The 57,464-nt window shown below is 67.4% G+C and carries 54 protein-coding genes and 1 pseudogene (1 of these 55 running past the window's edge); 31 read left to right on the top strand and 24 right to left on the bottom strand.

From position 1 onward, the window contains the following. Positions 1-1,054, top strand: the 3' portion of a protein-coding gene (locus NN2_RS09070; RefSeq protein WP_063012155.1) for a flavin-containing monooxygenase. Its footprint begins 419 nt before the window's first position; only the last 1,054 of its 1,473 coding nucleotides appear in the window; its start codon lies beyond the left edge, outside the window; its stop codon occupies positions 1,052-1,054. A 22-nt stretch (positions 1,055-1,076) separates the two neighbouring features. On the opposite strand, the gene NN2_RS09065 is transcribed toward NN2_RS09070, so the two are convergent. After that, a complete protein-coding gene (locus NN2_RS09065; protein WP_063012297.1) occupies positions 1,077-1,499 on the bottom strand; it encodes a PPOX class F420-dependent oxidoreductase in 423 nt (140 codons plus the stop codon). Between the two features lie 150 nt (positions 1,500-1,649). Between NN2_RS09065 and NN2_RS09060 the strand changes: the two genes are divergently transcribed. The 3 genes and pseudogenes from NN2_RS09060 to NN2_RS38495 all read left to right on the top strand — a co-directional run. After that, positions 1,650-2,135, top strand: coding sequence for a methylated-DNA--[protein]-cysteine S-methyltransferase (locus tag NN2_RS09060; protein WP_063012153.1), 486 nt, complete (start codon positions 1,650-1,652; stop codon positions 2,133-2,135). Continuing rightward, positions 2,125-2,877, top strand: coding sequence for a 2OG-Fe(II) oxygenase (locus NN2_RS09055; RefSeq protein ID WP_082856843.1), 753 nt, complete (start codon positions 2,125-2,127; stop codon positions 2,875-2,877). The genes NN2_RS09060 and NN2_RS09055 overlap by 11 nt, the downstream gene beginning before the upstream one ends. 23 nt (positions 2,878-2,900) lie before the next feature. Continuing rightward, a pseudogene (locus tag NN2_RS38495) lies at positions 2,901-3,176 on the top strand (Ada metal-binding domain-containing protein); the annotation flags it as partial. On the opposite strand, the gene NN2_RS38490 reads toward NN2_RS38495, so the two are convergent. Continuing rightward, positions 3,177-3,554: a hypothetical protein gene (locus tag NN2_RS38490; RefSeq protein ID WP_030516063.1), complete on the bottom strand. Its 378-nt coding sequence runs from the start codon at positions 3,552-3,554 to the stop codon at positions 3,177-3,179. A 373-nt stretch (positions 3,555-3,927) separates the two neighbouring features. Here NN2_RS38490 and NN2_RS09045 point away from each other — a divergent pair, with 373 nt between their 5' ends. Further along, positions 3,928-4,632, top strand: a complete 705-nt coding sequence (locus tag NN2_RS09045) for a VIT1/CCC1 transporter family protein (protein WP_063012151.1) — start codon at positions 3,928-3,930, stop codon at positions 4,630-4,632. A gap of 25 nt (positions 4,633-4,657) precedes the next feature. Here NN2_RS09045 and NN2_RS37055 read toward each other — a convergent pair whose 3' ends face one another. Then, on the bottom strand, positions 4,658-4,831 hold the full coding sequence (locus tag NN2_RS37055) for a hypothetical protein (RefSeq protein WP_156055668.1): 174 nt from the start codon (positions 4,829-4,831) through the stop codon (positions 4,658-4,660). 118 nt (positions 4,832-4,949) lie between these two features. Then, the gene (locus tag NN2_RS09040) at positions 4,950-5,948 is read right to left on the bottom strand and encodes an acyl-ACP desaturase (protein ID WP_063012149.1); all 999 of its coding nucleotides are present in this window, start codon (positions 5,946-5,948) and stop codon (positions 4,950-4,952) included. Between the two features lie 218 nt (positions 5,949-6,166). Here NN2_RS09040 and NN2_RS09035 point away from each other — a divergent pair, with 218 nt between their 5' ends. The 3 genes from NN2_RS09035 (at position 6,167) to NN2_RS09025 (ending at position 9,738) form a co-directional block, all read left to right on the top strand. After that, positions 6,167-7,411, top strand: coding sequence for a KasA/KasB family beta-ketoacyl-ACP synthase (locus tag NN2_RS09035; RefSeq protein ID WP_063012148.1), 1,245 nt, complete (start codon positions 6,167-6,169; stop codon positions 7,409-7,411). Between the two features lie 94 nt (positions 7,412-7,505). Beyond that, positions 7,506-9,374, top strand: a complete 1,869-nt coding sequence (gene fadD32 / locus NN2_RS09030) for a long-chain-fatty-acid--AMP ligase FadD32 (protein WP_063012293.1) — start codon at positions 7,506-7,508, stop codon at positions 9,372-9,374. Between the two features lie 163 nt (positions 9,375-9,537). Continuing rightward, complete coding sequence (locus NN2_RS09025) at positions 9,538-9,738, top strand: hypothetical protein (RefSeq protein WP_030516058.1); 201 nt, start codon at positions 9,538-9,540, stop codon at positions 9,736-9,738. Positions 9,739-9,792: 54 nt separating this feature from the next. On the opposite strand, the gene NN2_RS09020 is transcribed toward NN2_RS09025, so the two are convergent. Next, a complete protein-coding gene (locus NN2_RS09020) occupies positions 9,793-10,959 on the bottom strand; it encodes a thiolase family protein (protein ID WP_063012146.1) in 1,167 nt (388 codons plus the stop codon). 221 nt (positions 10,960-11,180) lie between these two features. Here NN2_RS09020 and NN2_RS09015 point away from each other — a divergent pair, with 221 nt between their 5' ends. The 4 genes from NN2_RS09015 (at position 11,181) to NN2_RS09000 (ending at position 16,741) form a co-directional block, all read left to right on the top strand. Then, on the top strand, positions 11,181-12,695 hold the full coding sequence (locus NN2_RS09015; RefSeq protein ID WP_063012144.1) for a hypothetical protein: 1,515 nt from the start codon (positions 11,181-11,183) through the stop codon (positions 12,693-12,695). A gap of 45 nt (positions 12,696-12,740) precedes the next feature. Further along, positions 12,741-13,580, top strand: a complete 840-nt coding sequence (locus NN2_RS09010) for a DUF72 domain-containing protein (protein ID WP_063012142.1) — start codon at positions 12,741-12,743, stop codon at positions 13,578-13,580. 99 nt (positions 13,581-13,679) lie between these two features. Next, the gene (locus NN2_RS09005; protein ID WP_063012140.1) at positions 13,680-14,192 is read left to right on the top strand and encodes a MarR family winged helix-turn-helix transcriptional regulator; all 513 of its coding nucleotides are present in this window, start codon (positions 13,680-13,682) and stop codon (positions 14,190-14,192) included. Further along, entirely contained in the window at positions 14,189-16,741 is a 2,553-nt protein-coding gene (locus NN2_RS09000; RefSeq protein ID WP_063012138.1) for an MFS transporter, read from the top strand. The genes NN2_RS09005 and NN2_RS09000 overlap by 4 nt, the downstream gene beginning before the upstream one ends. Here the strand turns inward: NN2_RS09000 and NN2_RS08995 are convergent. Beyond that, a complete protein-coding gene (locus NN2_RS08995) occupies positions 16,714-17,190 on the bottom strand; it encodes a hypothetical protein (protein WP_063012136.1) in 477 nt (158 codons plus the stop codon). The genes NN2_RS09000 and NN2_RS08995 overlap by 28 nt on opposite strands. A 387-nt stretch (positions 17,191-17,577) precedes the next feature. Between NN2_RS08995 and NN2_RS08990 the strand changes: the two genes are divergently transcribed. The 3 genes from NN2_RS08990 to NN2_RS08980 are packed head-to-tail and all read left to right on the top strand — an operon-like array spanning position 17,578 to position 21,031. Continuing rightward, the gene (locus NN2_RS08990) at positions 17,578-18,627 is read left to right on the top strand and encodes a helix-turn-helix domain-containing protein (RefSeq protein WP_063012134.1); all 1,050 of its coding nucleotides are present in this window, start codon (positions 17,578-17,580) and stop codon (positions 18,625-18,627) included. Then, positions 18,624-20,027, top strand: a complete 1,404-nt coding sequence (locus tag NN2_RS08985; protein ID WP_063012132.1) for a pyridoxal phosphate-dependent aminotransferase — start codon at positions 18,624-18,626, stop codon at positions 20,025-20,027. Before NN2_RS08990 ends, NN2_RS08985 begins: the two co-directional genes overlap by 4 nt. After that, positions 20,024-21,031 carry a Rossmann-fold NAD(P)-binding domain-containing protein gene (locus tag NN2_RS08980; RefSeq protein ID WP_063012130.1) on the top strand — a complete coding sequence of 336 codons (1,008 nt, stop codon included), beginning with the start codon at positions 20,024-20,026 and terminating at the stop codon, positions 21,029-21,031. Before NN2_RS08985 ends, NN2_RS08980 begins: the two co-directional genes overlap by 4 nt. Here the strand turns inward: NN2_RS08980 and lipB are convergent. The 3 genes from lipB to NN2_RS38485 form a co-directional block, all read right to left on the bottom strand. Further along, complete coding sequence (gene lipB / locus NN2_RS08975; RefSeq protein WP_063012128.1) at positions 20,989-21,624, bottom strand: lipoyl(octanoyl) transferase LipB; 636 nt, start codon at positions 21,622-21,624, stop codon at positions 20,989-20,991. The two genes, NN2_RS08980 and lipB, sit on opposite strands and share 43 nt — an antisense overlap. Positions 21,625-21,671: 47 nt before the next feature. Beyond that, on the bottom strand, positions 21,672-22,901 hold the full coding sequence (locus NN2_RS08970; protein ID WP_081879556.1) for a DUF475 domain-containing protein: 1,230 nt from the start codon (positions 22,899-22,901) through the stop codon (positions 21,672-21,674). Between the two features lie 122 nt (positions 22,902-23,023). After that, complete coding sequence (locus tag NN2_RS38485; protein ID WP_051756357.1) at positions 23,024-23,518, bottom strand: aggregation-promoting factor C-terminal-like domain-containing protein; 495 nt, start codon at positions 23,516-23,518, stop codon at positions 23,024-23,026. A 451-nt stretch (positions 23,519-23,969) separates the two neighbouring features. Here NN2_RS38485 and NN2_RS08960 point away from each other — a divergent pair, with 451 nt between their 5' ends. The 3 genes from NN2_RS08960 (at position 23,970) to NN2_RS08950 (ending at position 28,108) form a co-directional block, all read left to right on the top strand. Then, positions 23,970-24,497 (top strand): MarR family winged helix-turn-helix transcriptional regulator, encoded by a 528-nt coding sequence (locus NN2_RS08960; protein ID WP_227462665.1) that lies wholly within the window; start codon positions 23,970-23,972, stop codon positions 24,495-24,497. A 13-nt stretch (positions 24,498-24,510) separates the two neighbouring features. Next, positions 24,511-27,213, top strand: a complete 2,703-nt coding sequence (locus tag NN2_RS08955) for an MFS transporter (protein WP_082856839.1) — start codon at positions 24,511-24,513, stop codon at positions 27,211-27,213. A 73-nt stretch (positions 27,214-27,286) separates the two neighbouring features. Next, positions 27,287-28,108: a YceI family protein gene (locus NN2_RS08950; RefSeq protein ID WP_030516045.1), complete on the top strand. Its 822-nt coding sequence runs from the start codon at positions 27,287-27,289 to the stop codon at positions 28,106-28,108. A gap of 25 nt (positions 28,109-28,133) precedes the next feature. On the opposite strand, the gene NN2_RS08945 is transcribed toward NN2_RS08950, so the two are convergent. Together NN2_RS08945 and NN2_RS08940 are read right to left on the bottom strand one after the other, a co-directional pair. Beyond that, positions 28,134-28,466, bottom strand: a complete 333-nt coding sequence (locus NN2_RS08945) for a hypothetical protein (protein ID WP_063012126.1) — start codon at positions 28,464-28,466, stop codon at positions 28,134-28,136. A gap of 206 nt (positions 28,467-28,672) precedes the next feature. Beyond that, positions 28,673-29,845 carry a PucR family transcriptional regulator gene (locus tag NN2_RS08940; protein WP_245658624.1) on the bottom strand — a complete coding sequence of 391 codons (1,173 nt, stop codon included), beginning with the start codon at positions 29,843-29,845 and terminating at the stop codon, positions 28,673-28,675. 250 nt (positions 29,846-30,095) lie between these two features. On the opposite strand from NN2_RS08940, the gene NN2_RS08935 reads away from it, so the two are divergent. Beyond that, a complete protein-coding gene (locus NN2_RS08935; protein WP_063012122.1) occupies positions 30,096-31,640 on the top strand; it encodes a long-chain-fatty-acid--CoA ligase in 1,545 nt (514 codons plus the stop codon). Positions 31,641-31,645: 5 nt separating this feature from the next. Here the strand turns inward: NN2_RS08935 and NN2_RS08930 are convergent, their stop codons facing one another. The 8 genes from NN2_RS08930 to NN2_RS08895 all read right to left on the bottom strand — a co-directional run bounded on the left by NN2_RS08930 (position 31,646) and on the right by NN2_RS08895 (position 39,845). Further along, the gene (locus tag NN2_RS08930) at positions 31,646-32,233 is read right to left on the bottom strand and encodes a TerD family protein (protein ID WP_169812389.1); all 588 of its coding nucleotides are present in this window, start codon (positions 32,231-32,233) and stop codon (positions 31,646-31,648) included. A 102-nt stretch (positions 32,234-32,335) separates the two neighbouring features. After that, complete coding sequence (locus NN2_RS08925) at positions 32,336-34,399, bottom strand: CocE/NonD family hydrolase (protein ID WP_063012120.1); 2,064 nt, start codon at positions 34,397-34,399, stop codon at positions 32,336-32,338. A 107-nt stretch (positions 34,400-34,506) separates the two neighbouring features. After that, positions 34,507-35,736 (bottom strand): cytochrome P450 family protein, encoded by a 1,230-nt coding sequence (locus NN2_RS08920; RefSeq protein ID WP_063012118.1) that lies wholly within the window; start codon positions 35,734-35,736, stop codon positions 34,507-34,509. Next, positions 35,733-37,010 (bottom strand): cytochrome P450, encoded by a 1,278-nt coding sequence (locus tag NN2_RS08915; RefSeq protein WP_063012116.1) that lies wholly within the window; start codon positions 37,008-37,010, stop codon positions 35,733-35,735. The genes NN2_RS08920 and NN2_RS08915 overlap by 4 nt, the downstream gene beginning before the upstream one ends. Then, entirely contained in the window at positions 37,007-37,585 is a 579-nt protein-coding gene (locus NN2_RS08910) for a GTP-binding protein (protein ID WP_255401793.1), read from the bottom strand. The genes NN2_RS08915 and NN2_RS08910 overlap by 4 nt, the downstream gene beginning before the upstream one ends. 49 nt (positions 37,586-37,634) lie before the next feature. Further along, positions 37,635-38,000 (bottom strand): DUF742 domain-containing protein, encoded by a 366-nt coding sequence (locus NN2_RS08905; protein WP_030516036.1) that lies wholly within the window; start codon positions 37,998-38,000, stop codon positions 37,635-37,637. A 10-nt stretch (positions 38,001-38,010) separates the two neighbouring features. After that, on the bottom strand, positions 38,011-38,418 hold the full coding sequence (locus tag NN2_RS08900) for a roadblock/LC7 domain-containing protein (RefSeq protein ID WP_036506268.1): 408 nt from the start codon (positions 38,416-38,418) through the stop codon (positions 38,011-38,013). Beyond that, positions 38,415-39,845 (bottom strand): sensor histidine kinase, encoded by a 1,431-nt coding sequence (locus NN2_RS08895; RefSeq protein ID WP_063012112.1) that lies wholly within the window; start codon positions 39,843-39,845, stop codon positions 38,415-38,417. Before NN2_RS08895 ends, NN2_RS08900 begins: the two co-directional genes overlap by 4 nt. A 480-nt stretch (positions 39,846-40,325) precedes the next feature. Between NN2_RS08895 and NN2_RS08890 the strand changes: the two genes are divergently transcribed. Genes NN2_RS08890 through NN2_RS08880 form a run of 3 tightly spaced genes read left to right on the top strand, consistent with a single transcriptional unit; the run spans position 40,326 to position 42,533 of the window. Next, positions 40,326-41,129 carry an SDR family NAD(P)-dependent oxidoreductase gene (locus NN2_RS08890; RefSeq protein WP_063012290.1) on the top strand — a complete coding sequence of 268 codons (804 nt, stop codon included), beginning with the start codon at positions 40,326-40,328 and terminating at the stop codon, positions 41,127-41,129. A gap of 8 nt (positions 41,130-41,137) precedes the next feature. Next, a complete protein-coding gene (locus tag NN2_RS08885) occupies positions 41,138-41,986 on the top strand; it encodes a TIGR03619 family F420-dependent LLM class oxidoreductase (RefSeq protein ID WP_063012288.1) in 849 nt (282 codons plus the stop codon). 37 nt (positions 41,987-42,023) lie between these two features. Continuing rightward, positions 42,024-42,533, top strand: coding sequence for a nuclear transport factor 2 family protein (locus tag NN2_RS08880; protein WP_063012110.1), 510 nt, complete (start codon positions 42,024-42,026; stop codon positions 42,531-42,533). Positions 42,534-42,540: 7 nt separating this feature from the next. Here the strand turns inward: NN2_RS08880 and NN2_RS08875 are convergent, their stop codons facing one another. The 3 genes from NN2_RS08875 to NN2_RS08865 form a co-directional block, all read right to left on the bottom strand. Further along, entirely contained in the window at positions 42,541-44,307 is a 1,767-nt protein-coding gene (locus NN2_RS08875; protein WP_063012108.1) for an oleate hydratase, read from the bottom strand. A 62-nt stretch (positions 44,308-44,369) separates the two neighbouring features. Then, complete coding sequence (locus NN2_RS08870; protein ID WP_063012286.1) at positions 44,370-45,230, bottom strand: 3-hydroxyacyl-CoA dehydrogenase; 861 nt, start codon at positions 45,228-45,230, stop codon at positions 44,370-44,372. 39 nt (positions 45,231-45,269) lie between these two features. After that, positions 45,270-45,926, bottom strand: a complete 657-nt coding sequence (locus tag NN2_RS08865; protein ID WP_227462662.1) for a TetR/AcrR family transcriptional regulator — start codon at positions 45,924-45,926, stop codon at positions 45,270-45,272. Between the two features lie 208 nt (positions 45,927-46,134). Between NN2_RS08865 and NN2_RS08860 the strand changes: the two genes are divergently transcribed. The 9 genes from NN2_RS08860 to NN2_RS08820 all read left to right on the top strand — a co-directional run bounded on the left by NN2_RS08860 (position 46,135) and on the right by NN2_RS08820 (position 56,002). After that, positions 46,135-47,121, top strand: a complete 987-nt coding sequence (locus tag NN2_RS08860; protein WP_197516700.1) for a DUF2804 domain-containing protein — start codon at positions 46,135-46,137, stop codon at positions 47,119-47,121. A gap of 124 nt (positions 47,122-47,245) precedes the next feature. After that, a complete protein-coding gene (locus tag NN2_RS08855; protein WP_030516026.1) occupies positions 47,246-48,043 on the top strand; it encodes an MlaE family ABC transporter permease in 798 nt (265 codons plus the stop codon). 12 nt (positions 48,044-48,055) lie between these two features. Beyond that, positions 48,056-48,901 carry an MlaE family ABC transporter permease gene (locus NN2_RS08850; RefSeq protein ID WP_030516025.1) on the top strand — a complete coding sequence of 282 codons (846 nt, stop codon included), beginning with the start codon at positions 48,056-48,058 and terminating at the stop codon, positions 48,899-48,901. Positions 48,902-48,911: 10 nt separating this feature from the next. Continuing rightward, a complete protein-coding gene (locus NN2_RS08845; RefSeq protein ID WP_245658620.1) occupies positions 48,912-50,078 on the top strand; it encodes an MCE family protein in 1,167 nt (388 codons plus the stop codon). Continuing rightward, a complete protein-coding gene (locus NN2_RS08840; RefSeq protein WP_063012106.1) occupies positions 50,075-51,097 on the top strand; it encodes an MCE family protein in 1,023 nt (340 codons plus the stop codon). Before NN2_RS08845 ends, NN2_RS08840 begins: the two co-directional genes overlap by 4 nt. Continuing rightward, a complete protein-coding gene (locus NN2_RS08835; protein WP_063012104.1) occupies positions 51,098-52,132 on the top strand; it encodes an MCE family protein in 1,035 nt (344 codons plus the stop codon). Continuing rightward, a complete protein-coding gene (locus NN2_RS08830; protein ID WP_082856836.1) occupies positions 52,129-53,376 on the top strand; it encodes an MCE family protein in 1,248 nt (415 codons plus the stop codon). The genes NN2_RS08835 and NN2_RS08830 overlap by 4 nt, the downstream gene beginning before the upstream one ends. Then, on the top strand, positions 53,373-54,494 hold the full coding sequence (locus tag NN2_RS08825) for an MCE family protein (protein ID WP_063012100.1): 1,122 nt from the start codon (positions 53,373-53,375) through the stop codon (positions 54,492-54,494). Before NN2_RS08830 ends, NN2_RS08825 begins: the two co-directional genes overlap by 4 nt. After that, on the top strand, positions 54,494-56,002 hold the full coding sequence (locus NN2_RS08820) for an MCE family protein (RefSeq protein ID WP_063012279.1): 1,509 nt from the start codon (positions 54,494-54,496) through the stop codon (positions 56,000-56,002). Before NN2_RS08825 ends, NN2_RS08820 begins: the two co-directional genes overlap by 1 nt. Positions 56,003-56,033: 31 nt before the next feature. On the opposite strand, the gene NN2_RS08815 is transcribed toward NN2_RS08820, so the two are convergent. Then, positions 56,034-56,666: a hypothetical protein gene (locus NN2_RS08815; RefSeq protein WP_082856835.1), complete on the bottom strand. Its 633-nt coding sequence runs from the start codon at positions 56,664-56,666 to the stop codon at positions 56,034-56,036. Then, positions 56,663-57,464, bottom strand: an 802-nt coding sequence (locus NN2_RS37675) for an Rv1363c family protein (protein ID WP_063012098.1), incomplete at its 5' end; no start/stop codon positions are given. The genes NN2_RS08815 and NN2_RS37675, both read right to left, overlap by 4 nt.

Raw genomic sequence — 57,464 nt, 5'->3', positions numbered from 1 at the left:
CGCCGGCTACTACGACTACGACGAGGGCCACGCGCCCGAATTCCCGGGCGTGGAGACCTTTTCCGGCACCATGGTGCATCCGCAGTTCTGGCCGGAGGATCTCGACTACGCCGGCAAGAAGGTCGTGGTCGTCGGCAGCGGCGCCACCGCCGTGACGCTGGTTCCGGCGATGGCCGAGCAGGCCGAACTGGTGACCATGCTGCAGCGTTCACCGACCTGGATCTCCGCGGTGCCCGGTCGGGACAAGCAGGCCGACAAGATTCGGGAACTGCTGCCGGCGGGCTTGGCGCATCGTGTGATCCGCACGAAGAACATCCTGTTCAACGTCGGTTTCTATCAGTACTGCCGACGTCGTCCGCAGGCGGCGCGCAAGCTGCTCACCGGGCTGACCACTCGCATTCTCAAGGACGAGAAGCTGGTCGCCGAACACTTCACCCCGGAGTACAACCCGTGGGATCAGCGGCTGTGCGCGGTGCCGGACGCCGACTTCTTCAAGGCGATGCGCAAGGGTAAGGCCGAGGTGGTCACCGATCACATCGACACCTTCGTGCCCGAGGGCATCCGGCTGACATCGGGCCGGGTGCTCCCCGCCGACATCGTCATCTCGGCGACCGGCCTGAAGTTGCTGGCCTTCGGCGGTATCACGCTGGAGGTCGACGGCGAGCCGGTGAACCTGTCCGACCGGTTCGTCTGGCAGGGAACGATGCTCACCGGCGTCCCCAACTTCGCGGTCTGCATCGGCTACACGAATGCGTCCTGGACGCTGCGCGCCGACCTGACCTCACGGCTGGTCTGCAAGGTGATCGCCCATATGGACCGGCGTGGATACGACGCGGTGGTACCGCAACCGCAGGGCGAGCTCACCGAACATCCGCTGCTCGACCTCGCCTCCGGCTATATCCAGCGGTCCATCGGCGACTTCCCGCGGCAGGGCGATCGGCATCCGTGGAAGGTGCGGCAGAACTACCTGCTGGATTCGGCCACGACCATGCGCACGAATCTGGACAAGACGCTGCAGCCGGTCCGGCGCACGGCGGCGCTGTCGAACGCCTGAGTGCAGCGCCGGACCGGTCCGGTCAGCTCGCCCAGGGGCCGACGCCACCGATCTTGTCGATCCGTACGCGGGTCAGCAGTCCCGGCGGTGCGTCGGCAGGAGGGAAGTTCAGACCCGGTGCGGCGAGCACGGCGGCCAGTTCCTGCAGCAGTTCGGGCGCCCCGCCCTCGACGATGCGCGCGGTGCCGGTGACCGACAGATACGGCCGCATGAACTCGCTGGGCTGATCCGAGACGATGGTCAGCGCCACTCGCGGATCGCGGCGCACGTTGCGCACCTTCAGATATTCGCCGAGATGTGCGCTGACCAGCTCGTCGCCCTCGGGAGTGGACTGCAACGCCACCCAGACGACGGAAATCTGCGGGCTGCCGTCGGCGTTCAGGGTGACCAGGGTCGCGTTGGCGCCGGCGCCGACGAATTCGCGCGCGGAATCGGGGAGTCGCATATCCGGTCCGACGCCTGCGCGAATCATTTCATTCCCGCAATGCGCGCACCCGCCGCGCGGTTCGGACGCGATGTCTGATTTCCGCCGGTATTCGATCCGGGGCTCCGGCAGATTGGGGAGCGTACGGATCGAATACCGAAAGGATCAGCAATGACGGTCTACACGACGACGGCGAGTCCGCTCGGTGAGCTCATGCTCGTCGGCGAGGTGCGCCCGGGTGGTGTCGCCCTCACCGCCCTGTCCATCGCGGACGGGAAAGGTGCTGTAGCGCAACCTGATTGGGCCGAGGATCGCGCACCGTTCGAATCGGTCGCCGATCAGCTCGACAGCTACTTCGCCGGGCGGCGCACCCGCTTCGAACTCGACTACGCGGTCGAGGGCAGCGAATTCCGGCGTCGGGTGTGGCAGGCGCTCGACGACATCCCGTACGGCCGCACGGTGACCTACGGTGACATCGCCGCCCGGGTCGGTGCGCCGCGGGCTGCGGTGCGGGCGGTCGGGGCCGCGATCGGTGCCAACCCGGTTCTGATCGTGCGACCGTGCCACCGGGTGATCGGCGCGAACGGCCGCCTGACCGGCTATGCGGGCGGACTCGAGCGCAAGCGGCAACTGCTGGAGCTCGAACATGCCGCGTGAAAACGGTCCGGCAGCGACCGGACCGGGGCTCACCGCGACGTTGTTCGGCGCTCGGGTGGATGCGCAGGACTGGACGCGGATGGCGGAGGACCTCGACGAGCACGGGTACGCGCTCAGCGGCAGCCTGCTGAGCGCGGACGAATGCCGCTCGCTCGCGGCCCTGTACGGCGAGGACCACCGCTTCCGCTCCACCATCGAGATGTCGCGCCACCGTTTCGGGTCCGGCGAATATCGCTACTTCACCCACGATCTGCCTCCGGTGGTCTCCGAGTTGCGCGCCGCGCTGTATCCGAAACTGCTGCCCATCGCGCGGATGTGGGCGCAACGACTGGGCCGCCCCGGTTCGTGGCCGGACGAGTTGGACGACTGGATCGCCCAGTGCCACCGGGCCGGGCAGAACCGCTCGGCGCAGATTCTGCTGCGCTACGGCTCGGGCGATTGGAACGCGCTGCATCGAGACCTCTTCGGCGACATGATCTTTCCACTGCAGGTGGTGGTCGGACTGGATGCCGCCGGCTCGGACTACACCGGCGGCGAATTCCTGATGGTCGAACAGCGCCCGCGCGCCCAATCCCGCGGCGCGGCAGTCACTCTGCCGCAGGGGCACGGGCTGGTCTTCACCACCCGCGAGCGCCCGGTACGGTCCGCCCGCGGCTGGTCGGCCGCGCCCATGCGCCACGGCGTGAGCGTGGTGCGCAGCGGGCACCGCCATACCCTCGGCCTCGTTTTCCACGATGCGTGAGGGCGGCGTCGACAGGGGTGTCGATGGATGACGGGGACCGTGCTCCGGCGCGGTATTACGTGCTGCTCGGCTCCGACGCCGTGCCGTACCGCAGCCCGACCGCGGGCACGGTCGGCGGGCATCGGCGTCAGCGCATCTACGGGCGGCTGGACTGCCCGGCGGCACTGCGCGCCCTGCGCCGCGGCAACTACGCCGCATACCGGGTGTTCTTCGCCGACGAGGCCACCGCCGTCGCCGCCGGATACCGGCCGTGCGCGCGGTGTCTGCCGGAGGCGTATCGGCGCTGGAAATCCGCGCGCTCAGATGCTGCGCTGCCGCCGCCGGATCGGCGGCCGGGGCGGACCGATGTGCCGGTGCACCAATTGCAGGGCGGCCAGCAGGATCAGCGAGAATCCGGTGGACAGGTAGTCCTCGGTCAGCACGCCGAGCACGGCCAGGCCGCCGAAGACCGGTAGTTCCAGCCAGGAGCACCAGGCCAGTAGTCGTAGCCGGGAGGCGTGGGAATCGAGCCAGGCCAGTCCGTCGTCGACGATGTCGGCGGCCGTGTCGAACTCGACCAAACCGTCGCCCACCTGCACGAACCGATGTACCGCCTGCTCGCGACTGATCCGCCCCAGCCACACCTCGTCGATGAGCCGCTTACCTTCGACCGCAACTTCCGTGACGACCGCGTCCATTCTGCGCCAGTCCCTTTCCAGTTGGTCTCGCAAAGTGTAAGCGCCGAGAGCCGCAATCACCCCGCAATCCGGCCCTCTCATGGCTGGGTGGCGCACACCACCCGGCCGGGACCGCCCCCGGTCCCCGGGCGATCGACGCGAATCGGACAGCGCCGCAACCCGTGCGGGTCCTGCCGGGCGACATCGCCGAAAGTCTTGGCGACGAACGCAATTCGATATCCGGCACATAATCGGCGGAGTGTTCCGGCTTTTCGAAATAAGGTATGGGATACCTTCCTGTGCAATGGTTTACCTAAATTCGGGCAGCCTTTCTTTGCTGGCGAGGAAAAGGCGGCCGGGTTATTTTTGTCTGGTGCAAGCGGATACGGCGGTAATGGAGAGTGTGGTCCGGCCGGAAACTCACGGACCGGGTTTGTCGGTACGACTGAATTGGCTGCGGGCCGGGGTGCTGGGTGCCAACGACGGAATCGTCTCCGTCGCAGGGATTGTCGTGGGTGTGGCGGCCGCCACTACGTCGACGTCGGCGATCGTCACCGCGGGCGTCGCGGGACTCGCGGCGGGCGCGGTGTCGATGGCATTGGGCGAGTATGTGTCGGTGAGCACACAGCGCGACAGTGAGCGCGCGGTGCTGGACGTGGAACGGCGGGAACTCGCCGAGGACCCGGCGGGTGAACTCGCCGAGCTGGCCGCCATCTACGAGGGCAAGGGCCTGACGCCGGCCACCGCGTGGAAGGTCGCCGAGGAGTTGACGGCCAAGGACGCGTTCGCCGCCCATGCCGAGGCCGAATTGGGCATCGATCCGAGCGAACTGACCAACCCGCGGCATGCCGCGCTTTCGTCGGCCTCGGCGTTCACCATCGGGGCGCTGCTGCCGCTGCTGGCCATGCTGGTACCGGCGGCGATCCGGGTTCCGGTCACCGCGACGGCGGTTTTGGTGGCACTGGCCGCGACCGGCGCCATCGGCGCCCGTCTGGGGCAGGCGCCGGTGGGGCGCGCGACGATTCGCGTGCTGGCGGGCGGTGCGCTGGCGATGGCGACGACCTATGTGGTCGGCCACCTGGTCGGTATCGCGGTCTAGCGGGCGGTCGGGGCGGCAGGCGAAATCAGCGGTTCCGGAACCGGTTTCCCACGCGCAGCCGGTCCATGACCGCGCGCATCTTGGCTTGCCGGTGCGGATCGCCGATCCGGAATTCGACGTGCACGACGGGATGGGATGCGTCGATCAGCGCCACGGTTTCGCGGTCCGTGGAGTGAGCAGCGCGGGGTGAAGCGGTCATAACTCCCAGTGTGCACCCGCGGCTATTTTCTGGCAATGTGTTCTGCCGCTCTGTCGCTTTCGAAACCCAATCGAAATGCTCGGGGATGCAGTCGCTTACACCGCCGCGCTGCCGCCGCTCACGACCGGGAGCCCACCAGCTCCCGTTTGCGGGCCTCCCGGGCCAGCGCCCGGTCCCGCTGTTCTTCGAAACGCGCACAATCGTTTCGCAGTTTCTCCAGGAATTCCCCGAGGGTATTGCGGGCCCGGTCGCCGCGCGCGGTGAAGTCGTTGCGATCGAACACATTCCACTTGCGCAACACCGGCATCACCACTTCCTCCAGATGCTGGCGCAGATCGTAGATTCCGTGTTTTGCCATCAGCACGCCGTTGCGCCGCCAATCCGGCATTCCGGCGCCCGGCATCTGGAAATTGCACACGATATCGGAAATCGCCTCCAGCGCCTGGTCGGGCGCCAGATCCAAAGCCGCCGCGCACATATTGCGGTAGAAGATCATGTGCAGGTTCTCGTCCGCGGAGATGCGCGCCAGCATGCGGTCGGCGACCGGATCGTCACAGACCTTCCCGGTGTTGCGATGTGAGACGCGGGTGGCCAGTTCCTGGAAGGTCACATAGGCGACCGAGTGCAGGAATCCGGTGTCGGCCCGCTCCACCACGCTGGCCTTGTCGCTTTCGCGCACGAGTTTCATCGCGTCGTAACCGTTGGTCATGTGGACCATCCGGGCCCGTTCCAGGGCCACGGGGTCGACCGCGCGGGTCACGACCAGATAGTCGCGAATCACGATGCCGTGCCGGTTCTCCTCGGCCGTCCAGCGTCCCACCCAGGTTCCCCAGGCGCCGTCGGTGGAGAAGTTCTCGGCGATCTCGCGATGGTAGGACGGCAGATTGTCCTCGGTGAGAAGATTCGTGACCATCGCGGCGCGGGCGACCTCGCTCAGCCGTGACTGGGCGGGGTCCCAATCGGTTCCGCCGAGGGCCGCGAAATTGCGTCCCGCATCCCACGGGACGTAGTCGTGCGGATGCCACGTCTTCGCCATCGACAGATGCCGATGCACGTTGCTCTCCGCCACGGGCTCGAGTTCCAGTAGCAACTCGAGTTGGGTGAGATTCCTGACCACGGTGTTGCCCTTCCTCGTTGTGGATCGCCGTGCGACGCTGCGGGAGGAAACCGGTACAGTGCAGTCACGACCGGGTTGCCGGGTGGCACTCAGGGCTGTGCCGGTCGTGTTTCGTCTCGCTAATGTAGCCGCTCCACCGCCACCGTTGTCGCTCCAGCTTGTATTCGCCGCAGTGTTGCCCCTGTTCCGCAGTGTTGCCTGTCGAAAGTGAGCCGAGAATGACGGTTTCCAGCCGTATGCGCTACCGCGACGTCGTCGTCACCAGCCTGGCCGCGACCACGTCCATCGCCGGTGATGTCGACTCCACGTGGAAGGGACTGTTGAACGGTGAGAGCGGAATCGACGTACTCGACGACGGTTTCATCGACCAGTTCGAACTTCCGGTCCGCATCGGCGGTCATCTCAAGGTCGTTCCGTCCACCGTTCTGAGCCGTGAGGAGACCCGCAGGCTGTCCTACGTCGAGCAGATGGCATTGGTGCTGGGGCGCGAGGTGTGGCGCAACGCCGGTGCGCCCGAGGTCGATCCGGTGCGGCTCGGCGTCTCCATCGGCACCGGGCTCGGTGGTGTGGAGGCGCTCATCGACGTCAAGGACAAGATGGCCAACGGCGGATATCGCCGGGTCAGCCCGCTCGCGGTCCAGATGATCATGCCCAACGGCGCGGCCGCGGTGGTCGGGCTGGAATTGGGCGCCAAAGCCGGTATCGCGACCCCCGTTTCGGCGTGTTCCTCGGGGTCGGAGGCCATCGCCAACGCGTGGAAGATGATCGTGATGGGCGACGCCGACGTGGTCGTGACCGGCGGTGTGGAGGGGTCGATCCAGGCCGTGCCGATCGCCGCGTTCACCATGATGCGGGCGATGAGTACGCGCAACGACGATCCGAAACGCGCCTCGCGTCCCTTCGACACCGATCGTGACGGATTCGTCTTCGGTGAGGCCGGCGCGATGATGGTGCTCGAATCCGAGGAACACGCCCGGGCTCGCGGCGCCACCGTGCATGCCCGGCTGCTCGGCGCCGGCCTCACCTCCGACGGTTTCCACCTGGTGGCGCCGGATCCGGACGGCACGGGCGCGGCGCGGGCCATCACCCGCGCGCTGCAGACCGCCGGATTGTCGAAAACCGATGTGGGACATGTGAACGCGCATGCCACCGCCACCCCGATCGGCGACACCGCGGAGGCCCGTGCCATCGCCGCGGCGGTCGGCAATCACGCCTCAGTCTACGCGCCGAAATCGGCGCTGGGACATTCCATCGGCGCCGTCGGGGCACTGGAATCGGTGCTCACGGTGCTGTCCATTCGCGACTGCGTCGTCCCGCCCACCCTCAACCTGGACAACCAGGATCCGGATGTCGATCTGGACATCGTCAAGGGCCAGGCCCGGGCGGGGCGGATCGACTACGCGGTCAACAATTCCTTCGGATTCGGCGGCCACAACGTGTCGTTGACCTTCGGCCGGTATTGAGTTGCCCGCCGGAGCTCCGCCGAGTGCGGGCTCCGGGCTTTCGTTCCTGCGTGACTGTTCGTGCGTGACGTTCGTGCGTGAAAAGGATGAGGGAATGATCGGCGAGACCTTCGATGACTATCTGGACGAACACGGCAACATCAAGATCCTGGGCGATGCGACCCTGATCGATTTCGTCGACAAGCACAGTGCGGCGAACGGGGACGAGCTGGCCTACCGCTACATCGACTATTCGCGCGAGCGCGACGGTGAGTATCACGAGCTCACCTGGCGTCAGTTCGGTGCGCGGTTGCGGGCGGTGGCGGCCCGGTTGCAGCAGGTGACCCGGCCGCGGGATCGAGTGGCCATTCTGGCGCCGCAGGGCCTGGACTACGTGGTGGCGATGTTCGCGGCGGTGTACGCGGGCAATATCGCTGTACCGCTGTTCGATCCGGACGAACCCGGCCACACCGACCGGCTGCACGCTGTCCTCGGCGACTGCCGGCCGACCGCGATTCTGACCGCGAGTTCCGCGGCGGCCGGGGTGCGCGAATTCTTCCGCGGCATGCCGACGGGGCAGCGTCCGCGCATCATCGCCGTCGACGCGATTCCCGACAGCGTCGGCGCGGGCTGGACCGAACCGGATATCAGTATCGACAGCGTCGCGTATCTGCAGTACACCTCCGGTTCCACCCGCACGCCCGCCGGCGTGGAGATCACGCATCGCTCGGTCGGCACGAATCTGCTGCAGATGATCGACGCGCTCGGCATCGACGAAACCGCCCGCGGCGTCACCTGGTTGCCGCTGTTCCACGACATGGGCCTGCTGTGTGTGATTCTGCCGGCGATCGGCGGCAAGTTCATCACCATCATGTCGCCGAGTGCGTTCGTCCGGCGGCCCTATCGCTGGATCAAGGAGTTGGCCGCCGCCTCCGACGGCGCCGCAACCTATGCCGCCGCACCGAATTTCGCGTTCGAGCACGCCGCGACGCGCGGACGCCCGAAGGCGGGTGAGCACCTCGATCTGTCGAATGTGATCGGTCTGATCAACGGCAGTGAGCCGGTGTCGGTGTCGTCGATGGCGAAATTCAACGATGCCTTCATGCCCTACGGATTGCCGAAGACGGCGATCAAGCCGTGTTACGGGATGGCCGAGGCCACCCTGTTCGTGTCGGCCACCCGGCGTGAGGACGCCGCGCGGGTCGTCTACGCCGACCGCACCCGCCTCAATGCCGGAGACCTCGTCGAGGTCGCCCCGGATGCGGAAGACGCCGTGGCACAGGTGTCCTGCGGATATGTGGCGCGTTCCCAGTGGGCGGTGATCGTCGACGACAACGGCGCCGAACTGCCGGACGGCCGGGTGGGCGAGATCTGGTTGCACGGGGAGAACATGGGCATCGGCTACTGGGGTCGTGCCGAGGAGACCGAGGCGACCTTCCACAACCGGCTCAGCGCCCGGCAGCCCGCCGGCAGCCGTGCCGAAGGCGCTGCGCCACAGGCATATTGGATGCGCACCGGGGACTACGGCGTGTATCACGACGGCGAGTTGTACATCACCGGCCGGGTCAAGGATCTGGTGATCGTCGACGGGCGCAACCACTATCCGCAGGATCTGGAGATGTCGGCACAGGAGTCGTCGGCCGCACTGCGGCCGGGTTTCGTGGCGGCGTTCTCGGTGCGCGGTGACGAGCTGCCCGCCGAACTCGCCGCCACCGGGGCCGGAGGCGAACATCTGGTAATCGTGGCCGAACGGGGAAGTGGCGCAGCGAAACTCGATGCGGAGCCGGTGGCGGAGGTGGTGCGGGCGGCGATTTCGGCGCGCCACGGGGTCACCGTGCGCGAACTGCTCCTGGTGCCGGCCGGATCGATTCCGCGCACGTCGAGCGGGAAGATCGCCCGACGTGCCTGTAAGGCCGCATATCTGACGGGAACCCTGCGCGGCGGCCACCGCCAGCAGGCATTCCCGGACGTCTGCGACGGCTAGCCGTGGCGGAGCGGGGGAGGCTGATTAGGTGAGGCAATCCTCGTGTGCCCGTTGAGATGTCCTCTGGGCACCGGATTGTCCGGTACTTGTCCGTCGGCGAGGCCCCGTTGCGGAGTTACCGTGTAGCTACATCAACATGTAGAACCGGATATGGGGCAATGTCATGGAGTTGTCTACCGATTATCTCATTGTGGTGATGGCACATTCGGCGCCCACCCGGCCATTGACAGTGGAGCGTGCGCATCAGGTGATGCAGTTGCACACCGATTGTTCGACCGACGGCTGCGGTATCAAGCAGGCGGCGTTCGACGCGCTGGTAACCGCCGGGCATATCGTGCCCGACAGTTGCCGGCGCCGCGGGTAGCGTGCGTCGGTCGGCGTCGGGGACGCCGACCGGCACACGTGATCCGATCGATCCTCAGAGTCGTTCGATGACGGTGGCGTTGGCGAGACCACCGGCCTCGCACATGGTCATCAGGCCGTAGCGGCCGCCCGACTGTTCGAGGTGGTTGACCAGCGTCGCGAGGATGCGGACGCCCGAGGCGCCGAGCGGATGCCCCAGTGCGATGGCGCCGCCGCGGGGGTTCAGCTTGGCCGGGTCGGCGTTCAGTTCGTGCGCCCACACCAGCGGGACCGGCGCGAAGGCCTCGTTCACCTCGTAGGCGTCGATGTCGTCGATCGACAGGCCGCCGCGCGCCAGCACTTTCCGGGTCGCGGGGACGACCGCGGTCAGCATCAGCAGCGGGTCGTCGCCGGTGACGGCGAAGGAATGGAAGCGGGCGCGCGGGCGCAGGCCGAGTGCGGCGGCCTTCTCCTCACTCATGATCAGGGCCGCGGAGGCGCCGTCGGTGAGCGGGGAGGAGTTGCCCGGCGTGATGGACCAGTCGATCTCGGGGAAGCGGGCCAGGTACTGGTCGTCGGCGAAGGCGGGACGCAGACCGGCCAGGCCCTCGACCGTGGTGGACGGGCGAATGGTCTCGTCGGCCTGCAGGGTTCCGGCCGCGACGATCTCGCGATCGAACCCGCCCGAAGCGGCGGTCTCGGCGGCCAGCCGGTGCGACCGGGCCGCGAATTCGTCCAGTGCGGCGCGGTCGAACTTCCACCGCGCGGCGATCACCTCTGCCGAAATACCCTGCTGCACAAGCCCTTCGGGGTAGCGATGGGCGATCGGACCGCGATTGGCGTCGGCGCCCTGGCCGTTGGAGAACATCGGCACCCGCGACATCGACTCCACACCGCAGGCGATGGCGATGTCGTAGGCGCCGGCGATCACGCCCTGAGCGGCGAAGTGCGCGGCCTGCTGACTGGAGCCGCACTGGCGGTCGACGGTGGTAGCGGGGACGGCCTCCGGAAATCCGGCCGCGAGCACCGCCGTACGGGCGATGTTGAACGCCTGTTCCCCGCTCTGCGTCACGCAGCCGGCGATCACATCGTCGACCAGCGCCGGATCCAGGTCGTTGCGTGCGACCAGGTCGGACAGCACTCCGGCCAGCAGGGTGGCCGGGTGGACCTGGGACAGGCCGCCACCGGTTTTTCCCTTACCGGACGGGGTCCGGACGACATCGACGACGACTGCCGTGGTCATAGCCACTCCGATCGATCAAAGTTACTCGAGGTTCTGCTATAAGTTAACACCGATTCGCTTCTTTTCCGAGAGTGGGCCCGGTCTGCGGGCGGTCTGCGGCCCGGCGGCGGCGCGGCACGCGGGCGTCGTCGGCTGCTGCGCGGTCCCCGGATGTGGCAGACTCGGCACGGCACGATGCGGCCGGTCGACGACCGTATGTGGAAGGTGATGCGGGAGTTGGGATGGCGAGTGCGCTGAGCGCGATCGAACAGCAGGTGGCCGACCACAGACGGGCCGCCGCTCAGGAACGATCGGCCGAGGCCGAACTGCGCCTGGCGACGTCGCTGTGCGAGCTGGCCAAGGCCTGCCTGGACACCAAGACCGAAGGCGCCGACCGCGACCGCGCGCCCGCAGCGCTGGAACCCGCCCAGGAGGCGGTGCTGATCCGGTTGCACTGGCTGACCGCCGGTCATGTGACCGCGCAATTCGCCGGGCAGGTCACCGAGGCGTTGCGATTGTTCGAACAGGCCGCCCGCACCATCGGCCATCGTGAACTGGCCACCGCGACCATCCGCCAGGCCTGCGACGCGTATCACCAAGTGGCGCAGAACTATCCGATGGCGGCCGGGGTGTGCGCCGACGGTCTGTCCAAATGCGGGGTGTGGCTGTGCCGGCTGGATCCCGAGTCGGCGGTGGCGGCCAGTGCAGAGGCGGTGCGTATTCGCGCGGGCCTGTTCGCCGCCAATCCCGATCAGGCGGGCCGCTATCTGGCCAGCCTGAACATGCTGCTGCGCACCCTGATGATCGGCCGCGCGCGCAAACAGGCGCTGGCGATGTATCGCGAACGGTATTCCGCGTGGACCACGCCGGAGATGACCACGCGGTTGCGTGAGACCTCGATCGACGAACTCGAATTCACCAGCAAAACCCATGGCGCCCTGGTGAAATTGGAATGCCCGACGCTCGAACGCGCCGGATATCTCACCCAGCAGCAGATCCTCTACCAAACCGCCGGCGATCTGACCACGATCGAGGAGATCAACTGGAAGCTCGGCCTGGTCGGGCTCAAACCCCTCGCCGCCGGTGCGCTGGCGGACCCGCCGTCCAAGCCCATGGAGATCGCCACCTCCTACGGTGCGTTGAGCGTGCGCTGCGCCGCCGCCGACGCGGTGGCCCGGGTGCGCGCGGCGGTGATCGAGGCCTATGCCGCCGACGGCGCGCATCCGGTGGACAGCAGCGCCTTCGCCGGGGTCGGCGAAACCCATTGGCATATGCCCGATCCCGTCCTCAACGCCGCTCCGAACCTCGATGACGATGTGGTGCTGCTGCAGCGCGCGGGCAGCTGGGTGCATGTGCTGAGCCTGTTCTGGGAACTCGCGCCCACCGGGAAAAACCCTCTGGCGCTGCGGCTTTCGCGGCAGTGGCCGGTGCTCGCGGTCAACACCATCGAGAATCTGACCTACGAATTGTGCTGGTACGCCGACGGTGCCGCGCGACAGTTCGCCGCTCTGGGCCGCCCGGCCGGACAGGAGCCGCTGGATACTCCGCTGGCGCCGTTGGACTTCGCGATGCTCGCCGACTACGGCGCCGACTACGCCTCCGAAACCCAGGTCCGGGCGGCGTTCGGCAACTCCGGCATGTTCGCCAAGCTGACCAACCTGCCCGCCAGTGGAATCCGGCAGGCGGGGCAGGCGCGTGCCCTGGCCGATTACGGCGACCAGATCCTGTTCTTCCGCGGTGGCACGCGGGAGGACTGAGCTGCCCCGCGTTCCCTGTCACCGCGGGCGGTTACCGTCGACACCATGACACTCTCGGTCGGATGCGCGCAGTGGACCCACGAGGCGTGGCGCGCGTATCAGCCGGATTCGCGGCGGCGACTGGGCGGTTATGCCCGGTACTGCACCGCGGTGGAGGGCAACACCACCTTCTACGCGACGCCGAGTCCGGCCACCGTGCGGTCGTGGGTCGAGCAGACGCCCGAGGATTTCCGATTCGTGCTCAAGCTGCCGAGGACCATCACCCACGAACGCCGGATGCGCGGTGCGGAAACGGAATTGGCGGAATTCCTGCGCGCGGTGGAACCGCTGGGGCCGCGCATCCACGCGCTCTGGGCGCAATTGCCGGCCTCGTTCGGGCCGGACGATCTCGGCGTGCTCGCCGGACTGCTGCAGCGCCTGCCGCGCCGGTACCGCTGCGCGGTCGAGGTGCGCCACCGCGCGTTCTTCGCCGATCCCGAGGCGGCCGACCGGCTGGAGTACGTGCTGGAACGGGTTGGCGCCGAATGGATTCCGTTCGACACCACCACCCTGTTCGCCGCACCGCCGCGCAGCCCGGCCGAGTACGAGGCGAGCGCGAAGAAGCCGCGGCTGCCGCGCCGCTTGCGCGCACTGACCGACTATCCGATCGTGCGGTATCACGGCAACGACGATGTCGAGGCGACCGTCGCCGGCTGGCGGCCGTGGCGCGACCTCGTCGTCGAGTGGTTGCGGGAAGGGCGGTCGCCGACGGTATTCGTCCACACTCCCGACAATGCGGATTCGCTACTGCTGGCCCGGCGGTTCTACGATGACGTGCGGTCCGCCGGCGCGGAACTGCCGGCCCTCGTGGATCCGGCGCCGATCGAGCCGATGACCCTGTTCTGAACGAAATGAACCACCGCCGTAGGCCGTCTGTATAGTTGGCGTCGGCAACTACTTGTACGCGCTAAGCAAGTCTGCAGATCTGGGAAAAGGGGACACCCGATGACCGCTGCCGGCCTTGACCGCACCGTCACTGCCACAGCGCTCGACGACGCCGATCGACTAGGCGCCCAATTGATCCGGTTCGTACGCGCGGTGAATCGCGCCAAGACGCAGCTGTCCAAGACCGGCCCGGACGGACTGGAGAAGCTCGCCTACGCCATGCTCTTCTGTCTGGTTCACGACGGACCGCAGCGGACGGGCAAGCTGGCCGAGCAATTGCACGCCGAGATCTCCACCATCAGCCGGCAGACCAGATCTCTCGTGGCACACGGCCTGGTCGAGCGTCGCGCCGATCCGATCGACGGCCGGGCATGCGTACTGGCCGCGACCGACGAGGGTGTCCGGGTGTTCGCCGAGAATCGGCGCTTGCGCAACCTTTGGATCGCCGAGGTGATGGCCGATTGGCCAGACGCGGACAGGTCCACGCTGATCGCATTGCTCGACCGGCTCAACTGCGGTATCGAATCAACCCCGCCATCGACGGCCGAACCGAAACAGGGCTTGGAAATATGACCACTTCGACCACCCGGGAGCCGGCGGCGCAGCCGGCCCCGGGCGCCGCGCCGGGCACACTCTCGCATCGGCAGGTTCTGACTATTTTGTCCGGTTTGTTGCTGGGGATGTTCTTGGCGGCGCTGGATCAGAATATTGTGAGTGTGGCGATTGTCCGGATCGCGAATAGTTTGCATGGTTTCGATCAGCAGGCGTGGGCGACGACGGCGTATTTGATCACGGCGACGATTTCGACGCCGTTGTACGGCAAGTTGGCCGATATTTATGGTCGTAAGCCGTTTTATTTGCTGGCGATCGGTATTTTCGTGGTGGGGTCGGCGGCGTGTACGTTCGCGACGTCGATGTACGAGTTGGCGGCGTTCCGGGCGTTCCAGGGTTTGGGCGCCGGTGGCCTGATGTCCTTGGCGTTCACCATCATCGGCGATATCGTGCCCGCTCGCGAACGCGTGCGGTATCAGGGCTACTTCATGATGGTGTTCGGCACCGCGACGGTCGCCGGCCCGGTGCTCGGCGGCTTCTTCTCCGATTACGACACGTTGTGGGGGATCGACGGCTGGCGCTGGGTGTTCCTGGTGAATGTGCCGATCGGCGTGCTCGCGCTGGCCGTGGTCGCGAAGGTGCTCAACGTGCCGCACGAGCGGCAGCGGCATCGCGTGGACTGGTTCGGCGCGATCGCGCTGGCGATCTGTGTGGTGCCGTTGCTGATCGTCGCCGAACAGGGCCGCGGCTGGGGCTGGGAATCGCCGCGGGCGCTGCTCTGCTACGGGATCGGCGCCGCCGGCCTGGTGTTGTTCCTCCTCGTGGAATTCCTGATGAAGGACGCCGCGCTGATTCCGTTGCGGCTGTTCCGGAATTCGACGTTCTCCATCACCATTCTGGGCGGTTTCATCGTCGGTATCGCGATGTTCGGCGCGATCAGTATGGTGCCGCTGTATCTGCAAGTGGTGCGTGGTTATTCGCCCACCAAGGCGGGATTGCTGATGCTGCCGCTGGTGCTGGGCATCATGATCGGCTCGCTGATCGCCGGGCAGATCACCAAGCTCACCGGCCGGTACAAGATCCTGCCCGTGCTGGGTACTTTCGTCATCGCGTGCGGGGCGGCGCTGTACGCGCAGGTGCATTACGACAGCCCGCTCTGGCAACCGCTGGTGTACAGCGCGGTCATCGGCTTCGGACTCGGTGGCTGTATGCAGACGTTGATCATCGCGGCGCAGAATGCCGGTCCGCGGTCGGATATGGGTGTGTCCACGGCGTCGGCGACATTCTTCCGGCAGATGGGGGGCACGCTGGGTGTCGCGGTCTTCCTGACGATTCTGTTCAATCTGTTGCCGCACAAGATCATCGATGCCTTCGGTGGTGTGCTGCCACCCGGATTCGACGCCGGGAAACTCGACCAGTTGCAGGCCAACACCAGCGGCATCGCGGCGCTGCCGGCGCAGGTGCGCGATCCGATTCTCATCGGCTTCACCGAATCCCTGCACGGCGTCTTCTACGCCGCTGCCGGGGTGGCGTTGCTGGCCTGTGTGGTGTTGCTGTTCATGAAAGAGATTCCGCTGCAGGACAGTCCGACGCCACCGGCGCAGCCGCAGCGCGCGGAGTCGGCACCGGACGAGCCGGCCGTGCTCGACCTCGACACGGCGCCCGACGACGACGCCGAGACGGCCGGGTCGGAGCCGGAAGCCTGGGAGCGAGAGCCGTTGTGGGAGGACGACGAGGGAGCCGCCCGGCCGGAACCGGCACCCGCCGGAACGGGGGCGCACGCCGCGTTCCCGGAGAGCGCCGGCGACGCGCCCCTGTCCGGACGCATTCACCGCGAAGACGGGCAACCGGTATCCGGCGCGGCGCTGACCCTGATCGACCAACGGGGACATCAGGTTTCCCGAGCCACGACCGACGGCGCGGGCGCCTACCGCCTGAGCGCGCCGGACCAGGGGAACTACGTGCTGATCGTTTCCGCCGAGGGGCATCAGCCCGCCGCGGTGAACGTCGCGATCGGTGCCGAGCCGCAGACGGCCGACCTCACGCTGCTGGGCGCCGGCGAGCTGTCCGGCATCGTCACCGAGGGGCCGGGCCGGCCCCTCGCGGACGTGACCGTCACGCTGACCGATCGGCGGGGCGAGGTCGTCGGTGCGGCGGTGACCGGACCCGACGGCGCCTACGCCTGTCACGGCATCGTCGCCGGCACCTACACCCTGGTCGCGGTCGCCGGACATCGCAGGCCCGATGCCACGACGTTGACCGTGCCCGCGACCGGCATGCTGCGTTATGACATCGAACTCGCGCCGACGGCGGTGCTGTCGGGCCGGGTGCGCTCCGAGCGCGGCCCGGTCGCCCATGCCCACGTCGCGGTGCTGGACTCGGGCGGCACGGTGGTGGCCGCCGCGTTGACGGACGGCGACGGTCGCTACCGGATCGACGATCTTCCCGCCGGGGACTACACGGTGGTGGGTCGCGGCTATCCGCCCGCCAGTGCGCGCGTCGCGGTCGACGGCGAGCGGAGCGCCCACGACCTGCGGCTCTGCTACGACGGCGCCGCCGACAGATCGTGATCGGTATGCCGCGGCCGGTGCGGCGAGACCGGGGTGCGGTGGGCGTGCGGTAGGTGTGGGTGGCCTCGGACCGGGCCGTATTCGGTGGTGCTCGCCCCCCTGTCGCCCGGCCCGATATCCCCGGGCTCGATATCGTCCGGTCCGATTTCGCCGGATCGCAGGGCGGTGCGCTCGAGGACCCGGGCACACAGCCGGATCACCGCCTCGTCCAGGGTGATGCCGAGTTCGGCGGCGTGCAGGGTGGCCATCTCGACGGCCCCGAGGTCGTCCACGAAAGCCGGATCGGACAGGATCTCGTCGACGATCATGCCGCTCAGCGCCTGCTCCTGGGTCAGAAGCTCGCCGGGCAGCCAGCTCAGCAGCCACTGCCCGGGAAGTGAGGGCAGACGCTGGGCAGATTCCGGGGTGACATCGCTGGTCATCAACCAGTCGGTGATATGAAGCGTCATGGCATTCCCCTTCCACCAAGCCGGCCGCTGCGGCGGTCATTGCCGCTCCGATAAACGGAGAGCCGGTGGCTATAGCTAAATGCTAAGGACGGCTTTCCGGGGCTGTCAACTAAGCATCTGTGCTTATCTGAGATATCTTCGAGACCTCAATGCCCATCTTGAATCAGATATGCCCAGAGAATATCCGCATTGATTACCAGTGGTGGGTACGAAGGGGTGAAAGTTGGCTTCGCGGAAGGAGTTCGGGCGCCTTGTGGCAGAATCCGCAGCGGGCCCAGCGCATTCGAGTTATCGACGAGCGGTGTTCGAGGTGCGTTCATCGGAGTAATGAAAAATTGATGTTTAGCTGATGATGCAATGGGCCACATGTGATTAGAATTCCGCATCGTGACACAATCTGACCCAGACGGTGGCGAACGGATCGGCGAACTGGTGCGCCGACTCCGTATCGAGTCCGGTCTCACCCAGGCCGCGCTGGCCAAACAGGCGGACTGTTCACGCAGCCTCGTGCAGCAGATCGAGAACGGCACCCGGGTGCCGCCGCTGCCGCTGCGGGAACGTCTGAGTTCTGCGCTGGGGCAGGAACTTCCGATGGACGGCGTCGCCGGCTCGTCCGAACCCGGCGGGCATTACGACCTGCGGATGCGTTTCAACGTGCTCCTCGGCAAGGACCCCGCGGTGGTGGATCGGGTGCTGACGATCGCCCAGACCGTGCTCGACGCCCGGGGTGCGCGCGAGGAGGTGGAGCCGCTGCGCCTCATCGCCGCCCGCCAGCTCGAACGCGCGGAAGAGCTCCTGGCGCAGATACCTTCGCGCAGTGCGACGGTGTGGGAGTGGAATACGGTCAACGACTGGCTGACCATTCTGGAGCAGGCCGAGCAGTCCGTTCGCGCGATACACACCGCCGACCTGGGCACCATCGGTGGTGACGTCGGCGACGACTACCACGCCGCGATCGTGCGCCTCGCCGATTCGGTGCACGAGCCGCGAGTCACGGTGCGGCGCATGTACGTTCTGGATCGCATCGAGGATGTGTGGCCCTACGACGACAAGTTGTGGTGGCAGGCGCGCTCCGGTGTCGAGAGTGTGCTGGTCAAGCGTGAGCACGCGCGCAACGCGCAGAGCATGCTCGTCGTCGACGACCGATACGTCTGCGTAGGGGAATACGACTATTCGCGGCAGACCCGGGTCGCGACGCGTTTCTCGGTGCTCAAACATGATGTGGCATTCGCGGTCCGGCGCTTCGAGAAGCTCTACGACCTGCGGCGCATCGGTTCGGCGATCGTGGTCAACGATCTGCTGGCCGATCCCCGACTGGCCCGATTCGAGCGTCTGGGTGACGGCGAGGGACGGGAGCTGTTCCGCGAGACGCTCGTTCGAGCGTGGGACGAAATCCCGACGCCGGGCCAGGCGCCGCTGGAAACAGGGCGGCTGTGACGACCGGCCCCGGACATGCCGAGCGCGCCGCCGCCGCGCTGATTCTGCGTTCGGAGGAGCGCAAGAAGGAACTGCGCCGGCAGCTGCCGGAGAGCGTGCCGTTTCTCGGCCGATCCGGTCGCCGGTACCACGGTGTGCTGGACGCTTATCACGGCGAGACCGGATTCGAGATCGATCCGGCGGCGGCGCGCGCCCTGCGGCGGGCGTGGAACGATCTGGCGCCCCATCGGATCCGGCGCCGCGGCCTGCCGGACTACGACAAGCGGCAACCGCTGGAGTTGCGGGAGTCGGCCGCCGCCCACCTGTTCGACCGGCTGCACCGCCCCGCCGACGGAGTGACCGGTGTCCGGGTCCGTCCCGAAGAGGTTGTCGTCTGCCCGTATTCGAGCATGCTGATGCTCGAGGAGGTGATCGCCACGGTCGTGCGGCCCGGCGGCGTGATCGTCTGTCCCGAGGGCTTCTACAAGAACTTCGCCACCCACATCGCGAAATTCGATGTGCGAGTGGTAGTTCCGGAGGCGACGCCGGACGACTCGTTCCGGATCGATCCGATGGCACTGGCCCGCGAACTGGAACGGCACGGTGACGCCGTCTGTGCCGTGCTGCTCACGCTGCCGGGCAATCCCGTCGTCACGCGGTACTCCTCGGACGAATTGCGCGAACTGGCGGCGGTTCTGGTCGCCGCCGATGTTCCGGTGGTCTGCGATATGGCCTTCGACCGGATCGTCGGCGGGCACATTCCGCTCGCCGCGCTGGAGGTGCCGACCGCGCAGGGCCCGGTCCGGCTGTACGACCGGATGGTGACCGTCACCGGTAATTCCAAGGGCTACAACGCCTTCGGCCCGTGCAAGCTCGGCGCGGCCTGCTCCGGGGACTCGCGGTGGCTGGAGCGTATCCGGGCGCGACTCACGATCGCTTTTCAGCGTGAGAGTACGCATCTGGTGCGCGCGGTGCTGGACCATACGCCCGACGCGTATTTCGAGCACAACCGCAAGCTGGTGCGCGAACAGTTCGACACCGCCTTGGAGCGGATCGCGGCGATCAATGCCGAATTCGGATCGAACACACTGCGGCCGCTGGGTTCCGGGGCCAGCATGTTCCTGTCCGTGGTCGCCGATTCCGCCCTCCTGGACGCGGCCGGGGTGGGCGACAGCGCCGCATTGGAGGATCTGCTGCTGGCCGGCGCGGGAATCGACAGCGTCGCGCTGGGCCGCACCGGATCACCGCGGCGGGGTGTGCGGCTCAACGTCCTCGCGCCCCGGCGCGGCCCCGGCACCGAGTCCAGGGAGTTGATCGACGAACTGTTCGACCGGCTCGGCGGGCTCGTCGCCGACCTGGCCGGTGGTGCCACCTACCGCGACATCCTGCGTCGGCGCGGTATCGCGGAGCCACCGGCGTGATCGTCGGCGTGCTGCGCGAAACCGCCGCCCGGGAACGGCGGGTGGCGCTGACACCGGACGGTGTGCGATGCCTGACCGCGGCGGGGATGCGGGTCGTCGTGGAGGCGAATGCCGGGCGGGCGGCGGGCTTCGGCGACGCGGCCTACCGGTCCGCGGGGGCTACCGTCGCGGTAGATCCCGGCACCGTGGTCGCGGCCTGCGATGTGCTGGCGTGGGTGAAGCCGACGACCCACGATCTGCGCACGATGTCGCGGCGGCCGCACCTCACACTGATCGGCTTCCAGGATCCGCTGCGGCGAGCCCCGCAGATCGCCGAACTGCGTGAATTGGGCGTGGAATCGATTGCGGTCGAACTCTTTTCGCGCGATACCGGTGAATTGGACGCGCTCTCGGCGATGAGCCGGATCGCCGGCAGCGTGGCCTATCTCGCGGGCCGGCGGCTGGTGCCGCGCACCGTGCGCCGGCCGATCCGCTCACTGATCCTGGGGTGCGGCCAGGCGGGACTGTCCGCCGTCGCGGCGGCAGCCGCCTGCGGGGCCGAACCGCCGGTGGTGCTGGGGCGCCGGCCCGAACTGCGGCAGGCCCTGGATGCGCAGGGCCCCAATGTTTTTCACTGGTCCGGTGAGGTCGACGCCGCCTGGGTCCTGGAGCGGATCCGCGCGGACAAACCGGATCTGGTCTTCTGCGCCGCGGTGCGCCGTGGACAACGGGCGCCGCTGCTGGTCGACCGGACCGCACTCGACGCGCTCGGGGACGGTGCGGTCGTGGTCGACCTGACCGCCAAGGCCGGTGGCAACTGCGCGGCGACCGTCACCGACGCGACCGTGGTGCTGGGCAACGGCGTCGTGGTGACCCACCGCTCGAACTATCCGGCGCGCCGACCGGCCCCGGCCAGCCGGGCCTACAGCGCGGCGGTAACCGCGTCGATACTGCGACTGGCGGACTCCGGGCTGCCGGAGGCTCAGACGGCCTCGAACGCCTCCGCCACGATCGGCCGGACCTGATCCATTCGCGCGCCCGGCTGTTCGCGCCGCACCGACGTCATATCCACATCGGGCAGTCCGCATGCGACGGCCCACTGCCACGGCTCCAGATCGCCGTCGACGTTCAGCGCGAATCCGTGACTGGTGACGCCGCGGCTCTGCCGCATGCCGATGGAGACGATCTTGCGGCCGGTCTCGACGGTCCACACGCCGGTGAGCAGTTCCGAATCCGGCGGGGTGTCGCGGCGTTGCGCCCGGATGCCCAGCCGGTCGAGTGCGGCGACCAGGCGGTGCTCGACCTCGCGGATGTAGTCCACCACGCCCTCGCCGTCCCCGAGTTTCACCACGAGATATCCGACCAGCTGTCCCGGGCCGTGATAGGTGAGCTGCCCGCCGCGGGTGGTCTCGACCACCGGAATCCCGTGGTCGGGGTCAGGGAGATGCGCACTCGGCGTCCGGCGCCCGATCGTATAGACCTGCGGGTGGCTCAGCAGCCACAACGTATCCGGTCGTTCATCGCGCTGGCGCTGTCCCACCAGTTCGGCCATGCGCTCCATGGCCTTGTCGTAGTCGACGAGTTCGTCCTGGATCAGTGTCAGCGGCCGCGACCTCATGCTCCGAGAATACGACCGGGGTCGACAGCGAACTCGCGCAGTAGTCGTCAGAACGCTTCGGTATTCAGCTTGTCCCGCGGCGGCAGCGCGTCGCCGGGCAGCGTGACCCGATCGATGGGGAACCCGGCGTCGAGGCTGGACAGCTTGCCGGTGTCGCCGCGCAGCGTCAGTTCGTCCCCGCCGAGGGACAGATGCTCCAGCTCGGTCTCGGTGGCGGCGGGCGCCGGGTGGCGCCGGTTGTGGACGATGCTGCTGAGGTAGGCCGCGGCGATGATCCCCACTCCCAGCAGGCCGGTGACCACCTCGTTCAGATGGTGGCCGGTGGAGACCAGCAGGATCGCCGCGAGCGCGCCGATCGCCCAGTGCGCACCGTGTTCGAGGTAGATGTACTCGGCCAGGGTGCCGCGCCGCACCAGGTAGACGGTGATCGAACGGACGAACATCGCGCCGATCAGACCCAGTCCCAAGGCGATGACGATCGGATCCGCACTGATGGCGAAGGCGCCGATCACACCGTCGAAGGAGAACGAGGCGTCCAGCACTTCCAGATAGATGAAGCCGAAGAAGGCGGCGCGCCCGGTCAGAACGGCGGCGCGCGAGGGGCCCTGGCCGGGCTGCTCGTTCTCGAAATGCGCGCCGAGACCGTCGACGAGGAAGTAGGTGGCCATGCCCAGAGCGCCGGAGACCATGACGACGTCGGCCTTGTTGTTGGGGGCGAGCACACCGGCGGTGAGCACCAGCGCGATCAGCGCGATCACCACCGTGAACATCGAGAACCGCCCGATCCGCGCCAGCGGTCGCTCCAGCCAGCTCAGCCAGGTGACCTCACGCTGGGTGCAGATGTAGTTCAGGAACAGCAGCAGCAGGAACATGCCGCCGAAGGCGGCGATCTTCGGATTGGCGTCGTTGAGCAGCGTCTCGTAACTGGGCCGGCCGTCCGGAAAGAACGGCGCGCCGCCGGCGGGAGGGTTCATCGCCAGCCGCAGCGCCTCGATCGGGTCCAGATGTGCCCCGATCGCGACCACCACCAGTGGGAACACCAGGCGCATACCGAAGACCGCGATCACCATGCCCACGGTCAGGAAGATGCGCTGCCAGAACGCGCTCATCCGCTGCAGGACACTGGCATTGACCACCGCGTTGTCGAACGACAGTGATACCTCGAGAACGCCGAGGGCCGCGACCAGCACCACGGCCTCCGGCCCGCCGTACAGCAGCGCGACGACTAGAGACGCCGCGGCAACCAGGAACGACAGGGCGAAAACTCGCACGAACATGCCGATGCCTTTCGTCAATTCGACACCCGCGGGGGGTATGACCTCGCGGGTTACAGCATTCAGAGTGCTCGCAACCCTGCCTTCGATTGTGACAGTTGAAGTGGTCCGGCGACAATCGAGAGCTAGTACCAGTGGTGGGACTGCCAGAACGCCCAGGCTCCGTCGGGGCTGCCGTACCGCTCCACCATGTAGTCGTAGGTCCAGCGGATCTGGGTCACCGGGTTGATCATCCAGTCCACCCCGTGCGAGGCCATCCGCTCCGGCGGCAACGCCTGCCCGAGACCGTAGGCGCCCGATTCCGGATTGACCGCGAACGGATTCCAGCTGCTCTCGTGCGTGATCACGTTGTCGAACGACGGGAACTGCGGAGCCGGGACGATCGTCAGGGCGACCGTCTTCATCGGCAGGCCCAGCAGCAGACCCGCGGTGGCGGAACCGGAGGATCCCGCCGAACCCGAGGCCGAACCGGATGCCGATCCGGAGGTGTCGGCGCACGCGGGCCCGCAGTCGGCGCCGGCCGTCGCGGCGAGGGCCACCGGCGCGCCGACCAGCCACAGCGCGCAGAATGCGGCGAGAGCGGCGCGGCGAAGCTGAGGCGCCGGTGTCGTCTCGGTCACAATTTGGCCTGCGATCCGAGTGGGGTCGAAAGATGGCGGCGAGGTTGCCGAGTCGATCGGCGCTGCGAAGGCGGCCGGAAAATGCGTTGCGGAATCCGCGGTGTTCGGGGTCTGATTTGTCGGCTGGGCCGGAATTCGGGCGGGCTCGATTGGCGCAGACATGGTCAGCTCGGTCCTTCCGCGTCGACTTGCCGATCGATCAGAGTCGGAAATGCGACAGTTCGAGCAAACCATCGGTAATCACGGGATGTCCGGATTGCGCTCGGCGTGTCCGGCCCGGCGTTCCCGGGTGTGGGCCGGGGTACGTGCGAGTGGGTTCCGAACGTATGTATAGTTGGCCTCAGCAACTAGTTGTACATGCTAATCAAATGCGTCGTGGGGAGAAGGAAGCTCGGTCATGGTCGTCGATGCCCGTGATCCCCGTGTGAGCACGCGGGCCGAAGGCGGTAGCTTGCGTAACCATGTAGGCCCGGGCGAGCACGGCATCGAACACAGCGCCGGCGTCACCGAACAGGATGTGGCCGATCGACTCGGCGGTCAGCTGATCCGGTTGATGCGGGCGATCGGCAGAACCAAATCGCACATAGCCAAGTACGGTCCGGACGGTCTGGAGCGATCGGCCTATTCTGTACTGTTCTGCCTGGTCCACGACGGTCCGCAGCGGACGGGGAAGCTGGCGGACACCCTGCATACCGAAACATCGACCATCAGCAGGCAGACTCGATCGCTGGTGGCACACGGCCTGGTGGAACGCCGGGCCGACCCCGTGGACGGCCGGGCCTGCGTGCTGGCGCCCACCGCCGAGGGGGTGCGGGTTTTCGAGGAGAACCGTCGAAACCGCAACCGCTGGCTGGCCGAGGTGATGGCCGAGTGGCCCGCCGACGAACGGGCCAGATTGACCGATCTCCTCGAGCTGCTCGTCAGCGGCATCGAGGAATCCACAGCCGAAAAATCCACTGCAACAGCCGATTCGAATTAGGGCTTACATACACATGACGACTTCGACCAGTGAGGCTCCGCCGGCGCAGCCGAACGCTCCGACCATCGCGCCGCCGGCGGACGTGCGACCGTCTCTGTCGCATCGCCAGATTTTGACTATTTTGTCCGGTTTGTTGCTGGGGATGTTCTTGGCGGCGCTGGATCAGAATATTGTGAGTGTGGCGATTGTCCGGATCGCGAATAGTTTGCATGGTTTCGATCAGCAGGCGTGGGCGACGACGGCGTATTTGATCACGGCGACGATTTCGACGCCGTTGTACGGCAAGTTGGCCGATATTTATGGTCGTAAGCCGTTTTATTTGCTGGCGATCGGTATTTTCGTGGTGGGGTCGGCGGCGTGTACGTTCGCGACGTCGATGTACGAGTTGGCGGCGTTCCGGGCGTTCCAGGGTTTGGGCGCCGGTGGTCTGATGTCGCTGGCCATGACCATCGTGGGCGATATCGTCCCGCCGCGTGAACGGGCCCGCTACCAGGGCTATTTCATGATGGTCTTCGGCACTTCGACCGTGCTCGGCCCGGTGCTCGGCGGTCTGTTCTCCGATTACGACACCCTGTGGGGGATCGACGGCTGGCGCTGGGTGTTCCTGGTGAACGTGCCGATCGGCGTGGTCGCCCTCGCGGTCGTGGCCAAGGTGCTCAATGTCCCGCATCAGCGGCAGAAGTTGAATGTCGACTGGTGGGGTGCGATCGCGCTGGCGATCTGTGTGGTGCCGTTGCTGATCGTGGCCGAACAGGGCCGCACCTGGGGCTGGGGTTCCGGCAATTCGGTGATCTGCTACGCCGTCGGCGCGGTGGGCCTGGTGCTGTTCATCGGGGTGGAGTACCTGATGAAGGACTCCGCGCTGATTCCGCTGCGGCTGTTCAAGAACTCCACTTTCTCGGTGGTGATGATCGGCGGTTTCATCGTCGGTATCGCGATGTTCGGCGCGATCAGCATGGTGCCGCTGTATCTGCAGGTGGTGCGCGGCTATTCGCCGACCGAGGCGGGTCTGCTGATGCTGCCGCTGGTGCTGGGCATCATGATCGGCTCGATGATCTCCGGTCAGGTCGTCAAGCGCACCGGCCGCTACAAGATCCTGCCGGTGGTCGGCACCTTCCTGGTGACCGTGGGCGCGCTGCTCTACGCCCAGTTGCACTTCGACAGCGCGATGTGGCAGGTGCTCGCGATCGGCGCGCTGGTCGGTCTGGGCTTGGGCTGCTGTATGCAGACGTTGATCATCGCGGCGCAGAATGCCGGTCCGCGGTCGGATATGGGTGTATCGACGGCGTCGGCGACATTCTTCCGGCAGGTCGGCGGCACACTGGGTGTCGCGGTCTTCCTGACGATTCTGTTCAATCTGTTGCCGCACAAGATCACCGATGCCTTCGGCGGTCACCTGCCGCCCGGACTGGACGCCGGCAAGCTGAACCAGTTGCAGGCCAACACCGCCGGAATCGGCGCGCTGCCGCAGCAGATCAAGGACCCGATCCTGATCGGATTCACCAACTCGATGCACGGCGTCTTCTACGCCGCGGCGGGCGTGGCCCTGCTGGCCTGCATCGTCATGATGTTCATGAAAGAGATTCCGCTGCAGGATGCTTCGGCGCCCGCCCCGGCGCCGAAGGATCCGGTCGAGACGGCCGAAGCCGAATGGGCCGAGAACCAGGTGTGGGAGGGTGCCGCCCAGGCGCTCTCCGAGCCCGAACCGGTTCTCGCCGCCGTTGCGGCGGCGGGTCGGCACGCCGCGGCCAACGGGCACGAATCACATCGAATTGCGGAGGTTTCGGCGATGACAAACACTCCTGTCGTCAACTCCCACGGCAGCGGCCACGCCATCGGCGGGCAGGTGCAGCGGGCCGACGGCCGACCGGTCGCGGGCGCCGCGCTGACACTGATCGACCAACGCGGACACCAGGTTTCGCGTTCGACGGGCGACAGCGGCGGTCGCTACTCGATCGAGCCGCCCGGCGCGGGCAACTATGTGCTGATCGTCTCCGCGAACGGTCACCAGCCCGCCGCGGTCAATGTCACCGCCGACGGCCGCACTCAGCGCCTCGACCTGACCCTGCAGGGTTCGGGCGAGCTGTCGGGCACGGTCCGGACCACTGTGACGGGTCAGCCGCTGGCCGGTGCGACCGTCACCCTCACCGATCTGCGTGGTGAAGTGGTGGGCGCGGCCGTCACCGACGAGTCCGGCAACTACCTCTGCCACGGTGTGGTCTCGGGGACCTACACCCTGGTCGCGGTGGCCGAACACATGCGCCCGAGCGCGACCGCGCTGGTCGTGCCCGACAGTGGCCTGCTGCACCACGACATCGAGCTCTCGCCGATGGCGGTGCTGACCGGGACCGTGCTCGCCGACGGCGGTGCGGTGCCGGACGCGGAGGTCACGGTGCTGGATCGCTCCGGAACCCCGATCGGGACCACTCGCACCGACGAGAACGGGCAGTATGTACTGACCGACCTCAGCGAGGGTGAGTACACGGTGGTCGCGCGCGGATATCCGCCGGTGACCAGCCGGGTCGCCGTCGGCGGCGGCGAGGTCGAGCACGATGTCCGGCTGGGTTACGACGACGGTGACGAGGGCGAGCGCCCGGCCGCCGGGCCCGCCGGAGTCTCCGGCACCAACGGTGCCGCGACGAACGGAGAACGGAACGGGGTCCGGCACAATGGTGTCGAGCCCAGTGGTGTCGATCAGAACACGGAGCTGTCATGAGCGAGCTTGCGAGCGAATCAATGTCACAGGGCGCCCCGCGCATGCCGGAGCCGAGCGTCAGCGAGGCGCAGGCATGAGCGGTTTGACCGCACAGGTTCGCAATTCCGATGGCTGGCCGGTGCCGGGTGCGCTGCTGACCGTGACCGATCTGAACGGTCGTCAGCTCGCCCGTGCGGTGGCCGACGAAACCGGGGCCGCGGCGACCGAGCCGCTGCCCGCCGGTATGCACACCGCGGTGGTGACCGCCCCCGGTTATCAGCCGGTGGCGCAGATCGCGCGGATATCGGCTTCCGGCAGCGGGCAATTGGGTGCGGTGGCGTTGCAGTCGGAGGCGAATTCCCTCGGCACGCCGGCACCGGGCCCGTGGACCATCGACCCGGTGCATTCCACGGTCGTGGCCACCGCCCGCCACCTCGGCATCGCGAGTATCAAGGCGCGGTTCGCCGAGGTCGGCGGACGGCTGGACGTGGCCCGGAACTTCGAGCAGACAACGGGTTTCGCCGAGATCAAGGCGGCCAGCATCGACACCGGAATCGGGATGCGCGACGACCATCTGCGCTCGGCCGACTTCCTCGATGTCGAGAGCTACCCGCTGATCGGATTCACCGGAACCGGATTGCGGCGCACCGGCGCCGACACCTGGGTGATGCCCGGTGAACTGGAGTTGCACGGTCAGCGCCGCCCGGTGGAGCTGGACCTGACCTACGGCGGGTCGGGACCCGACCCGTGGGGCGGGGTCCGCGCCGCATTCCATGCCGAGACCCATTTGCACCGCAACGATTTCGCGATCGACTACAACGCCGTCGTGCGCGCCGGTGTGGCCGCGGTGGGCACCACCGTGAAGATCGAGCTGGATATCGAACTGGTGCAGGGAGATTCGCTACCGCAGATGTAGCGGCGGGCCGGGCCGGTGCGACCGGTCAGCTCGCGTGGCGTTCCGGGACGACCCAGATGCGCTGCACCGCAGGGAATTCCGTGGTGTCGGCGCTGGGGTCGACCTCGACGTCCGCATCGAACTCCGGATACCAATGTGTCATGCCCGCAAGGGAATCCGCCGCATCGGGGATGTCGAGTTGCAGCTCGATGGTGTCGGTGAACGGGTCGATCACCGCGGCGTGACGGGCCGGTTCCGGCGCGGCGTGGCGCGGGCGAAACCGTAGTCGATCGATGAAGTCATCGACGGAGGTGTATCCGGCCTCGTAGATCTCGGCCAGCAATCGTTCGGCGGGCGACGGGGCGTGGAATCCGCGCATACTGTCCCTCGATTTATCGATGTTTCACACTACGGTGTTGTTCAGGGGCGATGGGGGCTGTCGGGGACGCAGCCCCCACCTGACCTGATGTTGCGACAGCGGGACGCTGTGGGCATGGCGACCCGCTCTGCAAGCCCCGAGCTATCGAGGCAGTCAGAGCCTAAGCCACCCCGGAGCAACCGCACGGCATTTCGGGGGAAACTTCACTAATTCGCAGACGCGAAATTCGTTGCGCCAGGCCGTACCAGACGGTCGTATTGAATCGCCCACCACACCTGCGCACCCGTGTGCGCCCGGCGCAGATCGCACCCGGTCAGCTCCTCGAAACGGCCGATGCGATAGCGGACCGTATTGGGATGCACGATCAGTCGCTGTGCGGTCGCCTCGATGCGCATGCCGGTATCGAGATACGCCGTCACGGTGTCGATCAGCGTCGCGGCCGAGCCGCCGCTGCCCAGCGGCGCGAGATAGCGACGCACGAGTTCGGCGCCGAGTTCGGGATCGGCGGCGACGCCCGGAAGCAGGCCGAGACTGTCGAATTCACAGGTCCCGGTATGGCCGAGCGCGGCCGCCGTGGCCAGGGCGCGGCCCGCCAGCCGAAACGACCGCGGGGCCTCGGCGAGCGGGCGCGGTGGTCCGAACGCCAGCAGTGCCGCACCCGGAATGTGGATCGTGCGATCGGTGAACCCGGCATAGTCGCCGTCGATCACGGTGCGGAAGGCGTAATCCGCGCCCTGGGGTCGCAGCAGACGGTCGAATTCGGTCGGCGGCGCCGCGTCGGCGCGGGCGCGGAAGGCGCGATAGTCGGCGTCGGCGCGCAGGCCGTAGCGCTGGATGCCCAATGTCAGCTCGGTGGCCGAAATCGTGCCCGCCAGCACGGCCCGCGTGAATTCCGCGCGCTGGATGCGGTCGTGACCAGCTCGGGTGCGCTCGACCTCGTGGTGGGCGTCGGAGAACGAGGCCGTCGCATCGTCGACCAATTCGAGCAGATCACGGGTGATCTCGAACAGCACCGCGTCGTCGGCGCCGCATTCGGCCGCCACCGCGCTCAGCGTCTCGAGATGCAGGCGTTCGGCCAGGCGCCAGGCGCGTAGCAGCGCCTCCATGGACACCGCCTGCGTGGCGCGGATCCGGCCGTAATCGGTCAGCCGGGTGCCTTCGGACGATTCGACATCGGCCGTACCGGCGAGGGAGGCGAACAGCCGGTCCATGATCGCCATCGTCGTCGGCAGCAGATCGGCCGCATCGATCGTGCGGTAATCCGGAATCTCGGCGCGGGCCCGGTCGACGATGCGGGCGGCGAGGGCGTCGCGCTCGGCCCGCATCCGCGCCAGCAAGCGTTGCCGCGGGGCACTCGAGGACTCGGACGACTCAGTCATGACAGGCCCGAGAATACGACGCGACTTTGGAGAAACCAACAAATCCCAGCCCCCGAACTTCGACGCGAAATCCATGGCTGCCCAGCCTGTGGCGTACGACACTCATCGGAGTTCCTCCGTGGGGCTCGGCCGCCTCGATTTTGGACTGACGGAGCGAGGGAGCGCAGCGACTGAGCGGAGGAGGGAAAAATCGAGGCCAAGAGGCCGAGACCCCGCCGGAGCGAAGCGAAGGCAGAAAGCAGAGACGCGCATGTATCTCACTCAGGGCCTGCACCGGGCCGTTCAGCAGAACCCCGACGGGGTCATGTCGATCTGCGGCGATCGTGTTCGCACCTTCGCCGAGGGCGCCGACCGGGTCGCGCGGCTCGCCGCGGCGTTGCGGCAGCTGGGTGTGGGCGAGGGTGATCGGGTCGCGATTCTGGCGCTCAACAGTGATCGGTATCTGGAGTACGTGCTGGCCGTGCCGTGGGCCGGGGCAGCGCTCAATCCGGTCAACATTCGCTGGAGTCCGGCGGAAATCGCTTATTCGCTGGAGGATTCCGAGACGGCGGTCCTGCTGGTCGACGACACCTTCGCCGCGATGGTGCCCGCGCTGCGGGCGGCCGCGCCGGTGCTGCGCGCCGTGATCCACTGCGGTGACGGTCCCGCGCCCGACGGCATGCTGTCGTACGAGGAACTGATCGCGGGCGCGGACCCCGTCGAGGATGTTCGCCGCGGCGGTGACGCACCGGCCGGAATCTTCTATACCGGCGGGACCACCGGTCACCCCAAGGGTGTGGTGCTCAGCCACGCCGGACTGCAGATCTCGGGGCTGGGCAGTCTGTCCACCGGATATCTGGCGCAACCCGGCGCTCGCTATCTGCACGCCGCCCCGATGTTCCACCTCGCCGATCTGGCCGGCTGTGTCACCCAGATCATGATGGGTGGCGCCCAGGTGATGGTTCCGGCCTTCGATCCGGTCGCGGTGATGAAAGCGATTGCCGATCACCAGGTTACGGATACGCTGCTGGTACCGGTGATGATCCAGATGATCGTCGACCACCCGCGGGTGCGCGACTTCGATCTGTCCAGTGTGCGCGGCATCGTCTACGGGGCCTCGCCGATCGCGCAGGCCGTGCTCGAGCGTGCCATGCGGGCGTTCCCGCAGGCGCGCTTCGCCCAGGCCTACGGAATGACCGAATTGTCGCCCGTGGCAACACTTCTCGGCCCCGAGGACCACCTGGCCGGCCGATTGCGTTCGGCGGGCCGCGCGGCCCCGCATGCCGAGGTGCGCGTCGCCGATGCCGAGGACAACGAGGTGCCGCGCGGCACGGTCGGCGAGATCCTGGTCCGCGGCGGGCATGTGATGCTCGGTTACTGGAACCGGCCCGAGGAGACCGCGGCGGCGCTGCGGGGCGGTTGGATGCACACCGGCGACGGCGGCTACATGGACGACGAGGGGTACGTCTACATCGTCGACCGGATGAAGGACATGATCGTCAGCGGTGGCGAGAACGTGTACTCCGCCGAGGTGGAGAACGCCGTATCAGGACATCCGTCGGTGGCCGCGTGTGCGGTGATCGGTGTCCCGGACGAGGAATGGGGCGAGCGGGTGCACGCGGTGATCGTGTGCCATCCCGGCGCCACGGTCACGGTCGAGGAGATCCGCGACCACGCCAAGCAATCGATCGCCGGCTACAAGACCCCGCGCACCATCGAGCTGGTCGACGCCCTGCCGGTCTCCGGTGCGGGCAAGATCCTCAAACGCGAACTGCGCAAACAGTATTGGGGCGATTCGGAGCGACAGGTCCACTGAGCGCGTCAGCGCAGCAGGCCGGCGAGGTGGGGTAGCGCTTCGACGGGATGTGCGGCGGCGATTCCGGCGGCGATCTCGCGGAATTCCCAGCCGTGGCGCCCGCGGCGGAAAACTCCCACCACCATGCCGGTATCGCCGCCCGCGCCGAGGTCGCGATCGGCGAGCACGATGCCGTCACCGGCGGTGACGCGGCAGCGCGCGTTCTCGACCTCGGCGAAGGTCTGGCCGCTGTAACAGGTGACGACCACGACGACGCCGGTGATCTCGGGGCGCACCCGGGTCAGGTCGAGGGTGATGATCTCGTCGTCGCCCTCGTCCTCGCCGTTGACGCTGTCGCCGAGCAGTCGCACCGCACCGTCGGCGGAGATCAGGTGCTGGTGATACACCACCTCCACCGGGTCGTCGCCGGCCAGCAGGACGGCGGCCGCGTTGAGGTCGATCGCGGTGCGGCGGGCGCCGAACCAGCGCCGGCCGCGGGCGGGGTCCCAACCCAGGCCCACGGTCGCGAATTCCACCGGACCCGCAGCGCCCTGTGGTTGTTCTCCGGACATCAGCCGCACCTCCCCGCCGAGCGGTGCGACGTCGGTGCGCACCGGCTTCTCGCGGTCATTATCGACCGTCGACTGCGCGACGTTAACCGGCGGGCGGTACCGAAACTCGGGTGCGGCGCGAAAACTGTTCGGACACTGGGTAATTCAGCCGATGGGCCGATCGGTGGGCAGATTGACGTAACTCGGTGCGTTCGGATCCAGGCGCAGATGCTGGGGCTTGAGCTCGGAATCGTTGAGCATCGGGCGGAACGGCATGGCCTTGGGCGCATTGGCCGCGAACAGGTCGATCCGCAGCCGATGCCCGATCTGCAGCCGAGCCTGGGTCGGGATCACCGCGATGTCGAGGCCCACGGGTTCGCCGGGTGTCACCGGCTGCCGCGCCGCGGCGGTGAGCAGATGGAACGGAATCGTGTAGTCGCCGTTGGCGGATCGGCTGCTGCGGGCATCGTCGACGGCGCGCATGGAGACGGTGAGCTGTCCGGTGGTCAGTGCGGTGGAGGTGCCGTCGGGCGCGACGTCGTTGACGGTGGCGCTCCAGAATCCGTCGGTGGCGTCCTGCACGGTCTCGAGGTGGATGTCGATGGGCCCGGAGATGGCGGTCGGCGCGGAGACCGGGGCGCTGGTGAAGGTCAGCGCGTCGTGTTCGGCGACCCGGGAGTCCTTGGCGCAGGCATCGAGCATCGCCGCGGAACCGGCCGAACCTTGGGCCGCGTCCCGGGAGCAGAGGGTCGCCAGTCCCGGCGCCACGGTGAGTGTGGCGACCTCGGCCGGCGGCTGTGCGCTCAACGACCCGTCGTGCACCGCCGCATCGGTGGTGCCGCTGGGCCCGGCGGTCAGGTAGACCCGGCGGTGGTCGGCTCCAGGCTGCGGATACTGCGGCAGCGTCACCCAGCCGCCGCCCTGCTCCTTCAGCACGATGGGGCCGTAGCTGTCGATACCGTTGTCGATGTCCTTGAGCCACTTGTCGAACCACGCTCGCTGCAACACCTCGAGCCGCGGCGGGGCGCCGGGTACGCCGGTGCCGGCACCGGGATTGGCGTGATAGGTGTCGCCGACCACGAGTTGTTTCCGCCCGGCCGGCAGCGGGATGGCCTGGTAGATCTTGGTGGCGCTGTTGGCGAAGATGTCGTGCCAGCCGCCGTAGACGAAGGTGGGCACGGTAACTCGTTCCGGATGTCCGGTGAGGGCCTGGCGGAAATCGCTACCGGAGTCCAGTGCATCCGAGAGGGCGGGCGGCATATCGTCCATCGACGGCGTCAACAGGGCCTGAGCGAGCAGGTCCACATTGGTGGCCGGATCCGCCACCCGGGCGCTGAGCCATTTCCAGTCGAAGGTTCCGTTGAGGATCGCCTTCAGATCGGGGATCAGCTTGAGCTGATTGACCGTTTGGAGCCACATCGGCAGGAAGGTGGTGCCGACGCCGCCGCCCGGCGCCACCACGTCACGCATGAGATCGCTGCCGGGCACCACCGGGAAGATGGCGCGCAGCGCCGCCGGGGCGTCCTCCGCCGCTCGCAGTTGATTGATGGCCGCGTACGAGCCGCCGCTCATCGCCACCTTGCCGTTCGAGAACGGTTGTGCCGCAGCCCAATCGATCACCTCGCGGGTATCGAGCTGTTCCCGCGCGCCCAGGGTCTCCCAATTGCCCTGGGACTGTCCGGTGCCGCGCACATCGGCGACCACCAGCGTGTAGCCGCTGCGAATCAGATTGCGGTCCAGGCCGAGGACGGTCGGCACGGTGCCGCCGTCGAGGGCGTGCAGCAGATCGCCGAAGCTGCTGATCGGGGTGCCGGAGAGGTTGATCTGCCGCACCAGGGACATGACCAGGGGCTGCAGTGCGGGATTCTCCACCGCCGAGCCGACCAGATCGGTCATCAGCTTGGTGTAGGGCGTGAGATTGACGATGGTCGGCAGCGGCTGGGCGACCACCGCGCCGGAGGCGTCGACCGGCCGGTACACGTCGGCCTTCAGCACGATCCCGTCGCTCATCCGGATCGGCACATCGGAGTCCAGATGGACGTCCGGATATTGCTGAGGGCCGTCGTGCACGGCGGTCCACTGGTCCTCGCGGCCGACGAGGCCGGGGGCGGCGGAGTGCGGTAGGCCACCGAAGAGGGCGGTGACGGTCGCGGAAATCCCCACTGCCGCAACGGCAATCAGGGTTCGGACGGGCACGACGGGTTTGCGCGATCGCAGCTGCCCGAACATCACGCCCCTTCTCGGTTGAGTTTTCGCGCACGACTGGGCCGGTCATCGACGATAGCAATCCGCTACCGAAAATTTCGGTAGCGCGGCCCTGGTGTCGCGCGCGGAACTCAGTCGCCGAGCCGGACCGGGAACTGGGCCAAATCGTTCTGCGTCAGCACGGGAAGGTTGTGAATCTCCTCCACCGGTACGGCCAACGACAGCTGCGGGAACCGTTCGAACAGCGCGGGCAGTGCGATCGACGCTTCCAGCCGGGCGAGCGCGGCACCCGGGCAGATGTGCGGTCCGTGACCGAAACTGATGTGGCGCTTGGCCGTCGGCCGGGTGATGTCGAATGCGTCGGCGTCGGCGCCGTGCACCGTGGTGTCGCGGCCGATGGCCCGATACGACATCACCACCCCCTCGCCGCGTTCGATGACGGTGTCGCCGACGGTGATGTCCTCGGTCGCGAACCGCATGAGCAGATGTGTCACCGGACCGTCCCAGCGCAGCGTCTCCTCGATCGCTGTCTCCCAATCGATCTGCCCCGAGCGCACCAGCTCGAACTGCTCCGGATGGGTGAGCAGGGCGCGCACGGTGGTGAGGATCAGCGACACCGTGGTCTCGTGCCCGGCGGCGACCAGCGCCTGCAGATTGCCGACCACCTCGGCCTCGCTGAGCGGTTCGCCACCGTCGGTGGCCAGGATCAGCGCGCTGGTCAGGTCGTCGGCCGGGTCGGCGGACTTCTTGCGCACCATCTCGGTGAAGTACTCGCCCATTCGCTCGATCACCGCGAGCCGCTCGTCCTGCGGGGTGAGCAGGGAGAAGAACGCCTTGTACCAGTCGAGCAGCATCGGATGATCGGCGTGGTCGACGCCCATGAGCTCGCTGATCACGCGCATCGGCAGCGGATAGGCGAAGACCGATTTCAGGTCGGCCGTGCCGTCGCCGGCGGCGGTCAGATCGTCCAGCAGTGCGGCGACGGTCGATTCGATGAACGGGCGCAGGGAGGTCAGGCGGCGCGCGGTCAGCGCCTGGGTGGTCTTGATGCGCAGGCGGCGGTGTTCGGGGCCGTCGACGGTGAACATCGAGACCCCGACGTCGATCATGCCGATCAGCGGCCACTGCCGGGTGACCACGCCGTCGCGCCACAGCGACCAGGAGTTGATGTCCTTGACCAGCCGCGGGTCGATGAGCAACTGCCGGGCCAGGGTGTGGCCGGTGACGGTCCAGGCCGGCACCCCCAGCAGTTCGATCCGGGTCAGCTGTCCGGCATCGCGTAATCGGGCGGTCTCACCGCCGAGGTCGCCGACCATCGGATCGATCACGAGCGGTGCGGCATGCGGGCAACTGGCATTCACGGGGTACCTCCCACGGTACGAACGGGTGTGAAGGTGACCGGCAGCGACGTCATTCCGCGCAGGAACGGCGACGGCCGGCGAGTCAGTTCGGTGGCGGCGACGGCGAGGTCGAGATCCGGCAGCCGATCCAGCAGCACTTCGATCCCGGTGCGCGCGATGATCTCCGCGATCTGCTGGGCCGGGAAGGGGCAGCGGTATTCGCCGTAACTGAACGCGAAATGCGCGCTGTTGCCGCTGTGCGCGGGTGCGAGGGAATCGGAAAGATCTTGGCGCACATGCGGATCGGCGTTCGCGCCCGCTAGGCCGAGCAGCAGCATATCGCCGCGCCGGATGGTCTTGCCGGCCAGCCGGGTGTCGCGCGAGGCCCAGCGCCCGGCCAGGATCTGGGTGGGGGTGTCCTCCCACAGCACCTCGTTCATCGCCTGCCCGATGCTGTGGCGGCCACCGCCGAGGGCGGCCGCGAAGCGATCGTCGGTGAGCATCAGCCGCACCGAATTTCCGAGCCAGTCGCTGGTCGGCAGCTGGCCCGCGGCCGTGACGGCCATCAGATCGAGCGCGTATTCCTCGTCGCTGAACCGTTCGGGCGAGTGCAGCATCCGCGAGGTGAGATCGTTGCCCGGGCGCGACTTCTTCATCGCGACGAGTCGCTGCATATGGTCGGCGAATCGGCCGTAGGCCGCCTGCGCCTCGGCGCCACCGTCGGCGAGGGTCTTCATGGTCCAGGCCAGATCCGCACCCTGATCGTCGGGGAATCCGATCACCCAGGCCAGCGCCAGCACCGGCAGTGGTTCGGCGAATTCCGCGATCAGGTCGGCGGTGCCGCGCCCGCAGAAGCGGTCGATCAGCTGATCGGCCAGATCCTCACAGGCCCTGCGCAATCCGAACGGGTCGACCTGTTCGAGCGCGGGCTCGACCATGGCCAGATGCCGCAGATGCTCGGCCCCGGCGGTGAAGTAGATCGACGGCATCGGGCGGCCGACCATCGGCAGCAGCGGCCAGTCCTCGGGGATGTTCGGCCACTGATTCCAGCGCGCCACATCGCGCGGGAACAGTTCCGCATCGCTGGTGACCTGGTGAACTTCGCGATAACCGATCACCAGCCAGGCCGGAATTCCGCCGGGCAGTTCCACCGAGACCACCGGGCCGTGGGCCCGCCGCATCTCCCGGTACAACTCGTGCGGGTCGGTGTGGAAACGCGGGCCGCTCAACGGCATCGGATCGGCGGGCGAGACCGGGCAACCATCGGCGCTGAGACCGGCCTGCGGCGCGTTCATCGGGCCGCTCCCCGGGCGGCGGCCCGCAGGCCGGCGGCGTGCAGATGTTCGACGAGGGCGATCAGCACCCGCTTGCCCGAATCCCGCGAGCGCGCATCGCATTCCACCAGTGGCACGTGCGGATCCAGATCCAGGGCGGCACGCAGTTGAGTGTCGTCGTGGCCGGCAGGCCCGAAGATGTTGCACGCCACCACGAACGGGGTCTGCTGATGTTCGAGCCGGTCGATGGCGTACCAGGAGTCGGTGATCCGGCGCGGGTCGACCAGCACGATCGCGCCCAGCGCGCCGGTGAACAACCGGTCCCACAGAAACCAGAAGCGCTCCTGCCCCGGTGCGCCGAACAGATACAGGACGTGTTCCGCGTCGATGGTGATGCGGCCGAAGTCGAAGGCGACCGTGGTGGTGGATTTGGCCGGTGCGCCGGTGGGATCGTCGATGCCGATGCCCAGCGAGGTCATCGTCGCCTCGGTGTCGAGCGGGCGGATCTCGCTGACCGCGCGGACCATGGTGGTTTTACCGACGCCGAAACCGCCGACGATGACGACCTTGAGCCCGTGCCGGGCGGTGTCGGCCAGCGGCGCCTGGGCCCGGGCCGGACGGTCGCCGAATCCGGTGCGGAGGGGATCAGAGGTTGCGGAGTCCAACGAGCACCTTCTCCAGTATTTCGGTGTCGGGCAGGGCATTCCACGGCTCCCACGCGGGCGCGGAATGCGGGTGGCGCACGGTGATCTTTCCGGCGTCGAGCAGGTCGGCCAGCAACACCATCGTGATGCCGACCGGCAGCCGCAGCTCGGCGGCGATCTCGACCACGGCCGTCGGCGCCCGGCAGATCTCGAGGATCGCGACCTGCTCGGACTGCATCCCCGGGGCCGGCTCCGATTCGGCCACCACGAGTGTCACCAGATCGAAGGCGTCGGTATCGGGGTGGCTGCGGCCGCCGGTGAGGGTGTAGAGCCGGTCCGGGGTGTCGTCGCGGCCCGGCCTGGTCATCGCGCCCGCCTCACGGCCGCGGGCCGCGCGGCGCGGCGGAGAGGTGTTCGCCGAGCTGTTCGACCAGTTCGCTCATGTTGTGGCCGACCAGCCCGGCATCTGCCTCGGCATCGGCGACGACCGCGATGTGGGCGCCCAATCCGGCCTCGACGATGAACAGGATGCCGCCGTAGAACTCCGTCATCGACTGCCGCACGCCACTGCGCCCGTCGCCGAATTCCACCGAGGCGCCGTGCGAGAGGCTCTGGATTCCGGCCGCGATCGCGGCCAGCTGATCGGCCTTGTCCACCGACAGTTCCGGGGTGTGGCAGATCTTGAGACCGTCGCTGGACAGCAGCAGGGCGTGCCGGCTGTGCGGGGTGCGGGCCAGCAGCTGGTCCAGGAGCCAATCCAGGTGCGCCGGTACCGAAGTGGTCATCGATCGTTCTCCAGGGCAATCGAAGGGGAGGGGGAATCCGGGGCCGAGACCGCGCGCTGGAAGGCGCCGAGGGCCGACGGCCGCGTCCGCGGGTAGGCCGAATCCTCGACGGCGGCGCTGCGCAGGCCGTCGGGATGGACTGCGGCGAGAGTGCTGCCGCGGCGGCGTTTCGGTAAGGGTTCGGCCGACCGCTCGGGGTCCGGAACCGCCTGCGTGGCAGAGTGTTTCGCGGCCGCGGTGGTGGCGTCGGCGTCCCGGTCGTCGGTGACGGGCGGTCCGAACGGACTCGCCGGAAGGGCGGCCGGGGTCGCGACCCGCGCGGCGGGCGGCAGTTCGATCGTCGCGGTGGAGCCGGGGGAGCGGTCCAGGCGCGTGGTCAGATCGCGCGGGACCACGACGACGACCGCCGTGCCGCCGATCGCCGACGGGCGATACGACACGGTGAGCGCATGTTTGCGCGCCAGATTGCCGACCACCGCGAGCCCGAGCCGGGTGCCGGTCAGCGAGGACAGATCGGTATCCGCTCCGCGTGCCGTCCGGGTGCCGGACACCGCCTGTTCGGCGCGGCGCAGGGCGGATTCGCTCATCACCAGTCCGCTGTCCTCGATGGTGACGACGACGCCGGCCGGCACTTCGGCGGCGTAGACGTGGACCTCGGTGGTGGGCGGGGAGAAATTGCAGGCGTTGTCGATCAGCTCGGCCAGCGCGTGCATGACGCCCTCGGCGGCATGACCGGCGATCGCGATTTCGGCGACCGCGCGCAGGCGCACCCGGCGGTAGCCCGCGACGCGACCCATGGCGCCGCGCAGAATCGATTCCATCGCAATGGGTTTCGCCCACCGCCGGCCCGAGCGGGCGCCGCTGAGCACCGCGATGCTGTCGGCCAGGCGTCCGGCCTGTGCGGTGCGATGGTCGAGGGTCAGCAGATCGGCCAGCACCGACGGATCGGCGTGCCGATGTTCCATTTCGCGCAGTTCGGCCAGCATCGAGGTGGTCATCGCCTGCATCCGCCCGGCGGCGCCGGCGAACGCCGCCATCGCGGCCACCCGGCGGTTCTCGCTGCCGCCCGCCTCCCGCCCCGCCGCGACCGCGGTATCGTGGGCGGCTGCCAGGCGCGCCTCGCTCTCGGCGACGTAGTTCGCGACCGCACGCTCGGCGCGATCGTTGGCCTCACGATAGCGAATCGCCCGGTCACGGTAGTGACCGGCGAATCCCGACGTCACGGCCAAGGCCAGGCCCACGACCCCGGCGGCGACGGCCGAGGCCACTCGTTCGGTCTCGGGCGCGAACCGGAGCATGGCCAGGCAAGCCGCGGCGCCGACGAAGACACAGATCGTCGCGGGAAGGAGAAAGGCCGGTACTCGTCGCGGTGGCCGGGATGTGGCGGCGCCCCCGGGCGCCTGCTGCGAATTGACTGAATAGGTCACTATCGATACTTCCGGATCCACATCCACATGTGCGGAGATGGCACAGTTCCCCCACCTTCCGCTGTGCACGGCTGACTCGAATGCGCGGACCGCCAGACGATTTCGAAATTCGCGCACGAGCATAACGCCGACCCCGAGGGTGCGCTACCCGAAGTGTTCGCGCCGTCCGGCGGCTTCGAAATGGAAGTTTCACGGCGAGTTTTCGAAATGAAGGAATGTGATGTCGAGTGCCCCGTTTCCGCGAAAACACTGCTCAGCAACCATGTTCGAAAATACTGGCGAATGTGTCGTGCGCGCGAGCGGCACGATCACGAACTGAAAACGTTGCGGCGCACTATCTTTCGGCAATTTAGTGAACAGCGTTCATTTCACCCTGAGCAGTGCTTTTCTTCGCGACACGAGTGTCCGGTGAGCGGGAGTGCGCGCCGCACCGAAACCTGTTTCGGTTACCGTCCGGGCATGGCCGCAGAACCGAACGACATCATCGATCCGCACCGCTACGGGCCGTGGGCCGTCATCGCCGGCGGTTCGGAGGGGGTCGGCGCGGAGTTCGCCGACCGGCTCGCCGCCGCGGGAATCAATATCGTCCTGCTGGCGCGGCGGGAGGGCCCGCTGGCCGAGACCGCCGAACGTGTCGCCGCGCGCGGGGTCCAGGTACGGACCCTGGCGGTCGATCTGACCGCGCCCGACGCACCGGCGCGCGTCGCGTCCGCGACCGCCGACGTGGAGGTCGGCCTGCTCGTCTACAACGCGGGGGCCAACACCCACAGCGCCGAATTCCTCGACGGCGACCTCGACGCGTTCGCCGCCATGAACGCGCTCAATGTCACCGCACCGCTGGCGCTCGTGCACCATTTCGGGCGCGGCATGCGCGAGCGGGGCCGCGGCGGCATCGTGCTGGTCGGCTCGCTCACCGGCTACTGCGGCTCGGCCCGCCACACCGTCTACGGCGGCTCCAAGGCGTATCTGCGGATCTTCGCCGAGAGCCTGTGGCTGGAACTGCGGGATTACAACGTCGACGTGCTGCATCTGGTGCTGGGTGTCACCCGGACACCGGCGATGGCACGTGCGGGATTGAATTTCGACATCCCCGGCATGCTCGTGGCCGAACCGGCCGATGTGGCGCGCGAAGGGCTCGAGCAGTTGGCCAACGGACCGGTGTTCGTCGCGGGCGGCAATGCCGAAACGGCGGCGCGCAGCAGCGGTCCGGATCGGGCGGCGATCGTGCTGGGCGGGCATCGCCGGATGCAGAAGTTGATCGGCGCCGAACCGGATCCGCGATGACCGGCCCGGTGCGCCTGGCCCTGTCGTCGCCGATCGTGGTGCGGTTTCCCGGGCAGTACTCGCCGTGGGAGGCCGATGCCGGCATGGCGGAACTCGCCCGCATCGCCGAGACCGCCGACCGCCTGGGCTTCGACCATCTCACCTGCAGTGAACACACCGCGGTACCGGCGTCGGTGGCCGCTTCCCGGGGTGCGACCTATTGGGATCCGCTGGCCACGCTCGCGTATCTGGCCGCCCGCACCACCCGGATCCGGCTCGCCACCTCGGTGCTGGTGCTGCCGTATCACCACCCGCTCGAGATCGCCAAGCGCTACGGCACACTGGACCGGATCAGTGGCGGCCGGGTCGTCCTGGGTGTCGGAGTGGGATCTCTGCGCGCGGAATTCGATCTGCTCGGGGCGACCTGGGAGGGGCGCGGAGAGCGCGCCGACGATGCGATAGCCGCCCTGCGCGCCGCATTCGGCGTGCGCGAACCCGATTACACCGGAACGCATTACAGCTTCTCCGGGATGATCGTCGAGCCCGCCGGAGTGCAATCCCGGGTGCCCATCTGGGTGGGCGGGCGAACGATGCGCTCGCTGCGCCGCGCGGTCCGCTTCGGCGACGGGTGGATGCCGTTCGGCCTGCCGATGGCGGAGCTGAAAACGATGCTCTCGCAAGTCGATTCGCCACCCGGATTCGAGGTGGTCCTGCCCACCGGCCCGCTGGATCCGCTCGGTGAGCCGGACCGGGTGACGCGGCGGCTCGCGGCCCTGGCGGATGCGGGTGCGACACTGGCCGGATGCGCCGTCACCGCGAACTCGGCCGAACACTACTGCGACCAATTGGCCGCATTGGCCGAGCTGGCGAACCGGTGAGCCCGATATCGCCACGGGCGGACCAGAGGAGGACGAGATGACCGAGGTCGAACTCGCGGATATTCTCCGCCGGCTGCGACGGGTCGAGGACGAACTCGCGATCCTGCGCATCATCGCGTCCTACGGACCGCTGGTCGACGCCGGGGAAGCGCAGGCGACCGCCGAATTATGGTGTGCAGAAGGCGAATACGACGTCGAGGGCTGGCGGATGCGGGGGCGTGACCAGGTGCGCGCGATGGTGGAATCGCCCGCACATCGGACGCTCATCGCCGCCGGGTCGGCGCATTTCCAGGGTCCGGCACGCATCGACATCGACGGTGACGAGGCGCTCGCGGTCTTCGAATCACTGCTGGTGCATCGCGAATCGGACGGTTACGAGGTACTGCGCGCGAGTGTGCACCGGCTCGAACTCCGCCGCGAATCCGACGGGTGGCGCATCGCCCGCCGCACCGGCCGTCTGCTCGACGGGGGTGAGCAGGCACGAGAACTGCTGGCCACCTTCGCGCGCCGAAGCGGGGACCGGCCGTCGGCCGATCCCCGCGACTGAATGCCGGTTACTTGTCGGTGATGAGCCCGTACTCGGCGAGCAGCAGCCCGACCTCCGAACTCTCCAGCTTCCCGATGAGCCTGCGCCGCAACGACTCCGGGCCCGGAATCTTCAGCGCGTCCCCGTCGCGCATGTGGCCGACCGCATTGAGCAGGCTGCGCACGTCGTAGGTGGAGTTGAACACTTCGGGCACGCCACGCTCGATGCCCAGCAGCCGATAGGCGGCCTCCATACCGGTGCGCACCGAGTACTCGGTGGTGAAGATGCAGTCCCGGCTCGTTTCGGCGAACTGGCCGATGAAGGCGAAGTTCACCGCGCCCTCGGGCACCACGTCGGGCCGATCACCGGCCTGGCGCGGCATGAAGAACGAGGTGACGTAGGGCATCATCACCGGCACGCACTTCGCGGCCTCGGCCGCCAGCTCCGGGATGTCGTCGAGCGGAACGCCCAAGTGGTACAACCACTCCTGGGTGATCTCCTCGCCGGTGCACTCCTGCATCGTCTTGTGCACGTAGTCACCCGGCTTGTCGGCGAACAGCGAGTACACCCACACCACGATCTGATCGGCCGGTTGCTGTTTGAAGTGCGGTTGCCGGTTCACCGTCCAGCTCAGCAGCCAGCTGGAATCCCGGGCGGTGACGATGCCGCCGGTGACGACCTTGCCGCTGAAGGGATCGCGTTTGCAGATCTTGCGGATGTACTCCGGTATGCGCTGATCGAGTGTGGTGACCGTCGCCGATTCCCATTTGGTCTCGGGAATATGGGATCCGAAGACGTCGGGGCGGCCGAAGGCGCGATCCTTGGCCGCGATCCGCCGCCACAGTTCCCAAGCGGGCGCCGGTCCCTCGTTCAGTGTCGCGGGGGTGTGGTGATCGCCCTCGTCGGAGTTCTCCACCAGCGAACCGATCGTGGTGAACAACAGATCGTCCGGGCCCAGCCGGACGCCGCCCTCGACCCCGTCCGAGACCCAGTGGATACCGGTGGCCTGCTTGCGATCCGCGGTGATGTCGAAGTCGATATCGGTGACCTCGGTATCGAACCGGAACGTCACGCCCTGATCGAGCAGCCACCGATACAGCGGCAGTACCAGCGATTCGTACTGGTTGTACTTGGTGAACTTCAGTGCCGAGAAGTCCGGCAGGCCGCCGATGTGATGGATGAACCGGTGCAGGTACAGCTTCATCTCCAGCGCGCTGTGCCATTCCTCGAAGGCGAACATCGTGCGCCAGTACAGCCAGAAGTTGCTCTGCAGGAAGTCCTTTCCGAACACCTCGTCGATGCGCTTGTTCTCCATCTCCTCGCGAGTGGCGAGGAAGATCTTCGCGATGTCCTTCTGCGCCCTGTCGTTCAGCGCGAAGAGGCCGTCGGTGTGCGCGTCCTGGCCGCGATCCACCGTGGCACGCTGCAGCGAGTAGTTCGGATCGTCCTTGTTCAGCCAGTAGAACTCGTCGAGGACGCTCGCGCCCTCGATCTCGATCGAGGGCACCGAGCGGAACAGGTCCCACAGGCACTCGAAGTGGTTCTCCATTTCGCGGCCACCACGGATGACGAAACCCTTTGCCGGCTCCTTGATTCCGTCCAGCGCGCCACCGGGCAGCTTCAATCGCTCCAGGATGGTGATCCGGTCACCGGACATCTGCCCGTCGCGGATCAGGAAGGCCGCGCCCGACAGCGAGGCCAGGCCCGCCCCGACGAACCACGCCGTCTTGTCGTCGACGCCCTCGGGTTTGCGCGGGCGGGCGAACGCCTCGTAGTTGCCGCTGCTGTAGTACATCCGGGTCTCTCCTGCCTGTGGTTGTCCGCCCCGACTGTCGAATGTGGCTGTGCCGTAACGTCTTACGCGTTGTACCGGTAGAAGCCCTCGCCGCTGGCCAGGCCGAGCCTGCCCTTGTCGATGTATTCCGACTTCAGCCACTGCGCCAGCTTCCGGCCGTCCTCGCCGCTGTTGACCAGGATGTTGTACGGCGTGGTCAGACCGACGATGTCGAGGATCTGGAAGGGGCCCGCGGGCGCGCCGGTGCCGATGCGCCAGGTCTCGTCGACCGCCTTCGGCTCCGCGTAGCCGCCCGCCGCCAGCGCCATCGCCGAGTTGAGGAACGGCACGAGCAGCGAGTTGAGGACGTAGCCGGCCTTCTCCTTGTGCAGTTCGATCGGCACCATGCCGATGGCCCGGGCGAATTCCACTACCGCCTCATACACCTTCGGATCGGTGTCCTCGGTGCCCATGACCTCGGCGGTGTTGAAGTGCCACACCTGATTCGCGAAGTGCAGGGCGAGGAAACGGTCCGGGCGGCCGGTGGCGTCCTTCATGTCGCTGGGCAGCAGCGTCGAGGAGTTGGTGGCGAAGATGGTGTGCTCGGGCGCGAGCTCACCGAGCCGGCGATAGGTGTCCTGTTTGATAGACAGCACCTCGGGCACCGCTTCGATGATCAGATCCGCGTCCCGGGCGGCCTCGGCGAGATCGCTGGTGAGCGCGATGCCCGCGGCGGTGGCCTCGGCCTTGCCGTCACCCGCGCCCGGTACCTGCTCACGGTAGGTGGCCGCGAGTTTGTCGAAACGCTCACCCGCCGCGGTCAGCGCCTCGTCGTTGATGTCGTAGGCGGTCACCTCGAAACCGTTGAAGGCGGTCTGGAAGGCGATCTGGGATCCCAGGACGCCGGTCCCGAGGACGCTCACCTTGCGAATCGTGCCGGACATGTCGACTCCGTTCTGCGGGCCGTGGCCCACGTTGGTTTTTCAGGCTCCGGTGACCGCGGCGCTGCGGAAACCGGCGACGAGTTGAGCGATCTGGGCGTGCAGATCGTCGATCGGATCGTGGTGGGGGTGGACGCCGGTGGACGGGCGCACCAGCGCCATGTGCAGTACCGCGAAGAGACCGCGGCCCGCCACGCGGGCCGCCTCCCGCTGCGCGGCCGTGGGCTCGCCGGAGTTCGCGACCGCGGTCAGCAGAATCTCGGCGAGGACCGACTCGAGCTGCGCCACCAACGCCAGCCCCTGTTCCCGGTAGGTCTCCTCGGGCGGGCCGAACAGCAATTCGCGCTGGTAGGCGATGGTGTTCTCGGTATTGCGCGCCGCCGCGACCAGGATCGGCCGCAGCAATGCCGTGATCGCGCCCACCGGATCGGCGATGTCGCGGGCGCGGCGGGCGCCGGCCTCGAGCGCCGACCGGAAGTCCTCGTTGTAGACCATGAGCAGCAGCTGCCCCTTGGACGAGGCGTAGCGGAACAGCGTGCCCGCGGCGATATCGGCCCGATCGGAGATCTGCTGGGTGGTGACCGCGGCGAATCCGCGTTCGGCAAACAACCGCGCGGCCACCTCGAAGATTCGGCTCTGCTTCTCGCGCATATTGCGCACCCGCCGCCCGACCTGCCGGCTCTGCTGTGTACTTGCCACCCGACGCCTCCTATCGGCCGATAAGAATGAGTGCGCTCATTAATGAGCATACTCAGAGCTATCGGAAGTGCAACACGTCCAGCATGACGTCGGCCACGTGCGTGGGTGCCGGCCTCGTCGCAGGCGTGGCCCGTTCGTGATGACCGGCCCGCCCGCGACAATGGACCGACCGCGGTCGCGTCGACCGCGGCAGCGAAGGAGGGCCACGATGGCCGAACGGGTGACCACGGAGCGCGAGATCACCGCGAGTGTCGATCTGTGCACGTCGCGGGGCCGGCTGAATCCCGACGCGGTGGGCTGGACGCGCCGGCCGCTGCACCGGGCGAATCTGCGTGGCTGGGGTCGCACCAAGCGGTGGGAGTACTGGGGCATCGTCACCCCGGACCACATCATCGGAATCGTGCTGACGTCGCTGGATTACGCCGGTCTGCAGGGTATCTACGTGCTCGATCGGGCGAGCGGCACCGAGATCGTCAAGGATGTGGTGACGCCGTTCGCCCGCGGTGTGCATCTTCCCGATCGCAGCGGTGCCGGCACCGCGACCGGACATGCCGGCGATCTGGTGATCGAATTGCGAAACGATCCGGCCGGCACCAGGATTCACGCCGCCACCCCGCGCATCGATATCGATCTGACGGCCGGGTCGCCGGCGGGACACGAATCGCTCGGTGTCGTGGTGCCGTGGAGTGCGAAGCGCTTCCAGTACACCGTCAAGGATCTCGGCCGTCCGGTGTCGGGCACCCTCACCGTGGACGGCGTCGCCTACGTGGTCGCCGACGGGTTCGCCGTCCTCGACCACGGACGCGGGAAGTGGCCGTACTCGATCGCGTGGAACTGGGCCGCCGGCTGCGGCCCGGAGACGGCGATCCAGCTCGGCGGCAAGTGGACCGACGGCACCGGTTCGACCGAGAACGCGCTGTTCGTGCGTGGCCGGCTGCACAAGATCGACGATGAGCTGGAATGGGTGTACGACCGCCGGGACTGGTTGCGGCCGTGGCGGATTCGCGGCCCGCGCGTTGCCGTCGAGTTCACGCCCTTCCATGTACGCGAATCCCGGACGGCGCTGGGTGTGCTGGCCAACGACACTCATCAGTGCTTCGGGCACTTCACCGGCCGAGCCCGCACCGACGACGGGGAATGGGTGGAGCTCGACGGCCTCACCGGCTGGGCGGAAGAGGCGCGCAACCGCTGGTGATCCGAAACGCTACCTACTCGCAATAGCTATTGCGTTCTTGTCTCGCGGATGTAGCATTATCGAAACCGAGAATGCGATTTCCGCCAGGTTGTCGCGACGCAGCGGGGTTCCGGGAGGTGGCGGCATGGCGATAACTCTGCCGGGCTGGTCCCGGAGTATGTCCCGCCGTTCGGCGGGCGGACTGCAGACCATCGGCGGACTGTTCGCCATGTCGGCCGATGCGGTGAAGTTCGCCTTCCGTCGCCCCTTTCAGACCCGCGAATTCCTGGAGCAGTCCTGGTTCGTGGCCCGGGTATCGCTGATTCCGACCCTGCTCGTGGCGATTCCGTTCACCGTGCTGGTGAGCTTCACCCTCAACATTCTGCTGCGCGAACTGGGTGCGGCCGACCTCAGTGGCGCGGGCGCGGCATTCGGCGCGGTCACCCAGGTGGGTCCCATGGTGACCGTGCTGATCGTGGCCGGATCCGGTGCGACCGCGATGTGCGCGGATCTGGGCTCGCGGACCATCCGCGAGGAGATCGACGCCATGGAGGTGCTCGGCATCAATCCGGTGCAGCGCCTCGTCACTCCGCGCATGCTCGCTTCGGGACTGGTCGCGCTGCTGCTGAACAGTCTGGTCTGCATCATCGGCATCGCCGGTGGTTACGTCTTCTCCGTCTATGTGCAGAACGTCAACCCCGGTGCCTTCGCCAACGGCATCACCCTGCTGACCGGGCTGAACGAAGTCGTGATCTCGGCGGTCAAGGCGCTGTTGTTCGGCCTCGTCGCCGGGCTCATCGCCTGCTATCGCGGGCTGATCGTCTCCGGTGGCGCGAAGGCCGTGGGCAACGCGGTGAACGAAACCGTGGTCTACGCCTTCATGGCGCTGTTCGTGATCAATGTCGTCGTGACCGCGATCGGCATTCAGATGACGGCCAGATGAGGGGGAACGGCTGTGGTACTGGAAGCGAGATATCCGCGTGCCGTGCGGCGGGCGCGCCGGCCGGTGAAAAGCCTCGGCAGCATCGGCGATCACACGCTCTTCTACGTGCGGGCGCTGTTCGGCGCTCCGTTCGCCGCGTGGCGCTACAAGAAGGAGACCATCCGGCTCATCGCCGAATTCAGCATGGGCTCCGGCACTTTGGCGGTTTTCGGCGGCACCGTGGTGATCGTCGGATTCCTCACCCTCGCCACCGGTGGCACCCTGGCCGTGCAGGGCTACAGCTCCCTGGGCAATATCGGCATCGAGGCGTTGACCGGATTCCTGTCGGCCTTCATCAACGTGCGCATCTCGGCGCCGGTGGTGGCCGGCATCGGACTGGCGGCCACGTTCGGCGCGGGAGCCACCGCGCAGTTGGGCGCCATGCGGATCAACGAGGAGATCGACGCACTGGAATCCATCGCGATCGAGCCGATCGCCTATCTGGTCGGCACCCGCATCGTGGCCGGGATGATCGCGATCACGCCGCTGTACTCACTCGCGGTGGTGGCCTCCTTCCTCGCCAGCCGGGTCACCACCGTCTTCCTGCTCGGCCAGTCCTCGGGGCTCTACGACCACTACTTCACCACCTTCCTCAATCCGCTCGATCTGGTGTGGTCGTTCGTGCAGGCGATCCTGATGGCACTGACAATTCTGCTGATACACAGCTATTTCGGCTTTTTCGCCGCCGGCGGGCCGTCCGGAGTGGGTACCGCGGTCGGCAACGCGGTGCGGACCTCGCTGATCGCCGTCGTCTCGGTAACCCTGCTGGTCTCGTTGGCCATCTACGGCTCCAACGGCAATTTCAACCTGTCGGGCTAGGGGAGAAGCCGTGTTGCGCAGCATTTTACGTCCGATCGTGGGTCTGCTGTCGATCGCCGCGATCGCCGGGGTGGTCGCTCTGGCGGTGGTCATGTTCCGCGGCGGATTCGCCGACACCGTGCGGGTCACCGTCCTGTCACCGCGTGCGGGCCTGGTCATGTACCCCGACGCGAAGGTGAAGATGCGCGGAGTGGCCGTGGGCCGGGTGGCCGCGGTGGACGAGCGGCCCGACGGGCTCGCCGCGATCCAGCTGGCGATCGACGCCGATCAGGTGAAACGCATTCCGTCGAATGTGACCGTGGACATCGCCTCCACCACCGTGTTCGGCGCCAAATTCGTCGAATTCCTGCCGCCGGCGGAGAAATCCGCGTCCTCGATCCACGCCGGCCAGATCTTCGACTCCCGGCACGTGACGGTCGAGATCAACACCATCTTCGAACGATTGACCGCGGTGCTGGGGCAGATCGAACCGGAGAAGCTGAACGAGACGCTGGGCGCGATCGCCGGTGCGACCAACGGCCGCGGCGAACAGGTCGGGCAGATGCTGACCGATCTCGACTCGTTCCTGGCCAAGATCGAGCCGGCTCTGCCCTCGCTGAGTCACGAGATCGCGGCCGGACCGAATGTGGCCGCCTCCTACGGCGATGCCGCGCCGGACCTGCTGTCCACCGCGCGCAATGCCGCCACGATCAGCCGGACCGTGGTGGACGAACAAGCGAATCTGGATGCGCTGCTGGTCAATGCGATCGGCCTGGCCGATGTCGGCAACCAGGTGCTCGGCGACAACGGCGCGCCGCTGGCCTCGATGCTGCACCTGCTGGTACCCACCACCGATCTGGCCGCCGAATACGCACCGGCGCTGAAATGTTCGATCGAGGGCCTGGACTACATGGACAATGTGAAACCGGTGCAGGTTCCGGGCATGGGACTGACGGTCAATTTCCTGTGGGGCGCCGAACCGTACCGATATCCGCGCGATCTGCCCAAGGTCGCCGCATCCGGTGGCCCGCAGTGTTCGGTGCTGCCGGTGCCCTACAACGGCAAGCCCAAGTTCGTGGTGGTCGACGACGGCGCCGTCCCGTTCCCGAATACCAACCGGACCCTGCGCGTGAATCCGGATCTGCTGCAGAGCGTGCTGTTCGGGGCCGTCGATCCCGCCGCCGGAGGTCCGCGATGAGACAACGGGATACGCCGCTGCTGAAATTCGGCGCCTTCGCGGTGGTGATGGTGGTTCTCTCCGGATTCCTCGTCCTGGTCTTCGGTCAGTACCGCACCGGTTCGACCAACGGCTATTCGGCGGAATTCACCGACTCGTCGGGACTGCGCTCCGGAGACAGTGTGCGGGTGGCCGGCGTCGAGGTGGGCCGGGTGCAAGGGGTGACGCTGCGCCCGGATCAGCGGGTTGTGGTGACCTTCGACGCCGACCGCGACATCGTGCTCACCGGGGGCACCAAGGCCGCCATCCGCTATCTGAACCTCGTCGGCGACCGCTATCTCGAACTGACCGACGGTCCGGGATCCACCGCGACCCTGCGGCCCGGTGCGCGGATTCCGCTCGAACGCACCACGCCCGCACTGGATCTCGATCTTCTGCTCGGCGGCCTGAAACCGGTGCTGCAGGGACTGAACGCCCAGGAGGTCAATTCGCTCACCTGGTCGCTGGTGCAGATCGTGCAGGGGCAGGAGGGCACGGTGGATTCGCTGCTGACCAAGACCGCCTCCTTCTCCTCCCGGCTCGCCGACACCAGCGATGTGGTGGGCAAGCTGATCGACAACCTGAACCAGGTGATGGAGACTCTGGCGAGCAACGGCACCCAGTTCTCCGATGCCATCGGCCGCCTCGAGCAACTCGTGACCCAGCTGTCGCAGGACCGCGATCCGATCGGCTCCGCGATCGACGCACTGGACCGCGGAACCGCTTCCGTCGCAGATCTTCTCACGCAGAGCCGAGCTCCCCTGGCCGACAGCGTCGAACAGCTCGCGCGGCTGGCACCCGCCGTGGACGACGGCAAGGACAAGGTGGACCACGCATTGCAGCGGGCGCCGGAGAACTTCCGGAAGATGGTGCGGACCGGCTCCTACGGCAACTTCATCCAATACTTCGTGTGCGCGTTGACCATCCGAGTCAGCGATCCGTCCGGGCAGGTCGTCCAGCTGCCCTGGATCAAAACCGAGACGGGGAGGTGTGCACCGTAGATGCTGCATTATCGCGGCGCTCATCTGTTACGTCCCGGACTGGTCGGGATCGTGGTGATGGTCTGCGTCATCCTCATCGGCCTGCAGTCGCAGAAGTTCATGGCATGGGGCACCACCGTGCGCTATCAGGCGCTGTTCGGCGAGGCCGCCGGACTGGCGGTCGGCGACGACGTGATCGTCTCGGGCGTGCGGGTCGGCACCGTGCAGAAGGTGGTGCTGCACAACGGGGATGCGCTGGTGGTGTTCTCGGTGAACTCGACCATCCGGCTCGGCGCCGACAGTTCGGCGCACATCAAGACCAGTTCGCTGCTGGGGAAACGCGACCTCACGGTCGTTTCCGCGGGAACCGGCCGGATGCGCTCACTCGACACCATTCCGGCCTCGCGGACCTCCTCGCCGTATTCTCTGACCGATGCCGTCGGTGATCTGAGCACCAAGACCTCGGCGATCGACATCGATTCACTCAACCGCTCCCTCGACATGCTGTCCTCGACGCTGAATCAGATCGCACCGCAGGTGGGCCCGGCATTCGACGGGCTGACACAGCTGTCCAAGACGATCAACAGCCGCAACGAATCGCTACGGCAGTTGCTGACCGGCGCGGGCACGGTCACCTCGGTGCTCGCCCAGCGCAGCGAGCAGGTGAATACGCTGATTCTCAACGCGAATGCGCTGGTCGACGTGCTCGCGCAGCGTCGCCAGGAAATCGTCGACCTGCTCGCCAACACCTCGGCGGTGGCGAAGCAGTTGTCGGGCCTGGTCGCCGACAACGAGGCCGCGCTCGGGCCGACACTGGATCGGCTGAACTCGATCGCCGCGATGCTCGAGAAGAATCGCGACAATATCGGCAAGGCCATCCCGGGATACGCGAAAGTCGCTCTGACCCAGGGTGAAGCAGTCTCCGGCGGCCGCTTCTACAACGCCTACGTCGCCAATCTGATCGACGGCCAGGATATTCAGCCCTTCATCGACCGGGCGTTCGGCGTGAACCCGCCGGCCCAGTTCCCGCTACCGCATCCGGAGCCGCCGCGATGAGTACGAGATGGATGGTCCGGATCGTCGGTGCCGTGGTGATCGTCGCGGTCGTGGTGACCGGAGGCGTGATCGGTTATCGAGAACTGTTCGGACCCAAGCACTTCACCGCGATATTCACCACCGCGACCGCGATCTATCCCGGCGACGACGTGCGCGTCGCGGGGGTGAAGGTGGGGCATATCGAATCGATCCGGCCGCAGGGCACGACGACCCGGATGGTGCTCGCCGTCGACCGCGACATTCGGGTGCCCGCCGGCGCTGAGGCGGTGATCGTGGCACAGAGCCTGGTCGCGGCCCGCTACGTCCAGTTGACTCCCGCCTATCGAACCAGCGGCCCCACGCTCGCCGACGGTGCGGTGATCCCGGTCGAGCGCACCGCGGTGCCGGTGGAATGGGACGAGATCAAGACGCAATTGACCAAGCTGGCAACGGGTTTGGGCCCGGGCGGCGACGCCGCGGGAAGTTCGATGGGCCGGTTCGTCGACAGCACCGCCGCCGCACTGAGCGACGGGAACGGGGAGAAGCTGCGGCAGATGCTGGCCCAGCTGTCCGCGGTCGGGCGCATCCTGGCCGACGGCAGCGGCAATATCGTCGACATCCTGCAGAATCTGCAGACGTTCGTGGACGCGCTGAAGGGCAGCAGTACCCAGATCGTCGAGTTCGAGAATCGGCTGGCGACACTGTCCAGCGTCGTCGACGACAGCAAGTCCGATCTGGACGCGGCCCTGCGCGAACTGTCGGTCGCGGTCGGTGAGGTCCAGCGGTTCGTCTCCGAGAACCGCGCGAAGGCCGGCGAACAGGTGCAGCGGCTGGCGAATGTCACCCAGAATCTGGTGGATCATCGCGCGGATCTGGAGAATCTGCTGCATATCGCGCCGAACAGCATCGCGAACTTCTATCACATCTATAACCCCGACACCGGCACGGAGGCAGGGGTTTTCGAGCTCAACAACTTCTCCAATCCGATGCAGTTCATCTGCGCCGGGGTGGCGAGTATCGAGAACGCCACGGCGGCCGAATCGGGGGAGAAGTGCCGCCAGTATCTGGGGCCGATTCTGCCCCTGCTCAGTTTCAACTATCTGCCGTTCCCGGTGAGCCCGGTGACCGGGCCGGCGCCGGACCCGAACAACGTGATCTACAGCGAACCCGACCTGGTGCCGAAGATCGTCGGACAGCAGCCCGGCCCGTCGGCGCCGACATCGGTCACCGAACTGCTCCAGCCCTGGGGGAGGCCACCGTCATGATCGCGCGGTTGCTCGTCCTGTGCGCGTGCGCACTGGTCACCGTCACCGGATGTGGCTGGCACGGCGTGGATTCGCTGCCGCTGCCCGGCGCCCCCGGTCGCGGTGCGGACGCCGCGATCTATCACGTCGAGATGGCGAATGTCGGGACGCTGGTGTCGAATTCGCCCGTGATGATCGACGACGTGGTGGTCGGCAGCGTCGGGTCGATCACCGTGCACGGCTGGCACGCCGTCGTGGACGTCTCGGTGAAGCCGGATGTGGTCGTGCCCGCGAATGTGGCGGCGACGATCGGCCAGACCAGTCTGCTCGGCTCGACTCATCTGGCGTTGAATCCGCCGGCCGGACAGGCGCCGAGCGGGCGCCTGCAGCCCGGGGCGACGGTACCGCTGAACCGGACCTCGACCTATCCGTCGACCGAACAGACCCTCGCGTCGCTGTCGGTGGTGCTCAACGGCGGCGGGATGGGGCAGATCAACGACATCATCCACAATCTCGATGCCGCGTTCTCCGGTCGTGAGGGCGCCATCCACGATCTGATCCCGCGCCTGGACGCGTTCATGACCGTGCTGGATCAGCAGCGCGACAATCTGCTCGCCACCGTGACCGGGCTGAACCGGATGGCGGAAACCTTCGCCCAGCAACGGGATACGGTCAGCGATACCTTGCGCGAGGTCGGCCCCGCACTCGAGGTGCTGCTCACCGAGCGGCCGAAGATCACCACCGCACTCGACAAGCTGCGCACCTTCAGCGACACCGCGACCGGGGTGATCTCGCAGGTGCAGTCGGATCTGCTCACGAATCTGCACAACCTCGAACCGACCCTGCGGGAATTGGCCGACGTCGGGTCGAAGATCGACGGCGCGGTCTCCTTCCTCACCGTGTTCCCGTACGGGCAATACGGCATCGACCACGGTATCCGCGGCGACTACGTCAATCTGTTCGCCACCATCGACCTCACCGTGCCGCGGTTGCGGCGCGAACTGCTGCTCGGCACCCCGCTGGGTGACCCGAACGCCGTGCTGCAGGCGATGGTCGGCGACCCCGGCTACGGCACCCAGACCAACGACCCGCTGGGTGCGCCGGTGAACCCGCCCGACCCGAACGGAGGCGGCCGATGATCCTCACCCGATTCGTCCGAGCGCAGCTGGTGATCTTCTCGATCCTGGCCGTGATCGGCATGGTGTCGATGGCCGTGCAGTACATGCGGCTGCCGACCCTCGCCGGTATCGGCACCATGAAGGTGACGCTGGAACTTCCGACCTCCGGCGGGCTGTATCGATTCGGCAATGTCACCTATCGCGGCGTTCAGATCGGCAAGGTCACCTCCGTCGATCTGACCGACGACGGGGTGAAGGCGACCCTGTCCATCGACGGCGGGCACAAGATCCCCGCGGATCTGCGGGCGCAGGTGCGCAGCGTGTCGGCGGTGGGCGAGCAGTACGTCGATCTGCAACCGCGCACCGACGCACCGCCGTATCTGCACGACGGATCCGTGATCGACGTGCGCGACAGCACCGTTCCGCAACCGGTGGGGCCGATGCTCGACGAACTCGACACTCTGGTCGGCAGCATTCCCAAGGACAGGCTGCACGACATGCTCGACGAGGTGTTCACCGGCGTGAACGGCGCCCGATACGACCTGCAGTCGCTGCTGAACTCCGCCTCGACCGTGGCCGCCGATGCGAACCGGACCGGTGACACCACCCGCGACCTGCTGGCGAAGGCCGAGCCGCTGATGGACTCGCAGGACCGCTCGGCCGACGCGATCCGGATCTGGGCGCGCAGCCTGGCCGGAGTGTCGGGACAGATCGCCACCGACGACGAGCAGGTCCGGACGCTGCTGAACACCGGGCCGGGTGCGGCGCAGGAGGCGACGAAACTTCTGGATTCGGTGAAGCTCACACTGCCCGTGCTCCTGTCGAATCTGACCTCGGTCGCGCAGCTGGGCGTGACCTATCACGCCGGGCTGGAACAGGTGCTGGTGTTGCTGCCGCCCGAGGTCTCGATCGTGCAGGCGGTACAACCCACGAAGAACGCACAGGGCTTGGGACCCGGAGACTTCCGGATCAGCGGGGTCTCGGATCCGCCGGCCTGTACGGTCGGCTTCCTGCCGCCGTCGGCATGGCGGCCGCCGTCGGACACCACCACCATCGACACCCCCGACGGCTTGTACTGCAAGCTGCCACAGGATTCGCCCGTCGCGGTCCGCGGCGCGCGCAATTTCCCGTGTGCCGGGAAACCGGGAAAGCGAGCGCCGACAGCGGAGATCTGCAACAGCGACCAGGAGTACGAACCGGTGGCGCCGGACCAGCCGGTGGTGGGACCGTATCCGCGCGATCCGAATCTGGAAGCACAAGGCATCCCGCCGGATTCGCGGTGGAACGCGCCGCCACCCGCACCGGCCGCACCGGGAGTTCCCCTGCCGCAGTTGCCGCAGATCGAGCTGCCCAGGATTCCCGGGTTGAACGCGCCCGCGGCATCGCGCTCGACCACCGCACCGTCGGTGGGCTTCGCCCACTACGACCCGCGCACCGGGAACTACCTGGCGCCGGACGGAAGGATGTATCGGCAGGACGATCTGGCCGGTACCCGCCCGGCGAGCTGGAAAGACATGGTGGCGCACTGAATTCGACGCCTACCTCGCTCGCGGTGCGGACTCACACCGGATCGAAGGACGAGATCAACCACTTGCCGTCGATGTGCGAGAGCGAGACCTTGACACTGCTCGAGGTCATCGACGGATCGGGCTTGTCGGAGGTGGTGGTGGTCTGATTGATGAACACCAGCACCACGGCCGAATCCGGACGGATCTGCTCGATCGCCGAACGCACCACGGCAGCTGAGGTTTTCACCGCCTTCTGCTTGGCCGCCGGCGCGACCACCTGCTGGGTGAACTGCCCGTAATAGGTGAGGAAGTCTCCGGTCAGGAAGGACCTCGCGGCGGTGAGATCGTGGTCGAGGGTATCGGGAGCATAGGAGAGAATCGCGACCGAGCCGTTCGAGGCGGCGGCGATCGCCGCGCGCTGAGCGTCGTCGTCGGTCTGCTGATCGGGGCGGTACTGCGTGAAGTACAGGCTGGTCGCCGCCACCACGGAGGCCGCGGCGAGTCCGCCGAGCAGCCCGGCCCCCACCCCGGCGCGATGGCCGCGCACCCAGGTCAGCGCCGCATGCGGGCGCGGGAGCTTCCGCGCGCCCTTCTCGGAAGGCGCAGGCGCTCCGGTCGTTTCGGTGTTCGCGCCGGTCTCGCGCTCGTCGATGTGCTCGGGCCGGGAATCGGAGGATGTGCTCACGGGACGAACTCCACTTTCGACATCTTGAGTTGGCCGTCGACGCGTTCCACGGTGACGCTCAACCGCCAGGCGCGCGGTTCCTGTTTCGCGCCGGCCGAATTGGTGACCTCGGAGGTCGCCGCGACCAGGACCACCGCCGAGTCGTCGGTCATCGACTGCACTGCGGCCGCGTCGACCCTGCCCTGGGTGGCGACCTTGGACTGCTGGATCACCTTGGCGAAATCGTCTGCGCGCGACTGGAAATCGTTGCGGAAGGCACCCGTGGAATCGTCGAGCACGCGCTTCACGTCGTCGGCGGCATGATTGAAATCCAGTGAGGTCAGCGTGGTCACGCCCTGCCGCGCCGCCGCCACGAACTCCGCCTCACGATGCTGCTTCGCGGTCACATCGTGATGCCGCCACATCATGTATCCGCTGCTGCCCAGTCCGGCGCACAGGACGATCGCCGCGACCGCCGCACCGGCCGTGCGCCGCCGGATATGCCGAACGGCCCCCAGCCGTGGTCTCTTGTGGCGTCTGCTTTCCTCGGGCTCCGAGCCGGGATCGTTCGTTGCGGCGGGCTCGAGATCCGACTCGGGCTCGAGATCGGTAGCTGTGTCGGCATGGTCATCGTCGAGGGTCCGCTCGGCGGCTGTCGCGGGCTGCCGGGCTCGCCTGTCTTCCGAGCCATTGTCTTGCGGGCCAGGTGCGGGGTCGTCGCTGTCCGGCGTGTCGTTCGCGTTCGGGTGTGTGCTCGCCGGTGCGGCGGATCCGGCGCGACGGCGCAGCGTGGCCGCGCGAGCTCGGGCGCGGGCAGCG

The sequence above is a fragment of the Nocardia nova NBRC 15556 genome, assembly GCF_001613005.1.
Lineage (GTDB): Bacteria > Actinomycetota > Actinomycetes > Mycobacteriales > Mycobacteriaceae > Nocardia > Nocardia nova.
The sequence above is the reverse complement of the archived record's forward strand: the minus strand, read 5'-3'. Positions and strand labels throughout refer to the sequence as shown.

Coding starts and splice junctions, on each gene's coding strand:
- NN2_RS08970 (WP_081879556.1), bottom strand. CDS start 22,901: ATGTTCGTGCGAGTTTTCGCCCTGTCGTTCCTGGTTGCCGCGGCGTCT.
- NN2_RS09020 (WP_063012146.1), bottom strand. CDS start 10,959: ATGACCACGGCAGTCGTCGTCGATGTCGTCCGGACCCCGTCCGGTAAG.
- NN2_RS08935 (WP_063012122.1), top strand. CDS start 30,096: ATGTATCTCACTCAGGGCCTGCACCGGGCCGTTCAGCAGAACCCCGAC.
- NN2_RS08945 (WP_063012126.1), bottom strand. CDS start 28,466: ATGCGCGGATTCCACGCCCCGTCGCCCGCCGAACGATTGCTGGCCGAG.
- lipB (WP_063012128.1), bottom strand. CDS start 21,624: ATGAGGTCGCGGCCGCTGACACTGATCCAGGACGAACTCGTCGACTAC.
- NN2_RS09065 (WP_063012297.1), bottom strand. CDS start 1,499: ATGCGACTCCCCGATTCCGCGCGCGAATTCGTCGGCGCCGGCGCCAAC.
- NN2_RS08870 (WP_063012286.1), bottom strand. CDS start 45,230: ATGTCCGGCACGATTCGCAAGGTGAGCGTCCTCGGGACCGGCGTCCTG.
- NN2_RS08905 (WP_030516036.1), bottom strand. CDS start 38,000: ATGACCAGGCCGGGCCGCGACGACACCCCGGACCGGCTCTACACCCTC.
- NN2_RS08825 (WP_063012100.1), top strand. CDS start 53,373: ATGATCGCGCGGTTGCTCGTCCTGTGCGCGTGCGCACTGGTCACCGTC.
- NN2_RS08925 (WP_063012120.1), bottom strand. CDS start 34,399: ATGTTCGGGCAGCTGCGATCGCGCAAACCCGTCGTGCCCGTCCGAACC.
- NN2_RS08915 (WP_063012116.1), bottom strand. CDS start 37,010: ATGAACGCGCCGCAGGCCGGTCTCAGCGCCGATGGTTGCCCGGTCTCG.
- NN2_RS38490 (WP_030516063.1), bottom strand. CDS start 3,554: ATGGACGCGGTCGTCACGGAAGTTGCGGTCGAAGGTAAGCGGCTCATC.
- NN2_RS08995 (WP_063012136.1), bottom strand. CDS start 17,190: ATGACGCTTCATATCACCGACTGGTTGATGACCAGCGATGTCACCCCG.
- NN2_RS08955 (WP_082856839.1), top strand. CDS start 24,511: ATGACGACTTCGACCAGTGAGGCTCCGCCGGCGCAGCCGAACGCTCCG.
- NN2_RS08950 (WP_030516045.1), top strand. CDS start 27,287: ATGAGCGGTTTGACCGCACAGGTTCGCAATTCCGATGGCTGGCCGGTG.
- NN2_RS08880 (WP_063012110.1), top strand. CDS start 42,024: ATGACCGAGGTCGAACTCGCGGATATTCTCCGCCGGCTGCGACGGGTC.
- NN2_RS08855 (WP_030516026.1), top strand. CDS start 47,246: ATGGCGATAACTCTGCCGGGCTGGTCCCGGAGTATGTCCCGCCGTTCG.
- NN2_RS08840 (WP_063012106.1), top strand. CDS start 50,075: ATGAGACAACGGGATACGCCGCTGCTGAAATTCGGCGCCTTCGCGGTG.
- NN2_RS08900 (WP_036506268.1), bottom strand. CDS start 38,418: ATGACCACTTCGGTACCGGCGCACCTGGATTGGCTCCTGGACCAGCTG.
- NN2_RS08875 (WP_063012108.1), bottom strand. CDS start 44,307: ATGTACTACAGCAGCGGCAACTACGAGGCGTTCGCCCGCCCGCGCAAA.
- NN2_RS09005 (WP_063012140.1), top strand. CDS start 13,680: ATGACCGCTGCCGGCCTTGACCGCACCGTCACTGCCACAGCGCTCGAC.
- NN2_RS08830 (WP_082856836.1), top strand. CDS start 52,129: ATGAGTACGAGATGGATGGTCCGGATCGTCGGTGCCGTGGTGATCGTC.
- NN2_RS09025 (WP_030516058.1), top strand. CDS start 9,538: ATGGAGTTGTCTACCGATTATCTCATTGTGGTGATGGCACATTCGGCG.
- NN2_RS09055 (WP_082856843.1), top strand. CDS start 2,125: ATGCCGCGTGAAAACGGTCCGGCAGCGACCGGACCGGGGCTCACCGCG.
- NN2_RS09045 (WP_063012151.1), top strand. CDS start 3,928: ATGGAGAGTGTGGTCCGGCCGGAAACTCACGGACCGGGTTTGTCGGTA.
- NN2_RS09000 (WP_063012138.1), top strand. CDS start 14,189: ATGACCACTTCGACCACCCGGGAGCCGGCGGCGCAGCCGGCCCCGGGC.
- NN2_RS09010 (WP_063012142.1), top strand. CDS start 12,741: ATGACACTCTCGGTCGGATGCGCGCAGTGGACCCACGAGGCGTGGCGC.
- NN2_RS09035 (WP_063012148.1), top strand. CDS start 6,167: ATGACGGTTTCCAGCCGTATGCGCTACCGCGACGTCGTCGTCACCAGC.
- NN2_RS08940 (WP_245658624.1), bottom strand. CDS start 29,845: ATGACTGAGTCGTCCGAGTCCTCGAGTGCCCCGCGGCAACGCTTGCTG.
- NN2_RS37055 (WP_156055668.1), bottom strand. CDS start 4,831: ATGACCGCTTCACCCCGCGCTGCTCACTCCACGGACCGCGAAACCGTG.
- NN2_RS09060 (WP_063012153.1), top strand. CDS start 1,650: ATGACGGTCTACACGACGACGGCGAGTCCGCTCGGTGAGCTCATGCTC.
- NN2_RS09015 (WP_063012144.1), top strand. CDS start 11,181: ATGGCGAGTGCGCTGAGCGCGATCGAACAGCAGGTGGCCGACCACAGA.
- fadD32 (WP_063012293.1), top strand. CDS start 7,506: ATGATCGGCGAGACCTTCGATGACTATCTGGACGAACACGGCAACATC.
- NN2_RS08860 (WP_197516700.1), top strand. CDS start 46,135: ATGGCCGAACGGGTGACCACGGAGCGCGAGATCACCGCGAGTGTCGAT.
- NN2_RS08835 (WP_063012104.1), top strand. CDS start 51,098: ATGCTGCATTATCGCGGCGCTCATCTGTTACGTCCCGGACTGGTCGGG.